General features: G+C 46.2%; 50 protein-coding genes (1 of these 50 running past the window's edge). 19 read left to right on the top strand and 31 right to left on the bottom strand.

Annotated elements, in window-relative coordinates:
* Nucleotides 1-219: 219 nt before the first annotated feature.
* The 3 genes from IRJ16_RS00005 to IRJ16_RS00015 form a co-directional block, all read right to left on the bottom strand.
* Nucleotides 220-984, bottom strand: coding sequence for a hypothetical protein (locus IRJ16_RS00005; RefSeq protein ID WP_194109461.1), 765 nt, complete (start codon nt 982-984; stop codon nt 220-222).
* A 22-nt stretch (nt 985-1,006) separates the two neighbouring features.
* Nucleotides 1,007-1,873, bottom strand: coding sequence for a hypothetical protein (locus IRJ16_RS00010; RefSeq protein WP_194109462.1), 867 nt, complete (start codon nt 1,871-1,873; stop codon nt 1,007-1,009).
* 194 nt (nt 1,874-2,067) lie between these two features.
* Nucleotides 2,068-3,579 (bottom strand): NHL repeat-containing protein, encoded by a 1,512-nt coding sequence (locus IRJ16_RS00015; protein WP_194109463.1) that lies wholly within the window; start codon nt 3,577-3,579, stop codon nt 2,068-2,070.
* 185 nt (nt 3,580-3,764) lie between these two features.
* On the opposite strand from IRJ16_RS00015, the gene IRJ16_RS00020 reads away from it, so the two are divergent.
* From IRJ16_RS00020 to IRJ16_RS00045, 6 genes are all read left to right on the top strand, one after another.
* Nucleotides 3,765-5,999, top strand: a complete 2,235-nt coding sequence (locus tag IRJ16_RS00020; protein WP_194109464.1) for a glycoside hydrolase family 2 protein — start codon at nt 3,765-3,767, stop codon at nt 5,997-5,999.
* Nucleotides 6,000-6,159: 160 nt separating this feature from the next.
* Complete coding sequence (locus IRJ16_RS00025) at nt 6,160-7,644, top strand: glycoside hydrolase family 76 protein (RefSeq protein WP_194109465.1); 1,485 nt, start codon at nt 6,160-6,162, stop codon at nt 7,642-7,644.
* A 156-nt stretch (nt 7,645-7,800) separates the two neighbouring features.
* Nucleotides 7,801-9,045: a Pycsar system effector family protein gene (locus IRJ16_RS00030; RefSeq protein ID WP_194109466.1), complete on the top strand. Its 1,245-nt coding sequence runs from the start codon at nt 7,801-7,803 to the stop codon at nt 9,043-9,045.
* Between the two features lie 6 nt (nt 9,046-9,051).
* Nucleotides 9,052-11,088 carry a polyphosphate kinase 1 gene (gene ppk1, locus IRJ16_RS00035; protein ID WP_194109467.1) on the top strand — a complete coding sequence of 679 codons (2,037 nt, stop codon included), beginning with the start codon at nt 9,052-9,054 and terminating at the stop codon, nt 11,086-11,088.
* Nucleotides 11,085-11,945: an SdiA-regulated domain-containing protein gene (locus IRJ16_RS00040; protein WP_194109468.1), complete on the top strand. Its 861-nt coding sequence runs from the start codon at nt 11,085-11,087 to the stop codon at nt 11,943-11,945. Before ppk1 ends, IRJ16_RS00040 begins: the two co-directional genes overlap by 4 nt.
* 3 nt (nt 11,946-11,948) lie before the next feature.
* Nucleotides 11,949-14,543 carry a BamA/TamA family outer membrane protein gene (locus IRJ16_RS00045; RefSeq protein WP_194109469.1) on the top strand — a complete coding sequence of 865 codons (2,595 nt, stop codon included), beginning with the start codon at nt 11,949-11,951 and terminating at the stop codon, nt 14,541-14,543.
* On the opposite strand, the gene IRJ16_RS00050 is transcribed toward IRJ16_RS00045, so the two are convergent.
* The 7 genes from IRJ16_RS00050 to IRJ16_RS00080 all read right to left on the bottom strand — a co-directional run bounded on the left by IRJ16_RS00050 (nt 14,544) and on the right by IRJ16_RS00080 (nt 28,400).
* The gene (locus tag IRJ16_RS00050) at nt 14,544-16,901 is read right to left on the bottom strand and encodes a GAF domain-containing protein (protein WP_194109470.1); all 2,358 of its coding nucleotides are present in this window, start codon (nt 16,899-16,901) and stop codon (nt 14,544-14,546) included.
* A 54-nt stretch (nt 16,902-16,955) separates the two neighbouring features.
* Nucleotides 16,956-17,363, bottom strand: coding sequence for an OsmC family protein (locus IRJ16_RS00055; RefSeq protein ID WP_194109471.1), 408 nt, complete (start codon nt 17,361-17,363; stop codon nt 16,956-16,958).
* Nucleotides 17,364-17,386: 23 nt separating this feature from the next.
* Complete coding sequence (locus IRJ16_RS00060) at nt 17,387-17,800, bottom strand: hypothetical protein (RefSeq protein WP_194109472.1); 414 nt, start codon at nt 17,798-17,800, stop codon at nt 17,387-17,389.
* A gap of 51 nt (nt 17,801-17,851) precedes the next feature.
* A complete protein-coding gene (locus tag IRJ16_RS00065) occupies nt 17,852-18,889 on the bottom strand; it encodes a PorP/SprF family type IX secretion system membrane protein (protein ID WP_194109473.1) in 1,038 nt (345 codons plus the stop codon).
* A gap of 10 nt (nt 18,890-18,899) precedes the next feature.
* Nucleotides 18,900-24,959 (bottom strand): PKD domain-containing protein, encoded by a 6,060-nt coding sequence (locus IRJ16_RS00070; protein WP_194109474.1) that lies wholly within the window; start codon nt 24,957-24,959, stop codon nt 18,900-18,902.
* Between the two features lie 152 nt (nt 24,960-25,111).
* On the bottom strand, nt 25,112-27,154 hold the full coding sequence (locus tag IRJ16_RS00075; protein WP_194109475.1) for a S9 family peptidase: 2,043 nt from the start codon (nt 27,152-27,154) through the stop codon (nt 25,112-25,114).
* Nucleotides 27,155-27,161: 7 nt separating this feature from the next.
* Complete coding sequence (locus IRJ16_RS00080; RefSeq protein ID WP_194109476.1) at nt 27,162-28,400, bottom strand: nucleoside recognition domain-containing protein; 1,239 nt, start codon at nt 28,398-28,400, stop codon at nt 27,162-27,164.
* Between the two features lie 109 nt (nt 28,401-28,509).
* Here IRJ16_RS00080 and IRJ16_RS00085 point away from each other — a divergent pair, with 109 nt between their 5' ends.
* On the top strand, nt 28,510-28,938 hold the full coding sequence (locus IRJ16_RS00085) for a DinB family protein (protein ID WP_194109477.1): 429 nt from the start codon (nt 28,510-28,512) through the stop codon (nt 28,936-28,938).
* Complete coding sequence (locus tag IRJ16_RS00090; protein WP_194109478.1) at nt 28,935-29,384, top strand: DinB family protein; 450 nt, start codon at nt 28,935-28,937, stop codon at nt 29,382-29,384. The genes IRJ16_RS00085 and IRJ16_RS00090 overlap by 4 nt, the downstream gene beginning before the upstream one ends.
* Here the strand turns inward: IRJ16_RS00090 and IRJ16_RS00095 are convergent, their stop codons facing one another.
* Nucleotides 29,385-29,897, bottom strand: coding sequence for a hypothetical protein (locus tag IRJ16_RS00095; RefSeq protein ID WP_194109479.1), 513 nt, complete (start codon nt 29,895-29,897; stop codon nt 29,385-29,387).
* A 3-nt stretch (nt 29,898-29,900) separates the two neighbouring features.
* On the bottom strand, nt 29,901-30,377 hold the full coding sequence (locus tag IRJ16_RS00100; RefSeq protein ID WP_194109480.1) for a hypothetical protein: 477 nt from the start codon (nt 30,375-30,377) through the stop codon (nt 29,901-29,903).
* A gap of 85 nt (nt 30,378-30,462) precedes the next feature.
* Between IRJ16_RS00100 and IRJ16_RS00105 the strand changes: the two genes are divergently transcribed.
* The 3 genes from IRJ16_RS00105 (at nt 30,463) to IRJ16_RS00115 (ending at nt 33,878) form a co-directional block, all read left to right on the top strand.
* Complete coding sequence (locus IRJ16_RS00105; protein ID WP_194109481.1) at nt 30,463-30,894, top strand: OsmC family protein; 432 nt, start codon at nt 30,463-30,465, stop codon at nt 30,892-30,894.
* A 109-nt stretch (nt 30,895-31,003) separates the two neighbouring features.
* Entirely contained in the window at nt 31,004-32,182 is a 1,179-nt protein-coding gene (locus tag IRJ16_RS00110; RefSeq protein WP_194109482.1) for a trans-sulfuration enzyme family protein, read from the top strand.
* A gap of 343 nt (nt 32,183-32,525) precedes the next feature.
* A complete protein-coding gene (locus tag IRJ16_RS00115; protein WP_194109483.1) occupies nt 32,526-33,878 on the top strand; it encodes an OmpA family protein in 1,353 nt (450 codons plus the stop codon).
* A 109-nt stretch (nt 33,879-33,987) separates the two neighbouring features.
* On the opposite strand, the gene IRJ16_RS00120 is transcribed toward IRJ16_RS00115, so the two are convergent.
* The 3 genes from IRJ16_RS00120 to IRJ16_RS00130 all read right to left on the bottom strand — a co-directional run bounded on the left by IRJ16_RS00120 (nt 33,988) and on the right by IRJ16_RS00130 (nt 37,345).
* Nucleotides 33,988-34,371, bottom strand: a complete 384-nt coding sequence (locus IRJ16_RS00120) for an SRPBCC domain-containing protein (protein ID WP_194109484.1) — start codon at nt 34,369-34,371, stop codon at nt 33,988-33,990.
* A gap of 287 nt (nt 34,372-34,658) precedes the next feature.
* Nucleotides 34,659-36,542 (bottom strand): Fe-S protein assembly chaperone HscA, encoded by a 1,884-nt coding sequence (gene hscA / locus IRJ16_RS00125; protein ID WP_194109485.1) that lies wholly within the window; start codon nt 36,540-36,542, stop codon nt 34,659-34,661.
* A 92-nt stretch (nt 36,543-36,634) separates the two neighbouring features.
* A complete protein-coding gene (locus tag IRJ16_RS00130; RefSeq protein WP_194109486.1) occupies nt 36,635-37,345 on the bottom strand; it encodes a hypothetical protein in 711 nt (236 codons plus the stop codon).
* Between the two features lie 83 nt (nt 37,346-37,428).
* Here IRJ16_RS00130 and IRJ16_RS00135 point away from each other — a divergent pair, with 83 nt between their 5' ends.
* A complete protein-coding gene (locus IRJ16_RS00135) occupies nt 37,429-40,242 on the top strand; it encodes a TolB family protein (protein ID WP_194109487.1) in 2,814 nt (937 codons plus the stop codon).
* A 140-nt stretch (nt 40,243-40,382) separates the two neighbouring features.
* On the opposite strand, the gene IRJ16_RS00140 is transcribed toward IRJ16_RS00135, so the two are convergent.
* The 3 genes from IRJ16_RS00140 to IRJ16_RS00150 are packed head-to-tail and all read right to left on the bottom strand — an operon-like array spanning nt 40,383 to nt 42,487.
* Nucleotides 40,383-41,129, bottom strand: coding sequence for a copper homeostasis protein CutC (locus tag IRJ16_RS00140; RefSeq protein WP_194109488.1), 747 nt, complete (start codon nt 41,127-41,129; stop codon nt 40,383-40,385).
* An 18-nt stretch (nt 41,130-41,147) separates the two neighbouring features.
* Nucleotides 41,148-42,170, bottom strand: coding sequence for a N(4)-(beta-N-acetylglucosaminyl)-L-asparaginase (locus tag IRJ16_RS00145; RefSeq protein WP_194109489.1), 1,023 nt, complete (start codon nt 42,168-42,170; stop codon nt 41,148-41,150).
* Between the two features lie 59 nt (nt 42,171-42,229).
* On the bottom strand, nt 42,230-42,487 hold the full coding sequence (locus IRJ16_RS00150; protein ID WP_194109490.1) for a putative signal transducing protein: 258 nt from the start codon (nt 42,485-42,487) through the stop codon (nt 42,230-42,232).
* A gap of 76 nt (nt 42,488-42,563) precedes the next feature.
* Between IRJ16_RS00150 and IRJ16_RS00155 the strand changes: the two genes are divergently transcribed.
* The 3 genes from IRJ16_RS00155 (at nt 42,564) to IRJ16_RS00165 (ending at nt 44,837) form a co-directional block, all read left to right on the top strand.
* On the top strand, nt 42,564-43,532 hold the full coding sequence (locus IRJ16_RS00155) for a helix-turn-helix transcriptional regulator (RefSeq protein WP_194109491.1): 969 nt from the start codon (nt 42,564-42,566) through the stop codon (nt 43,530-43,532).
* A gap of 88 nt (nt 43,533-43,620) precedes the next feature.
* Entirely contained in the window at nt 43,621-44,106 is a 486-nt protein-coding gene (locus IRJ16_RS00160; RefSeq protein ID WP_194109492.1) for a DUF4126 family protein, read from the top strand.
* Nucleotides 44,107-44,219: 113 nt separating this feature from the next.
* Nucleotides 44,220-44,837, top strand: coding sequence for a TetR/AcrR family transcriptional regulator (locus IRJ16_RS00165; protein WP_194109493.1), 618 nt, complete (start codon nt 44,220-44,222; stop codon nt 44,835-44,837).
* A gap of 186 nt (nt 44,838-45,023) precedes the next feature.
* On the opposite strand, the gene IRJ16_RS00170 is transcribed toward IRJ16_RS00165, so the two are convergent.
* The 7 genes from IRJ16_RS00170 to IRJ16_RS00200 form a co-directional block, all read right to left on the bottom strand.
* Complete coding sequence (locus tag IRJ16_RS00170; RefSeq protein ID WP_228079691.1) at nt 45,024-45,653, bottom strand: phosphatase PAP2 family protein; 630 nt, start codon at nt 45,651-45,653, stop codon at nt 45,024-45,026.
* Between the two features lie 105 nt (nt 45,654-45,758).
* Nucleotides 45,759-46,175 (bottom strand): c-type cytochrome, encoded by a 417-nt coding sequence (locus IRJ16_RS00175; protein ID WP_194109494.1) that lies wholly within the window; start codon nt 46,173-46,175, stop codon nt 45,759-45,761.
* A complete protein-coding gene (locus tag IRJ16_RS00180) occupies nt 46,172-46,828 on the bottom strand; it encodes an SCO family protein (protein ID WP_194109495.1) in 657 nt (218 codons plus the stop codon). The genes IRJ16_RS00175 and IRJ16_RS00180 overlap by 4 nt, the downstream gene beginning before the upstream one ends.
* Nucleotides 46,829-47,236 (bottom strand): hypothetical protein, encoded by a 408-nt coding sequence (locus tag IRJ16_RS00185; protein ID WP_194109496.1) that lies wholly within the window; start codon nt 47,234-47,236, stop codon nt 46,829-46,831.
* Between the two features lie 28 nt (nt 47,237-47,264).
* Entirely contained in the window at nt 47,265-47,474 is a 210-nt protein-coding gene (locus IRJ16_RS00190; protein ID WP_194110209.1) for a heavy metal-binding domain-containing protein, read from the bottom strand.
* A 66-nt stretch (nt 47,475-47,540) separates the two neighbouring features.
* The gene (locus IRJ16_RS00195; RefSeq protein WP_194109497.1) at nt 47,541-47,915 is read right to left on the bottom strand and encodes a hypothetical protein; all 375 of its coding nucleotides are present in this window, start codon (nt 47,913-47,915) and stop codon (nt 47,541-47,543) included.
* 72 nt (nt 47,916-47,987) lie between these two features.
* Nucleotides 47,988-48,449, bottom strand: coding sequence for a DinB family protein (locus IRJ16_RS00200; RefSeq protein WP_194109498.1), 462 nt, complete (start codon nt 48,447-48,449; stop codon nt 47,988-47,990).
* Between the two features lie 150 nt (nt 48,450-48,599).
* On the opposite strand from IRJ16_RS00200, the gene IRJ16_RS00205 reads away from it, so the two are divergent.
* A complete protein-coding gene (locus tag IRJ16_RS00205) occupies nt 48,600-49,346 on the top strand; it encodes a carboxypeptidase-like regulatory domain-containing protein (RefSeq protein ID WP_194109499.1) in 747 nt (248 codons plus the stop codon).
* 30 nt (nt 49,347-49,376) lie between these two features.
* Nucleotides 49,377-49,967 (top strand): hypothetical protein, encoded by a 591-nt coding sequence (locus IRJ16_RS00210; protein ID WP_194109500.1) that lies wholly within the window; start codon nt 49,377-49,379, stop codon nt 49,965-49,967.
* Here IRJ16_RS00210 and IRJ16_RS00215 read toward each other — a convergent pair.
* The 4 genes from IRJ16_RS00215 to IRJ16_RS00230 form a co-directional block, all read right to left on the bottom strand.
* On the bottom strand, nt 49,964-51,388 hold the full coding sequence (locus IRJ16_RS00215; protein ID WP_194109501.1) for a TlpA family protein disulfide reductase: 1,425 nt from the start codon (nt 51,386-51,388) through the stop codon (nt 49,964-49,966). The genes IRJ16_RS00210 and IRJ16_RS00215 overlap by 4 nt on opposite strands.
* A gap of 87 nt (nt 51,389-51,475) precedes the next feature.
* Nucleotides 51,476-52,411: a Ppx/GppA phosphatase family protein gene (locus IRJ16_RS00220; RefSeq protein ID WP_194109502.1), complete on the bottom strand. Its 936-nt coding sequence runs from the start codon at nt 52,409-52,411 to the stop codon at nt 51,476-51,478.
* Nucleotides 52,412-52,672: 261 nt separating this feature from the next.
* Nucleotides 52,673-54,004 carry an ABC transporter permease gene (locus IRJ16_RS00225; protein ID WP_194109503.1) on the bottom strand — a complete coding sequence of 444 codons (1,332 nt, stop codon included), beginning with the start codon at nt 54,002-54,004 and terminating at the stop codon, nt 52,673-52,675.
* Nucleotides 53,997-54,911 carry an ABC transporter ATP-binding protein gene (locus tag IRJ16_RS00230; protein ID WP_194109504.1) on the bottom strand — a complete coding sequence of 305 codons (915 nt, stop codon included), beginning with the start codon at nt 54,909-54,911 and terminating at the stop codon, nt 53,997-53,999. Before IRJ16_RS00230 ends, IRJ16_RS00225 begins: the two co-directional genes overlap by 8 nt.
* Before the next feature lie 93 nt (nt 54,912-55,004).
* On the opposite strand from IRJ16_RS00230, the gene IRJ16_RS00235 reads away from it, so the two are divergent.
* A complete protein-coding gene (locus IRJ16_RS00235; RefSeq protein ID WP_194109505.1) occupies nt 55,005-55,376 on the top strand; it encodes a VOC family protein in 372 nt (123 codons plus the stop codon).
* Nucleotides 55,377-55,381: 5 nt separating this feature from the next.
* Here IRJ16_RS00235 and IRJ16_RS00240 read toward each other — a convergent pair whose 3' ends face one another.
* Together IRJ16_RS00240 and IRJ16_RS00245 are read right to left on the bottom strand one after the other, a co-directional pair.
* Complete coding sequence (locus tag IRJ16_RS00240) at nt 55,382-56,128, bottom strand: hypothetical protein (protein WP_194109506.1); 747 nt, start codon at nt 56,126-56,128, stop codon at nt 55,382-55,384.
* A 19-nt stretch (nt 56,129-56,147) separates the two neighbouring features.
* Complete coding sequence (locus IRJ16_RS00245; protein ID WP_194109507.1) at nt 56,148-56,870, bottom strand: hypothetical protein; 723 nt, start codon at nt 56,868-56,870, stop codon at nt 56,148-56,150.
* Nucleotides 56,871-56,981: 111 nt separating this feature from the next.
* Between IRJ16_RS00245 and accC the strand changes: the two genes are divergently transcribed.
* Nucleotides 56,982-57,671, top strand: the beginning of a protein-coding gene (accC, locus tag IRJ16_RS00250; RefSeq protein ID WP_194109508.1) for an acetyl-CoA carboxylase biotin carboxylase subunit. Its footprint extends 795 nt past the window's final position; 690 of the gene's 1,485 nt are visible here — the first part of the coding sequence; it begins with the start codon at nt 56,982-56,984; the stop codon falls past the right edge of the window.

Below are 57,671 nucleotides of genomic sequence, written 5' to 3' on the forward strand. Positions count from 1 at the left end.
ACAGCATCTACGATCTCCAGTTTAAAAGCTAAACTGTAATCTTTTTGGGTCTTTCTTTGATAACCCTTAACTTCCTGTTCTTTCATTTGTTAACACTTTTTGTGTCAACCTATTTTAGGACGTTACAACTTTTGAATAAAAAAGGCTCGAACTGTGTATGTGGTTCGGGCCTTTTATGTTTAGCCTGTTTGTTAATATAAGAGCTTGAAATTGGATGATCTATTGCTTAGCAGGAGATGCAACAGCGTTCACAGCGGCGCTATCCTTCGGGAATATATATTCTTTAGCCTTTTTTTGGATGTATTGAATGATATCGTAATCGGATGCGCTTTTAATGAATTGGTAATCCGGGCGGGTGTCAAAGTAAAATGTATCCAATTGCTTGCCCTGATACCCAGTAGTTTCGGCCACCAGGCTTTTGGTGAACCTGCTGTCTACGACCGAACTTTCGTAATCTTTAACAAAGACCTTTTGCAATCGCCTGGCATCTTTGCCTTCTTTACTTAGCGCGCTGTAAATGCCATCTATGCTTACAGCAAAACCAAAACCAACGCTGGTTAGGATCCTGTCGTTACCCTTGCGGTATATCTGTCGGTATTCCTCTTGTTTATTCTTCAATTTTTCGAGCGGACTCAACTTGTGGTCTTTGATCACCACTTGCTTTAATACGTTCGATTCAGGTTCCAAACGAATAGCTAATGACGGTTGCCCCTTAAATATTGTCGTGTCAGTTTTTGATCCCACGTAACTTGTCAGGATGCTATCACCTTCTTTAAACTTGGCGGCGAATTTGCCATCCTTATCACTTATAACAGAGAATTTGGCATTCAGGTCCCGGATGGTGGCGCCAATAACGGGTTTCTTATCTACCAATACAATACCCGGGATACGCTGGCTAAATGCCGTGTTTGCGAACAAGACCATGACCGACACTAATATCACTCGTTGAATGATCGAGTATTTGTATAATGCCGGTCGGTTCATATGGAGTAGTTACGATCAGGTTTCAGTTAGCTTTTACTGTGTATTGATAGTTATTGTTCAACGCCATTACTATCTTTAGTTTGTCTGCATCCATATCTACATCAAAAGTAAGATCCGTTTTGTCTACTATCGACTTTGGATAACCTTTTTGCAGGTCAAATATCATTACTCCGGAGCCGCTACCCCTGCCTTTAACAACAACTTTGTGCCCTTGTGGTTGTTTTTCCAGGTCGATAGTGTAGGCCGACGATATATCAAAGTAAGCCATATTATTCTTTACCGACGAAAGTTTGTAGGTCATTTTTACAGGTGTATCATTGTTAGCTCCAAAACTTGTCAGGTCAAAGGTCATCGTATTTACATCCCGTGTAAAAGTATCGCCTATCTTCATCGACTTGGTCGGCAGATCTATTGCCTCTATTCCTCGGGTCGCTTCACTAATAGCATCAGATATCGCTTTGCCGAAGGCCAATGTATCTATCTCCACTTTTCCCAGTTCGTTTATCGTTCCGTTAACGGTTTGGCCGATCGGTACGGCGTTCTGTCCCGAACCCGGGCGTTCTGATCCGTTAATGGTCGATCTTAAAGAATGCTCGTTGCACAAAATAGTCGCGGGGAAGGTATGGGCTGGTGTAGCGTTTGCGGTATTGATAGAAGCCACTATCCGCGTGTCTATCTCCATCACCATACGCGGCGGCGTTGCATCTGCGCCCGGATCCTGTGGCTTAGTAGGATCTTTGATGGCTAAAAAGTCGGTACTGGCTAAGCGTTTAACGGTAACGTTGTAAGTGTGTTTGGGCAGATATTTTAACTTGATCGATACAGGTTTTTGCGCTTTAGCAACTGCCGAAACCGACAACACCGCAAACAGCAGGGCAAGTTTTCTCATAACGTGATAATTGGTTTTATTAAGTTGAACTTATGATAGACAGAAATGATCAAAAATGGTTTAACCCATCGTTCAAATATCTATGCGAAAATTATCTCCTAAAACACCCTTTGCTAACATACCCGATCATTTGCTCATAGCATTCGCTCCCATTACCAAGGAGTTTCCTTATAAAGATATCCTGATCTTGCCACTTATTTATCTGTGAATTGAGTTAAATAAAGCTGGGTATAATTAGAAGATCCGGTGACTTTGGTAGCAGGGTCTAATATCTTATTGATAGATCCCGAATAAGTTCCCGACAAAATGATCTTACCATTGGGCTGACTGGCCACGTGATGCCCGGTGATGATATGCGTAGTCGCATCCGCCGATAAGCTTTTGAGCCAGATGGCCGTTCCCTTAAGGTTGGTCATTTTTAAAAGGTACGTACTCTGCATCGAAGTAGACGTCGTTGATAGTCCATCTATCGTGACAGTAGATAGAAAAGTACCTGTGGCAAAAACCTCGTTAGCCGAATTAAGAGCGATACCATTTTTATATCCCAGGGTAGAAGGCACCTTTTTTATCCAATTAAAGTCGCCGCTTGGCGCCATTTTGATGTAGGTATCATAACTTATAGAACCCGACGGGTTGTACTGGCCTGATAAATAAATATTGCCATCAGCCGATGAAACGATCTCGGTCACCCTGCTCAGATCCACCTCTGTTAATCTTTTAAGCCATACATATCTGCCAGCTCCGGTGATCTTAGTAAGCATGGTAGATCTGCCTTCGTAATACAGTGTGGTGTACTTTTTATCGATATCATAATAACCGAAATTGCCTTTTGCCGTAACCGCCAGCACCAGGTTATTGTCCTTATCTATCGTAACACAGCTGTTGATGAGCGTATTTACAGCGCCAAAAAAAGGCAAGCCCCAAAGGTTGTTACCGTTACTATCGTACTTGGCCACAAATAATTGTGTGCCGCCAACACTGGCCGGCAACGATAACGGATAATTGACCATTTTAAGCGACTCGTAATTACCGACCGCATACACGTTGCCGGATGCGTCTATCGCCAGATCATGAAAATATAACCAGTCCTGATCGCGCAGCGCGGTTGACCAAACGTAATTGCCATTATTGTCAAACTTGGCTATTAACCCCGAATATACCGAAGGGCCGTTGCCGTATTCTACTTTATTGTTCCCAAAATTAACGTTACCCTTAAATGAAGCACCGATATAAACATTACCAGCGGCGTCAAGGTTCATGGTACAATATTGTTCGTTAAAAACGCCCGTGACAGACCTGCTCCAGATGTGTTTTCCGTCCGGCGAAATTTTAATGATATACAATCCGTAATTTTCTACTGTACTTAAAGGAAATTGTTTAGTTAGCGGATCACCATAGATAGTGCCCGAAAAATAGCCGGCTATATAGATGTTCCCCGCTGCATCGGTTTTAAGGCCACGGCCAACATTACCATTTTTAAATACCCTGGTCGGATAGTAGTTGTTCAGCCAGTTTACCGGCACGGTCGGCGTTGTGGGTGTGGTCGGGGTGGTAGGCGTTGTTGGAGTAGTAGGTGTTGTTGGGGTGGTAGGAGTAGTAGGTGTATTAGTTTTAACAGTATTGGTCGGTACGGGGTCTGTCTTGGTTGAGCATGCTGAAATAAGGCACGTTAAAATGATCAAAGACAGGAAGTAAATGTGTTTCATGAATGCGCTAAGGTTTTGTATAACAAATATACAAAATACTATTAATAATAGCAAATCAAAAGATCATTTTTCAAACTGTTAAAGCATCTGTTTATAAATGTTCGGGCAGATCCTAACTATTGCCTGATAAAAAAAAATATGCGGTTTTATCCTTATACTCGCATCTCATTACATTAACCACCTCAATGAAACCTTCAAAACTATTATTACTGGCTTTTGGTGCTTTGCCTGCGCTGTTGTTTGCGCAACAGTGGCAGCCAAAAAAAGCCTTGCTTATGAGCAAATTTGCTAAGGACGTGGATCCCAACCATGTACTGCCCGAATATCCGCGCCCGCAAATGGTGCGTAAGGAATGGATTAACCTGAATGGACTGTGGGACTACCAACCCGCCGCAAACAAGAATGAAGCCTTACCCAAAGGGCCGTTCAAAAGCAAGATCTTGGTACCGTTCGCGGTCGAGTCGGCGTTATCGGGCGTGATGGAACATCACGAGAGTATCTGGTACCATCGTAAATTTAAAGTGCCTGCCAACTGGAAGGATCAGCGCGTGCTGGTACATTTCGGCGCGGTAGACTATGAGTCTGAAGTTTTTGTGAACGGCAAAAGCTTGGGCAAACATACCGGCGGTTACGATCCGTTCACTTACGATATTACCGAGCAAATAGTAGGAGAGGGTGATCAGGATATCGCCGTACGTGTGTACGACCCCACCGACAAAGGTGGCTACCCGCGGGGTAAGCAAACCTTGAACCCGCAGGGTATTATGTACCAGTCGGTTACCGGTATTTGGCAAACCGTTTGGTTGGAGCCTGTGCCTAAGGTTGGCATCAGCGAGTTAAAGATCGTGCCTGATGTTGATAAAGGTTTGGTAAAGATCACGGTCAGCATTCCGGGCGCGCCTGATAAAACTCAAGTATCGGTTGCAGTAACTGATGCAGGCAAACCTATAAGCAGCAGCATTGCCTACGCTAATAAAGAAATATCGGTGCCGGTTAAAAACGCTAAGCTATGGTCACCTGATGTCCCTTTCTTATACGATATGAAAGTGTCTGTATTGGGTAGTGATAACAAAATTTTAGATGCGGTAGACAGCTACTTTGGTATGCGTAAGATCGCTATTGCCGAAGATGGGGGCTTTAAAAAAATGTATCTGAACAATAAATTCTTGTTTCAGATAGGTCCGTTAGATCAGGGCTTTTGGCCTGATGGCGGTTACACCGCGCCTACAGATGCCGCTTTGAGATACGATCTGGAAATGACCAAAGCTTTCGGCTTTAACATGGTGCGTAAACACATTAAGGTTGAGCCGTACCGCTGGTACTATTGGGCCGACAAATTAGGTTTGTTGGTTTGGCAGGATATGCCGTCGCCAAACTCTTATACCGAGAAAGTACCGCCGGTAGAGAAAGAAGCCTTTAAGTCAGAATTGGAGCGATTGGTTAAAACGCATTGGAACTCGCCGTCGATCATATCATGGGTAGTGTTTAACGAAGCGCAGGCGCAACATAACACGCCTGAGTTGGTGGATATGGTCAAGAGGTTAGACCCGTCACGTTTGGTTAACCAAGCCAGCGGTGGTAACCACCATGGTGTTGGCGATGTGTTGGATGTGCATGCTTATCCGCCACCTGCTGTTCCATCGAGTAAGTTACAGGCACTGGCTTGCGGCGAGTACGGTGGCATCGGCTTTGTGATCCCTAACCACACCTGGAAAGTTGGCCCGACTTACATCATGATCAATAACGAGCAGGATTATCTGGATATGTACGACAGGTTCGCTACCGACCTGACCATGTATAAAACCAGTCAGGGTTTAAGCGCAGCTGTCTACACCGAGATAACCGATGTGGAGATAGAATTGAACGGCTTGCTCACCTATGACCGCGAAGTGATCAAAGGTTCGGTAGAGAAGATCCGTGCATCTAACCTTAAAGCTATTAATGACCATATTTATTTACGCGAGGTGTTGCCATCGTCGCAAGTGAATGCCCGTACCTGGAAATACACTTTTGATAAACCTGCTGATGGCTGGGAGAAAACCAACTTTGCTGATGCGTCTTGGAAAAGTGGTCAGGCCGGCTTTGGTACATCATTCACCCCGGGTGCAAATGTTAAAACGGTTTGGAACAGCAACGATATCTGGCTTCGTCAGGAGTTTACCTTAGGCGACCTTAAAGGCATCAACCGCGACGAGATCGTACTGTACATGCACCACGATGAGGATGCCGATGTGTATATCAATGGCGTAAAAGCAGCGACGGCGAAAAATTATACCTCCAGCTACACCACCATTAAAATGAGCAAAGAGGCCCAGGCCGCATTGATCGCCAATGGTAAAAATGTGATGGCTATTCATTGCGCCCAAAAACAGGGCGGCCAATATATCGATGCTGGGTTATCAGTGATCAGTAAGAAATGATAAGACATCACTGCAATCGTTTGCGGAAGTAGCAACCCTGAATAATAAAAATAAGAGGCTCAAATTGAGCCTCTTATTTTTTGTAACAACTTCAAAACATGACCGCATAGGTGTATTTATTACACGATATTTAGGCGACATCAAAACTCAACATCACTTAATGAAAAAACTTTACTTCTTAGCAGCGTCGTTATTGATATCGAATATTGGGTTCGCTCAGATCAAGTCGGCGTCGGTTTACACTATCAAGTCCTTATCAAGCGATAAATTGCTCGACGTAGCGAACTCATCACTCGAGGACGGCGCGACTGTAAACACCTGGACGAATACGGGGTCTGACGCGCAACGTTGGATCATAAACAGTGCCGGCAAGAACGTTTACACGCTGACCAATGTTGGCAGCGGTAAATTACTGCATGCTAAAACGGAGGCGTCGTCGGTAGACCAACTATCAGATACTAAAACAGAAGACGTTAAATGGATCATCAAAAAAACTGGTGGTGCTTATATATTACAGCCCGCTACCGATAATAAATTATCACTTGAGCTGGTAGGCGGCAATACTGCCGATGGCTCTAAAGTAAGCATCGCCACTACCGTGTCCGATCCGAAGCAGAAATGGGCCTTCGAGCAAATCCAACCGCAGGCTGAGGCACTTAATGCTAAAACCGTAGCCAAAGCTTTTGACGATTGGTACGATGGCCAAAAATTGGAAAAACAACGGGGCTTTTGGGATCAGGCCGAAATGCTGGAGATCGTTCTTGATGCGTACGACGTCACTAAGGATGAACGTTATAAAACCAAGTTCGAGACACTGTACAACAACTTCATTGCCCGCCACAAAACGGATTGGCAGCATAACGATTTTAACGATGACATTGCCTGGGCAGTGCTATTCAGCGTACGTGGTTACAATATGACGGGCGATAAAAGGTACCTGGACCAAGCCAAAACCCAATATGATAAAATGTACGCCCGCGCGTTCACCAACGCTTATGGCGGCGGTTTGCTATGGTATGTAGGCAAAACATCAAAGAATGCTTGTATAGAAGGCCCTGCATCTGTGGCGGCATGCTATCTGGCCAAAGCCACCGGTGATAACACATATTACGATAAGGCAGTGGCATTGTATAATTGGTCTAAAATATACCTGTTTAACGCTGCAACAGGTAAAGTGTCTGACAATGTGGATCTGGATAAAAAGACCGGTAAGCTGAAGTTCAGTTTTTGGAGTTCGACCTACAATCAGGGAACATTCCTTGGCGCAGCGGTGATGCTTTATAACCATACCAAAGAGTACACCTATTTAGAAGAAGCTGAACGTATAGCCAAATATTGCCGCGACGAGATGTATAAAGGCGGCGTGATGAATAACGAGGAAGGCGGTAACGACCTGCCCGGTTTTAAAGGCATTTTCGCTCGCTACGCCCGCATGTACACTGCCGAGACCAAGAAGGACGACTTGGTAGAATGGCTGAAACTGAATGCTAAAGTTGCCTACAATAACCGCAACAGCAAAGGTGTCACCTTAACTAATTGGGGCACCCGTACACCCGAAGTTATCTCGCAGAAAAGTGCGCCGTTCAGCACATCTACTATGGTATCGCTGATGGTGAACACATTGCCGTTCGCGGGCGCAAAATAATATTCGATCGTCCCGATCATAAACTAAGCCCCCTCAAACAAAAGGGGGCTTTTTTGTTTTGTAACCTCTGTGTCGGACCTTATGTTTTTTTAACGTTGCTATGTCACATCTTAAAAAATATTGGGGTACATTTGGTGAAACCTATCTGCTTTATAAATGAATTTTCAACAGCTTTTAGAAGAGGTAAAACAATACGTGCTGGGCTATTTTAACACCCATCACGATGATGACCTGGTCTATCACGATCTTGCGCACACTAAGGATGTTGTGGCCATAACCACCCGCATGGCCAATCATTACCAACTGAATGATGAGGATTTTTTCGTCCTGTTATCAGCCGCCTGGTTCCACGATACAGGCTATTTTGTTAACCGTGCCGAGCACGAAGATCAGAGCGCTGTGATAGCCGATGACTTTCTGAAAGGCAAGCAAGTACCGCAGGCTATCCTTGATAAGGTAAAGGGCTGCATCATAGCCACCAAAATGCCACAAAAGCCCGAAGGCTTGCTACAACAGATCATTTGCGATGCCGACCTTTTTCATTTGGGTATGTCTGATTTTAAGAGCAAAAGCAAAACCCTGCGTAGAGAGTTTGAGCTTTTTAAACACGCCGATATCGACAAAGACCGCTGGCGCGAAAAGAACATCGAATTATTGGGCGGTCACCGCTATTTTACAGATTACGCCCAGTTGCAACTGACTGATCAGCAGGAAAAGAATTTGCAGAAATTGAAAGACAAACAAACAGAAACAAAGCCCGAGAAAGATAGACCGGTATCACCCATATTGATGAAGGATGAGAATGGCGAAGCGGTGTTAAGTGGACCTGTAAAAGATAAAAGCAAAAAGGACCGGCCAGAGAAAGGCATCGAGACCATGTTCCGTATTACATCGGCCAATAACCAGCGCCTGAGTGATATGGCCGATAGTAAGGCTCATATCCTGATCACCGTAAACTCGATCATCCTTTCGGCTATCATTAGTTTGGTGTTGAAGAAGTTGGACGAGAACGCGTTTTTAGCGATCCCAAGCTTTATTTTACTGACCATTAGTTTGTTATCTATGATATTCTCTATCCTGGCGACACGTCCTTCTATTCCCGAGGGCACGTTCAATCATCAGGATGTGGAGGATAAAACGGTTAACCTGTTATTCTTCGGTAACTTTTACCGCATGCCGCTGGCTGATTATACCCAAGGGATGATCAAAGTAATGAACGATACCGATTTCCTTTACGGCACGCTTATAAAAGATGTGTATTCGCAAGGTGTAGTGCTGGGTCGTAAATACCGCTTCCTCAGGGCTGCCTATAACATCTTCATGTTCGGGCTGATCATTGCGGTGGCTGCGTTTATCATCTCGTCTATCATTCACAGTAACAACGTAGCTGTTGCCCGTTAAAAGGTTATGACCGATCATAAATATTTTGACAGGGACCTAAGCTGGCTGTCTTTTAATGGCCGTATCCTGCAAGAGGCTGCCCGCGGGGATGTGCCGTTGTTAGAGCGTGTCAATTTCCTGGCGATATTCTCCTCTAATCTGGATGAGTTCTATCGCGTTCGGATGCCTGTACTTGCCGCGCTTTCCCGCTTAGGGAAACTTAGTGGCCCTGATCCGGATACATTGGTCAGCCAGGCCCGGCAGACCATACAAACACAACAGGAACTATATGGCAAGATCGTTCGGGAGCAGGTTATTCCGGGGCTTGCTGCTAATAATGTGCGATTGCTCGTCAACGAGGCCATTCCCGAAGTTATCGTCGACGAAGTGGAAGATTATTTCTTCAGTCAGGTGATGGCTTTTTTAAGTCCGGTCGATCTGTCATTCGATAATGATTTCTTTCCTGAGAATAACTCACTTTATTTGTTAGTCCTGCTTCGCGAAGGTAGTTCAGAACGGGCAGTGGTGGTGAATATCCCATCTGATAAACTACCCCGCTTTTTTAATGTGGTAAAAGAGGGTATCACCTACATTGTCTTTATTGATGATGTGATCCGATATAATCTTGATAAGCTATTTAAGACTGAAAAGGTCATCGGTTCCTGGTCATTCAAGATCACCCGCGATGCGGAGCTGGATCTGAAAGACGAATATCCCGGCGACCTGTCCGAACAGATCGAAGCACAATTACTCAAGCGAGATTCGGGAATTGCTACACGTTTCCTTTATCAGCCCGGGATGCCTTTGCGCACTTTGCATCTGTTAAGCGATATATGGAACATTGCCGACGATAGCAGAGTAGAAGGTGGCACCTATCATAACCTAAAAGACCTTTTTGGTTTGCCGGTAAGTATCCCTGCGTTAAAATACGAGCCGTGGCCGCCCATCATTTATAACCCAACAGATCCAAGGGAATCGATATTCGAGCGCATCGAAAAGCATGATCAGCTGATCAATACGCCGTATAGTTCCTACGGTACCATCCTGCGTTTTTTTAACGAGGCCGCTCTGGATGAAGATGTGACCGAGATCTATGTGACCCTATATCGTGTAGCCAGCGATTCGCGCATCGTTAACGCGCTTATAAACGCCGCTAAGGCCGGTAAAAAAGTGACCGTATTGGTGGAGCTGAAGGCTCGTTTTGATGAAGCCAACAACCTTAAATGGGCCAAAAAAATGAAGTCGGCCGGGGTGGATGTGATCTACAGTATTACGGCCCTTAAAGTGCATGCTAAAGTGGCTTTGGTGAAAAAGCGATCGGGCGAGCGCGTTAAATATTACGGCTTGTTGGCCACCGGCAATTTCAATGAGAGTACGGCGTCTTTTTATACCGACCATATTTTGATCACCTCCAACGGCGATATCCTGCGCGAGATAGAGTTGCTGTTCATCTTCCTGTCCCGTCGCGAAAAGCCAAAGTCGGCAGATCTGATCAAGTTTAAGCACTTACTGGTAGCACAGTTCAATTTGCAAACGCGGTTCTTTGAGTTGATCGATAAGGAGATCGCTAATGCCAAGGCCGGAAAACCCGCGTCGATCAAGATCAAACTTAATAATTTGGAAGAGCGTAAATTGATCGATAAGCTTTACGAAGCATCGCAAGCGGGTGTTAAGATAGATATGCTGGTACGGAGTATCTGTTGCTTGCGCCCCGGAATAAAAGGACTGAGCGAAAACATTACTGTCAAACGTATTGTTGACAAATATCTGGAGCATGGGCGGATGTTCATATTCCATAACGGTGGACAGCCGGAGGTTTACATGGGATCGGCAGATTGGATGAACAGAAATGTTTATCGCCGGATAGAGGTTTGCTTCCCTGTTTATGATGAGCCGATCAAGCACGAACTGATAGACATCATGAACCTTCAGCTACAGGATAACGTACAAGCCGTATGGTTGAATGAGCAGATAGAGAATGTCCCGGTAGACAAGACCGCACCCCTCGTCCATTCGCAAAAAGATATTTATACCTATTTAAAAGAAAAGAAACTACCGTTATGAAGATCTCAAGTCGCCTGTCCATATTCACCCTTTCGCTGTTCAGCTTCGCTGGCATATCTTGCGAGGACAGCCGGCCATTTAAAAGTCCAACCGGCTACGATCTTACCAAGCCCGTAAAATATAATATGCCTGAACGCCTGACGGAGATATCAGGTATCGCCTTCCAAAACGGTAAGGATGATCTGCTCTATGCCGAAGAGGACGAAACAGGCCGTGTATATTACTTTAAGCTTGGCGAGAAAGACATCCAACATACCGAATTTGGCAAGGACGGAGATTATGAGGACATCGCTGTCTTGAACAGTAAGTTGATCATGATGCGGAGCGATGCTACTTTCTTTGTCTTCCCGCTTGATCAGGTGAAATTGCCCAAGGTTGACAGCGTGACCAAGATAGATAAAGCGTTACCTAAAGGCGAGTATGAAGGCATGTACGCGGATGCGAAGACCAATAGGGTCTACGTGCTTTGCAAAAGCTGCTCGGCAGATAAGCACAACAAAACTACCAGTGGCTACATCATGGCCCTGACCCCAGATGGCGGCCTGCAACAGACGGGCGAATTTAGCATCGATATTAAACAGATCACCGATATAACGGGACAAAAGAAACTTACTTTCCGCCCATCAGCAATTACCAAAAACAATAAGACGGGAGAATGGTTCATACTTTCGTCTGTGAACAAAGCACTGGTGATCGCAGATGAGAACTGGAAGGTAAAAGGGGTTTACGTATTAGATCCGTCGTTGTTTAACCAGCCCGAGGGCATGGCATTTGATAGCGCGCAAAACCTATATATATCTAACGAAGGGGATGAAATAACACCAGGTAATGTATTGAAATTCAATTATCAAAAATAATAAATGGCGTTTTCGTCTCTGTACGGTCACCTAACCCGCATCGCTTTTGTCGCGTTAAGTTTATCATTCCCAGATCCGGGGTTCTCACAAACACGTTCATCTACTGCCGATAGTATTACCATCGCTGTTGAACCTATTTATGATAAGGCATCGAAGGCACACCGTATAGTATTTGGTGAGGGGTACCGCAAACTGTGGTCAACCCCGGTAAAAATGCGCATCCTTAATATCAAGAAGGAAAAAGGCGGATTAAAGATTACTCAATTAGGCGGAGGGCAACAAACCAAATCCCTTAGGTTAGAAGACCCGACCGGGCAGGAGTGGGTGATCCGTACCATCCAAAAATATCCTGATAAAGCGTTGCCGCCAACATTGCGCAAAACTATCGCGGCAGATATCATTCAGGACCAGGTAGTGGCCGAGCACCCTTTCTCGGCGGTGGTCGTTCCGCCATTGGCCGAGGCTTTAGGTATCCCGCATGCCAACCCCGAGATAGTTTACGTACCTGATGATCCAGCTTTTGGCGAGTATCAAAAGAACTTTGCTAACCAGGTCTTCCTGTTCGAGGAACGTGAACCGCTGGACGCTAAAAAGACCGATAACACCGATAAGCTGCGCGAGAAGTTGATGGAGGATAACGATAACCGCCTTGATCAAAAAATGTATCTCCGTGCTCGTTTGTTGGATATGGTGGTGGGCGATTGGGATCGCCACTCTGACCAATGGCGCTGGGAGAAGACCAAAGACGACACCGGCGCTATCTATAAACCCGTACCGCGTGACCGAGACCAGGTGTTTTACACAACTTCTGGTATTGTGCCGTGGCTGGTATCGCATCATTTGTTGATGTCCAAATTTCAGAGTTATGAAAGCCATATCCGCTCGGTAACCAAGTGGAATTTCAACGCCCGCTACATCGACCGAGAATTTATGACACGGTTGGATGAGCAGGACTGGCGTGAAGCTATCCAAGAGGTACAGAATAAGCTGTCGGATGGATTGATCACCCGGTCGATGAAGCGTATGCCTGATACTATCTATAAGATGTGCGGCAACGACCTGATCAAAAAAATGAAGTCGCGCCGGGATGAGTTGATGACGACCGGTATTGAATACTATCGCTTTTTAGCTAAAGTGGTGGAGATAGTAGGTACTGACAAGCACGAATTTATCGACATTACTAACGAAGCCAACGGCAAACTTACCGTCACCATTAATAAGCAAAAAAAGGACGGAGAAAAGGAGCAGGTCATCTACAAACGGACCTTCATCCCCGAAATAACTAACGAGATACGCATTTACGGCATGGGCGGCGAGGACGACTTTAAGGTGCATGGCCGCACCCAACCGGGGATAACTGTGCGCATGATAGGCGGTAATGATGAGGATAAGTTTAAAATAGACAGCAACATCACCGGCAAGAACAATCTGTATGTTTACGACCGATCGGACGAGAAAAACAAGCTTCCAAAATATGGTAATGCCCATATACGTACCTCAACCGATACGATAGTGAACAACTATAACCGTAAAAGTTATGTGTACGATTTCTTTCAACCGCTGATATTGGGAAGTTACAACCGCGATTACGGTGTACAGTTCCTCGGTAAATTTATTTGGCAAAAGCAGGGCTTCCGTAAAGAGCCTTACGCTTCTCAACAAAGCGTGACTTTAAATTATGGATTTGGTGCCCACGCTTTATTGGTAGCCTATAATGGCGAATTTATTAAAGCGATAAGAAAGAACGACCTGTTAGTGAATGTCACCAGTATGGGTCCTAATTACACTACTTTCTTTTTTGGTGTCGGTAACAACAGCCAGTTCGTTAACTCCGGCACTATGAAAAGTCGTTACTATCGTAACGTGTATAATTATATGTCGACGGATATCCGCTTGCGTCGGGCCATTAATGATTGGACGGTGACTGCCGGTATTGCCGGAGCATACTATAATGCAGATAGCGACGATAACGCTAACCGTTACCTGAATATTTATGATCAGCAGCATCCAGATCAGGATGTTTTTCATGGGCAGGGGATAGTCGGCTTGGTCAGTTCTACTACGCTTGATACCCGTAATAAAAGTATCGTCCCGACCAGGGGGATCAGGTGGCATACATCGTTAACAGCCATGAAGAGCTTGGATAACGACGCTCGCAGCTACGGACAACTACAGACCGAGTTAAGTTTTTTTATCCGCCCCACCGGTGACTCTACATTTGTAATTGCCAATAGGATAGGAGGTGGCACAACCATTGGCAGCGCCGCTTACTTTCAGCAATTAAAACTGGGCGGCAACCAAAACCTGCGTGGTTATTACAGCTGGCGCTTTACCGGCAAAACGATGGCCTTTAATAATCTTGAGTTAAGGATGAAGATCGCCGATGTAAGGTCCTACTTGTTGCCGGGTACTATCGGATTGATCGGCTTTAACGATATTGGCCGCGTGTGGTCACCGGGCGAGGCATCAGACAAACTTCACGTTGGTTACGGCGGCGGCTTTTTCTTTTTACCGGGCCAGTTGGTGTTAGTACAGGGACTTGTTGGGTTCTCTAACGAAGGTGTCTATCCTTACGTATCAGCAGGGTTCAGGTTTTGATCACTTGTATAGTTCCTGGTAGTTAAAGTTGCGCAACCATTCCAGGTTGTGTTCTGCCTGTACAGTTAAACGTAACGCTTTTAAACCCGAAACTCCTTGCAGATCTTCTACTTCAAAATTTTCTACCAGGTTACCGATCACACCTTGCCTTTGCAGGATATTTATATAATGTGAGTATTCTGCTTCTTCTTCGGTCTTAGAATAGATGATAGTGATCTTGCCCGGCTGAGTTATCCGCTCATTTGTGCCTAAAACGCGCGATTTATCTATCCGCTTTTTGATCACCTCATAACGCACATTATAAGCGCCATCAATATCAAAATGTTTTTCGTCCATTCTGAAACGAATGGATATAGGATTGCTAAATACCAATATCAGTGACGTAACATCCAGCGGAAAAGGTAGCGTTTGTTTTAGGTGGTGATGCTCTATCGACATTTCGGCAATGACCATTAACTGCCATAAACGTAGCCGCCTTAGGTCTTTCTCTGCAAAGTTCAATTTGGGCGCTATAGTTGCGCCGATGTATAAGTTATGCTCAACGCCGTCTGTTTTAAAGCGCTCAAAGTAATGCGGAAAATATTTTTGAGCTTCATCCTGGCGTTTATCCATAATAACAGCCAACTTCTCGTTGATCAGCGACAGCGTTTTTTCATAGCTCCGCCTGTTCAAATGAAACTCGCCCGTCACTTCATCTATCTGCTCAAAGTAATGCGCTATCTCCTCTTGCAGATTTACAGAATATCCTGATTCATGGCGTAACAAAGGATAGATCCACGTAGCAAGGTAATTTTTGACAGATTGTTCCGAATCCGCTTTGATATTCTCCGTAAGGTCTTCTACAAAACCTTGCAGATCATTCAGGTGCTGCTCTATCAAAAATACCGAAGTGTATTGTTCCACTTGCTTCAACAGATACACTAATTGGTTCAATTGACCTGTCAGGTCGGTGATCACGCTTTTGTTACGCGTGATAGACGAATCCTTAATATCAACCTGACCGTACAACGGGTAAACATCTTTAAAAACGATCTCTTTTAAAGTGTAGTTTATCCCTGCGCTTGTCTTTTGGATATAATTCTGCGCCTCGCGTTGAAATTTCCAGTCGACGCTTGGGTGCAGCGTGGTATAGTAATTTTGGATGACCGCAGCGATCTTGTTTTGTATATCGGTAAGCTTACGATCTATGCTGTCCACAATGTACGGCATAGCCACTTCTAACTTGTGCGCGTTCACACTATTGAACTCTTTAGCCCGGTGCGATACCAGCTCCAATATTCCCAATAATTGATCATTCTTGATCACTGGGGCAAGAATAGCACTCTTGATGCCTTGCTGCTGTAACTGCTGCCCGAGGCAACTGTCGGGGTTTTTTAAAGTAAAATCATCCACATCAGCTATCGCGAAGTACGAGCCGCGTTTGATGATCTTATTGAACGATTTAGAGCATAATGCCTCGTCACATTCCTGATCCGGTTTGCCGCTCATCATATAACTTTTGGTCTTTTGCCCAAAAACTTTACTCGAGAACCGACCTTCTTCCTGATCGTACGATGTAAAGCCGATATCGATATCAGTGACTTTGAATATCGATTTAAATATCGAACTCATGCTGTCCTGCAGATCGGGTGCGTTATCAGTACCCAACAAGCTGCTTTTTAATGATGATACCGCGTTCTCTACCGTCACATCTACTAATGACATGAGCGAGAACCCCTTCAATATCCATGCACCCGAGGGGAAGGTCTTTTTCCAAAGTGCAAGATCATCGTAGTTGTTCATCAACTTATTCAGATCTTTTTGTGTTAGTATGGGGGCATTTTCCGTCGCGACTATCTCTACAAAATCGGCATTATACAGGATGCGGTAATGTTTCATGATGCCACGGGCATCAGGTATATCGGCAAAAAGCGGTTTGCTAAAATTAAGTTGCGTGCCGTAAAATTCGTTAAGGATGATGCAGCAGCTGGCGATATAAAATTGATGCTCATCAAAATCCCGGATATTCAGGTCGAATTCTTTCCCCGCAGCATCAAGAATGCTTTTAAAGCGCCGGGTATGATTAAAGTTAATATTAAGAAATGGCAGCGATACCGCTTTGATCTCGTTATCGGTCAAGATCGCTGGGAAGATCTCGGCAAGCAGATGCGATATTACTTCAGCATCCTGCTCTATTTGTTCGGCACTAACAAAGCCGTCGCGCAGTTCGGGGTAGGGGCTAATTTCTTTTAAGATCGACTTGGCGCGTTCGGCCTCGTATCCCGTGGCATTAGCGGCAATATCTTCGTATCTCTCAATGATCTTATGAAAGGACAGCTCGATCTTGAAGGGATTGTCTAAAAACTGCGGAATAAGCATTAATGGTAAACGTTAAGCAACACTAAGTAACCATAAATATCGTACCATAAATGCTTAGCGCATTACGGTTTCGATAATAATTTCGCCGGTGAGCATTTTGTGTACAGGGCAAACATCGGCAATTTGGTGCAAGCGTTGTATTTGTTCGTCACTCACCTCGCCCTTAACACTTACATAGCTTTTTATAAAAGTGCCTTTTCCAATAGTGTACAGCTCCTGGTCGATGGTAACCTCGTCCACTATCCACATCTTGCGTTTAATGTACATTTGCAACGTTATGGCTGTGCAACTGCTTAGGCTGGCCAGCAACAATTCCTTAGGTGTCATACCGGTATCCGAGCCTTCGTGGTTCTCCGGCTCGTCGGCAATAATGGCGTGTTTGCCGCTGGTAATTACCGTTTGATACTGGCTTTTGCTAATTATTGACCGTGCTGTGGCAATAGCATTTTCAGGTGCTGTCATGATGTCAGAGAAAGTAGATGAAATTAGTGTTGTTCTTCGCTGATGTTCAGCAACGACCAATTCTTCATTTCGTTTTGCTTGCCGCCTTTGTATTCCATCAACACTTTAAAGCTAACACTTTTTTTGGTACCACCATCATCTTCCAGTTCCGCAGCGGTGCGTACAATGTAAATTGAATCACTTTTTTTACCTATCTGGAAACCATCGGCAGGAAAATCAACGTTGGGGGACCGCACGGTAGAGCGGATCATATCCTGCGATACGCTGTAAGCATCTTCGTTAGTAGGCAGGCCGGTAGCGCTAAATGAGTTACCACCGTTCATGGCGAATTTTATCACGATAAAAAGGAAGATCATACCAAGGAACATCAAAAGAAGTAATACATTACGGGTAGACTTCTTTTTTTGATCCTTACTCTCAAGGTAACTTTTCGCCATCGTTAAGTTTAATTAATTAGAAAACAAATATACTAATAACGAAATATATCTTCAATAAAATTCGTAGCACCTTCTGGCGCCTTCAAACCGGTGATACTCCCCAAAGCGATTGTTCAATGGCGTCTCGTAAGAAAAACTGCCCTCGGTAGTACCGCTGGTGTTACCATATGATAATTTAGATGACGGCGCATCATGGCTAAGGCCGAAGCGTAATTTTTCGCCCGTGTCCCTGTTAGAGAAAATATCAAAGATCAGTGAGAAGACGATAGCACTCGGCCGACCAGCCTCTCCGCCGCTGCGATAATAAACTCCGGCGTTTACCGAACGGCGTTTGTATTGGATACCAGCGCTGACCGAATTGAGGTTATATTGTTTGTAATATACTACTGACGGGATGAAGTAAGACTTATCCCCGTCATCAATATTTTCCCATTTATTCAGGTCCCACATGTAACTCAGGTGACCGGTTATCCGGCGCGGCAACAAAGCCGATGCCCCGGTGAACGATTCGTTCGGTTTGTTTAAGTGTTGCACCGCGCCGCCGATCATCAGGTTACCGGCTACCAAGTTGATGCCTGCACCTGTATCGAAATAGAACTTATTATTAAACACAGGCATTTCGGCGGCGGACACCCTTGACGGATCGAAGCCTAAACGATTGTCTATTTGATCACTGAACACCAGGTTGTTATAATCGATACTGCGGTTGGTAACGCCCGCCTGTATGCCGAACGACAATACATAGTCTGACGAGCCAACGCTGTACGAATATATCCCCGATAAGTTGTTTTTATTAAGATAAGCAGGCCCTTCGGTACCACGGGTGAAAAGCAGGCCTATACCGCCGCCAAACTGCGGTACGTTATAGTCTATAGAAGCGCTGAAGTATTTAGGCCCGTTACCAAGGCTGGTCCATTGGTTGCGGTAGATCATGTTCATACGCAGGTCACCTTCAAACTGGCCGTTAAGTGCCGGATTAAGGTACACCGGCGAATTAAAGAATTGCGAGTATTGATGATCCTGAGCTTTGGCGATAGAGATACCCAAAGCCAGCACACATGTTAAAATTATTCTTACTATTCCTTTCATCACTATACCCTTATCTAATTAGGTTTAACGTACCTGCCCGTTTCGGACTACCATTCCTAAAGACCATCCCTTTCCAATCCGTACCGTTAATAAATGTTGCTGATATTTCCCAGGCATAAGCTCCTTGCTGAGCATCCGCGCCTTTAAATGTGCCGTCCCAAAACTCTATTGGTTCGCCTTTCTCGTTCAGCTTGGTGGTCTCGAATACCATTTGGCCCCAAATATTGAATATCCGCATGGCGAAAGTTTTAAGTCCGGACCCCTTGACCGTGAATTTCCTCAGCTCCTGCGATAAGCTGGATGGCATAAAGGCATTCGGCACAAATAACTGGCCCGGCACGCCTTTAACTTGTACGGTATAGGTCTTGCCGTCGGTACAGCCAAATTGCGAATAGGTGGTCAGTTTTACCACATATCTGCCGGTATCGGCATAGGTATGGCTTGGGTTCTGTAATGTAGATGTTGTCTTATCACCAAACTCCCAAAACCAGCTTACGGGTGCCAATTTGCTTTTATCCTGAAAATTAAAGGTGTAGTTAGGTATCTCGGTGACTAAACCTTGCGACGCGGTGAAATCACTTTGCGGCGGCAGGTTCACTTTGATCATTTCAACTTTAGTTTCTGTTTGCATACAACCAAAACTGCTGCGTGCCGTAAGCTTGACATTGTATGGCGCAGTGCGGGCCGCATAGGTATGGGTCGGGTTTACCGCCGTCGAGAGCGGGCTGCCGTCACCAAAATCCCAAACGTATGATATGGACGAATTGGCCAAAGCCGGAGTGGTGTTGGTAAACTTTACCGTTAGTTCGGTACAACCTGTAGTAACGTCGGCCGTAAAATTCGGCGCAGATAAAGGATAAACGATGATCTGCGTTTTTGCAGACTCTATACCGGTGCTACAGTTACTGAATACGCCAATGCTAACATAATATGTACCTGGGGTTAAAAAAGTTTTAGGTTGCGGGTCCAAACCGTTATTCAATATCGGTTCGATTAGCTTGTGGTTGGCATCGTAAATATTATAAACGTATTGCCTGCCACCCGTAGAAAGATTATGAAAATTCACTTCGAATGGCGCACAGCCCGCTACCAAACCACCCGGTGTAGTTGGGGTAACGGTCATCTTAGCTTGTATGCCCGACGGCGTGATGGTGATTGGATAAACGATGCTTCGATTAGTCGCTCCGCACAGGCCGGCAGCCTCCATATAAACAGTATATCTTTTTTGTACCGAGGTGGCGGCAATGGCATTAAAGGTCACATCCGACTTATCCGTCCTGGTGATGCGTTCGGCCAGTACATTATTCTCGTCAAACAAGTAATAATCGTATCTGGTATTAGTGCCCAGGGTTAAATTCTTTACGGTAATGGCGTAAGGCGCGCAACCCGTCAGCGGTCCCGGGTCAATGATCGGAGCCGGTTTAGCCGGATATACGGTAACTATCTTACTGTCTGTAGTTGGCGAACAGCCGTTCGCGATCAGTTTGATCGTGTAGGTAATATCCCTGCCATTAGGATCAGGCTGGAAAGTGTGGGCAGGTGGGGTAGGGCCGTTGTAAACAGGGCTGCCGTCGCCAAAGTCCCAGGTAAAACTACCGCCGGCAATAGGAGTAGAGGTGTTGGTGAAATTAACCGCCAATGGACCGCAGCCTGTGGTTTTATCTATAGTAAAAGCTGCGGTAGATTGTATCGTAGTCGAAAAATCTAACGAGAAACTGGCATCCGGGCAACCAAGTGTACTGGTGATCACCAATTTAATATTCACCGTTTGGCCTTGCCCGGTTATGGTATAGCCCGGGAAAAGCAGCCCGGTACCGATCTGTACATTATTAGCGAACCAGGTGTAGGTTTGTGCATTGTTATCCGGCGTGGCCTTAACGATCAGCGAACTGATATTGAAAGGTGCACAATCTGCCTGTTTGGTAGCTGTAAAATTGGCCACCAATGGCAGGGTTACGTTAATAGTAAGCGGGGCACTGGTGCTGGCTAATGCACCGCTGCACAAAGTGGTCCTTACAGATCGCCTGTAAACCACATTGGCGGTCAATACTCCGGGCTGATAGTCTTTCCCTGTCGCGTTAGCGATAGTGGTAAAATTAACGCCATCAGTACTTTGTTGCCAGGTATAAAAGTAAATGCCGTCGCCGCCTGTCGGGGTACTACCGGTGATCAGTGCCGCAGTAGTGTTGTAGCAAACAGGGTTTACCGTGGTGCTGATGCTGTTGTTAGCCAAAGCCACCTGGGTGTTTATGGTAATGCTATTGCTGACAACGCTACAAGTATTCAGGTTTGAAAATACCGTACGGCGGTACTCTGTATTTTGCAAAGGCATTACCGTAATGTTTTGCCCGGTCTGCCCGTTAATGGTAACCCAGCTTGTGCCACCGTTAACGCTGCTTTCCCAAATATAAGTGTACGGCGGTGTCCCTCCGGATGGCGTGCTACCGCCAATGGTGACAGATGTACCCGCGCATATCGTTGTGTTTCCGGTATAGCTGATGGTATTGGTCATCAGCGATTGGTTGGTGATCACCACATCGTCAAACAAATTACCGCAAGGCGGCTGGCCCATTATGGTCCATGTAAAAGTATATGTTTGGCCGCCTGTTAATCCTGTTACGGTAGTATTGGGTGATGTTGGATCAGTGATGGTCACCCCGGCGGTCGGGCCTGCTTTTTGGGTCCACATCCCTGTCGATGCGCCCGGGCTATTGCCTTGAAGGGTTACCGTGTTTTGGTTACAGAGTGTTTGGTCGGCACCTGCGTTCGGTACTACGGTAGGCGGGTTTACGGTGATGACCACCTGTGCCGAGTTAGCTATCGCACAACTACCGTTTTGTACTACCGCCCTAAAAGCGGTGGTTTGGGTAAGGCTGTTGTAAGCGTAAGATGGGTTGGTATTATTACCGGCAATGGTTTGCCAGGTAACGCCGTTATCTGTTGACTGTTGCCAGGCCATTACACTGCCCACATGGCCGGATAGTGTAATGGTGCCGTTGCTGTTGTAACATATGGTTGTATTTGCCGACGATGCAGTACCACCTACCGACGGTAAATTATTGGTCAGTTGGAAACTCGCGTCATTTGATGAGCAAGCGGTAGATATCGTCCAGGTGAACTGATAAATCGTGCCCGCTACTAAACCGCTAACCGTACTGGCAGCATTGGTCGCATCACTAAAGGTTACGGTCTTTCCGCTGGTCTCGGTCCACCGGCCGGCACCAACTATAGGGTTTGTGCCATTCAGTTGATAGGATGTTACATCGCACACGGCAACGGTAGGTTGGCTAAATACGGGTTGCGTTGGCTGTGGTTCAACGGTTACGTCAACAGTTGCAGGATCACCGGGGCAACCACTGGCACTGATCGGGGTGACGGTATATCTGACTACGGCTTGTGTAGTGCCTGTGTTTGTTAAAATATCATTGATGCCGGCGGTGTTAATGGCGGGGAATTGTCCGCCGTTACCACTAACTGTTCCGCTGATCACGGCCGATGTCCAGCTGTATCGCATCGCCGGGTTCAATGTGATACCTGCAGGTCTGCCACTGCAAATACCCAGGTTGCTTAGCGTTAATACCGGCTTTGGATCCACAGTGACCGTTAAGGTGAACGGCTTACCCGGGCAACCGTTAGCCGTTGGCGTAATAGTGTAGGTGACCGTCCCTGTATTTATTGGATCTGAGTTGGTCAGCAGATCATTGATGCTATTTCCTGTGCCACCGCCGGCAAAACCGGTAATATTGGTCGTCCCTGTCGCCGTCCATACAAAAGTACTTGCCGGATCGATTGCGGTGATATTGTAATTAAGCGTATTGCCCGAACATAATGCCAAAGTTGCAGCCGAGGTTACCACCGGTGTCGGCGTAACGTTCAGCGTCATGGCTTGTATAATGGTGCTGCAAGCGCCGATCAGGTTGGTTCGAACGGTAAGTGTCAGCCGCACCGGGCCACCTCGTTTATCGTTAGTACCTAAATTATAAGTTGGTGTAAGTGATGAATTGCCATTAACAAAAGTACCATCGCCATTGGTAGACCATTGGTAAGATACCACGCTGGCCATATCGCTAATGCTACCGGCCAAAACAAAGCTACCTGCTGATGCACAAACCGTTGCATCCGCCCCGGCGCTAACGGCCGGTGCCTGCTGTATATTGATCACCTGCGAAGCAGTTGGGCTCCCGCAGCTATTAGTATGCCTTACAGTGACGGTGTAATTGCCAAACCCCGGAAAACTGATCTGCGGGTACTGGCTATTAGCGTTGGTGCCGTTAATAAACGTAGGTGCACCTGCGCCGGCAGGGGGTGTTACGGTCCACTGATAGGTAGCAGCCGCCGGATCGCCCGATCCCGAATAAGTAACCCTTGTAGAACTGCCCGCGGTATTACCAAAAGTCAACACCTGCGGACCGCAAAAAGCAACGTTGGCCGATAATGCAACGGTAGGATTGGCATCTATAATGACCGGGAGCGTTTTGGTATATGTGCGACCGCAGGCATCGGGCATAGTAAGTGTTAGTGTGTATCTGCCGGCTGTAACAAAAACAAATTTTGGTTCGGCGCTTTGCAGGGTGGTACCACCGCTTGTGGTAACAGGTACAGCGCCCGCAGGTGCGGTTACGGTCCAGTTAAATACAGGGGCCGAGCACAAGTTATCAGTGATCGATGTATTTGTAATAGTTACCCCCGGCGATGCGCAAACTTGCGGTGCTGACAGCGTAAAATCGGGCTTGGGCGGGTCTTGCACACAAATGGTGTAAGTGGCATCCTCGACCGGGCAGATAGGGTTGGGGTTATTAAGTAAAGCCAGCTTGATAACGTGGTTACCCGGAGTTAAATTGGCAGTAAAGATAGTGCCCCTGGCTACATTAAGTGCTCTCACGGTACCATCTACAGACCAGGCGTATCTGGCACCGGCAAAGTCCTGGCAATTGCCGGCAATACTGTTAGGGTCTTCGCCGGGGTATGATGTATTGGTGAAACTTACTGCACCTGTACAGGTGACCGGCCCCGGAGGAGTTATCCGGTTAATAGGCGCTAATGATACCGTAGCGTAAGTTAAAGCGGGCGTACCCACGTTATTACAGAACGGGCTGGTTGGTTGTATCTTGATCTCGAACTTATTATTTTGACCCGGAGCCGGTAAGTTTCCGCAAGACGATCGGGTGAAAGTATGCGCGATGATACCACCACTGGCCTCTAATTCGGATATATTATATAAAGTACCAGCTGTTCCATCGCCCCAGGTTACCAAGTATCTATTGCCCGGATAATTGGTTTTAAGGATACTCACGTCAACCTTATAACTTAGTATAGCTGTCGCCCCTTGCGACGGTAAACAGGTAGCTGTTGGCCCAGCCGAACCAATGTTGTTATTTACCGTGCTATTTAAAATAGTATATGCCCGGGTGCCGCTAACCAAACCGTTGCCGGCCCTTACTATGGCAGTGAAATTAGTTTTGGTTGTTGTGCTGAACGAACCCGTAAGCGAAGCGATACCGACATTAGCTGTGGCGCCGGTCTCATCCACAACGGTGACCGCCCCCGTTGTACCTGCTGTTGAGGTAGAACGAAAATCGAATCTGAAATTGTCTTGTGATGAAGTACAGCTCCCATACACAGCATCGTCTATCACCGGTAAGGAGTTTGTGGGCTCGATCCCTGCCTTGATAGCAGCACCGCCAGCCACAGCAAAAGGGGCCGACTCCCCAATAATTGCACCCGGATTTGACGAAGATGTTATTTTTACTTTATAACCTGCTCCCGGCAAGGTGCTGAGCGGTATAACAGCATTAATATAAGTAATATAAAATGCCGGAACAGTAGCGATAGGGGTAGCAGGGTAAACGCCCGCCGCGTTAGATAAGAAGAGACTAAAAGTGTTATCCTGGGCGATGAAATTACCGCCGGTATTAGTAATGCGAACTGGTACGCCGATGCTTGAACCGGGTGAATAAACGATAGAGTTATCGAAATTTGTTACCGCTATAGTTTGAGAAAAAGCGCGTTGGCCAAAAGTGACCAGGCACAATACAATTAACAAAAATATCCCAGGGTATATTTTCTTCATACGCACGCCATCAATAGTCTTAATTAGAGTAACAAAGATAGCAAACATATTGCCAACTATCTAATAATACAACAGTTAGCGTATTAAGATATAGTTAATACGCTAACCATTGTACGAAAAATAGCCGAAAATAGTTAAGGCGGGATATCTTACTACAGGGTCTCTTTTAACCAATTGTAGAATTCGCGCTGCCACACTATGGAATTTTGGGGTTTTATTACCCAATGGTTTTCCTCAGGCAGGTATAATAACTTAGACTTAATGCCTTTTAACTGCGCCGCCTGGAAAGCCTGCAAACCTTGCTCAATAGGCACACGGAAATCTTTACCACCCTGGATGATCATGATCGGCGTATTCCATTTGTTCACCATGTTTGATGGATTGAAATTCTCGTAGGTATTAGCTGCTACTTTGTTGCCGTGATCCCAGTAATTGCCACCCAGATCTTTATTAGCGAACCAAAGTTCTTCGGTAGTGCCGTACCAGCTTTTCAGGTCGAATAAACCGTCGTGCGCGATGAAACTTTTAAAGCGGCCCTTGTGCACCCCGGCCAGCATAAATACCGAGTAGCCACCGTAGCTTGCACCAACGCAACCTAAACGGGCTTTATCTACATAAGATTCTTTGGCGATATCATCGATGGCCGACAGGTAGTCCCTGATCGGTTGCCCGCCCCAATCGCCGCTGATCTGTTTGTTCCACTCTACACCGTGGCCCGGCATACCGCGGCGATTTGGCGCTATCACGATATAACCCTGTGCTGCCATCAACTGGAAATTCCAACGGAAGGAATAAAATTGCGATAATGCCGATTGCGGGCCACCCTGGCAATACAACAGCGTAGGGTATTTTTTAGCCGGATCAAAATTTGGCGGATAGATCACCCACGCCAGCATATCTTTACCATCGGTGGTTTTAATGTGGCGTTCTTTAACGTCGCTTAGGTTCAGAGCATCATAGGCTTTATCGTTGATGGTGGTGATCTTATGCATAGCGCCATTGGACAGATCTACCGCGTACATTTCGGCGGCATGGTTCATATCCACTCTATTAACGATCAACGTATTGGCGGCCTGTGCTACGATCCCGTTCACATCCCATTGACCTTTGGTGATCTGTTTGATAGCGTCGACAGAACCTAAAGTTTTGCTCAGGTCTATCTCGAACAGTTGCTCGGTGCCGTTGTGAACGGCCAAAAAAAAGATCTTCTTTTGGTCATTACTGAACCGGAAGGCGCTGATAGACTCATCCCATTTTTCGGTCAGGTTTACTTGTTTGCCGGTCTTTTTATCTTTTAAAATAATGTCGTTTTTATCGGCCTCAAAGCCATCTTCTTTCATGCTCAGCCAGGCCAACTTGGTACCGTCCGGACTGAATAACGGCGCGGTGTCATAACCATTCATCCCTTCGGTCAGGTTAGCGGTCTTGCCGCTTTCGATATCGTAAATGTACAAGTTGGTGTTAGTACTTTGCGCGTACTCTTTGCCGACTTTCTTTTTGCATACATAAACAATGCTTTTGCCGTCGTGGCTAAAGATCATATCCTCTACACCGCCGCTTGGTTTTTGAGGTACATCGTATGGTTCGCCTGCAAGGATATCTTTCTCGTTCGTGATCTTGCCATCGGCAATATCGGCCACAAAAACGTGCGATACTTTGCCGCTGTTCCAGGTATCCCAATGGCGGAAGTTAAGATCGGTGAACACATAGGCATTACTTTTAGGCAGGTCGGCATATTTGTCTTTACCCTGGATCTTTTCCATATCAACCTCGCGGCTAAAGATCACCTTTTTGCCATCCGGCGATAGCCGAACATTATCGATATCTTCTAAAGCATTAGTAGTGATCTTGGCGACATTGCTGCCGTCGATATTCATTTGCCAAATAATGCCATCAGCAAAGTAGGTAACTTTACCACCAACGGCTACATCCAGTATCTGCTTGCCGCCCGGTTCTTTGGTGATCTGCTTCATCGGCCCGCCGGTTATCGGCACAGTATAAAAGTGCACATCCGACTTGTTCTGCTCCATATTTGGATGCGACACACTGAACAGTACTTGTTTACCGTCGGGCGTAATGTTCTCGCTGCCTAAGCGACCGAGTTTCCAAAGGGTTTCGGGGGTTAAATTTTGTTTTACCTGTGCTTGTGCACCCATCGCGGTCATGGTCAACAATATCAAAAGAGGTTTCTTCATAGTTCTTTTATCCAAAAAATAAATAGGCAACAAATATAGCAGCAATTACGCCCGCAAGGTCGGCAACTAAGCCGGCAGGTATAGCATAGCGCGACTTTTTAATGCCTACCGACCCAAAATAAAGGGCAACAATATAAAATGTAGTATCAGCAGAACCGTTAAATACACAGCCCAACCTACCCGGGAAACTATCTACGCCGTAGGTTTTCATGGTCTCGATCATCATCGCTTTAGATCCTGATCCGCTTAGTGGTTTTAGATAAGCCACAGGCATAGCATCAACAAAACGGGTATCAAGGTTCATCGCGGCGACAGCATAACGTACACCATCGTTAATGTATCCCAAGGCGCCGCTGTTTCTGAACAGGCTGATGGCGACCAACATCCCCACCAGATAGGGGATGATCTTTACAGACGTTTCAAAACCGGCTTTAGCGCCATCTACAAAAGCCTCAAAAATGTTAACCTTCTTAACCAATGCTCCGATAATGAAGACGACAGGTATAGCAAAGATGAGTAGGTTACTCACGATCTTTGATACTTCGCTGATCTGCGCCTTGGTCAGGTAAGCGGTGAAATACCAGATCACCCCGGTGATGAAAAGCGTTAATCCTCCTAACCAACTTAGGATCACGCGGTCAAATAAGTTAATTCGTTGCTTCACCGCTACTAAAAGCATACCTGCAACTGTAGCTACATAAGTAGCTATGATACAAGGGATAAAAACATCAGTAGGGTCCTGGGCATTCAGGATAGCGCGCTGGGCGATGATAGTCACAGGTAACAACTGCAAGCCCGAGGTATGCAACACCAAAAACATGATCTGCGCGTTGGACGCGGTGTCTTTATCCTTATTTAGTTCCTGCAAACTACCCATGGCTTTTAGGCCGAGCGGGGTAGCTGCATTATCCAAACCCAACAGGTTGGCCGAAAAATTCATCATCATTTGACCGACCGCCGGGTGATCTTTAGGTACTTCTGGAAATAAGCGATTGAAGAACGGGCCAACAATGCGCGACAGGAAGTTGATAGCACCGGCTTTCTCGCCGATATTCATGATACCCAGCCAGAACGCCATGGCACCCACCAAAGGCAGCGCGATGTCCATTACCGAAGACTTGGACGAACTGAACATCCCCTCGACCAGCGTGGCGAAGATCTCGGTATCGCCTAAAAATATCAGCTTAAATAACGCGATAACGAACGCGATAATGAAAAATGCTACCCAGATATAGTTTAGTGCCATGCTGCTTTTTAAAAAGTTTGAAGATACTCTTTTTTAGAAAAAATTGGGACAGCCTGTTTTATATTCGTCCGCCTGCCTATATTTACTTTTACCTGATCAATTGTAACTGATGATACCTGTATTAAGTACTGTCGACCAATTTCTGCAACAGATGCAAACCCATCCCATCAACTGGGAAGAATACCCCGCGCCCGGCAAATGGTCGCCTAAGCAGATTATTGGGCACCTTTGCGATAGTGCCCAGATCAATCTGCAGCGTTTTATCCGCTGCACTTACGAGCAGAATTTTAAGCTGATCTACCACCAGGAAGAATGGGTTGCCCTGCAACGCTATCAGGAAATGCCTGTTGAGGATATCATCAAACTTTGGCAATTACTGAATGGCCAGATCCAGCGCGTACTGGACGATTACCCACCGGACCGCTGGCAGGTCACCTGCGATAATGGCCGTTACGAACCAAGTTTTAATACCGTCGAGTTCATTGCCCGGGATTACGTAGCCCACATGCAAAACCACTTTAAACAGATCATCGCATGAATCAATTGACCGAAACCTGGCAGATCCATAACCGGATCAACATCTATTTGCTTAACGCGATAGACGAAACGTATCTGAAAGATATATCAGCATCCAAAGGCCGTTCCGTTGGCGAGCATTTCGCACACATCAATAATGTAAGGTTGTTGTGGCTTAAAGTTGCTGCACCGGAATTGATGTACGGGCTAAATAAGATAGAGAAAGAGGCCATCACCAAAGATATTTTAACGACCGAACTGAACGCCAGCGCTGAAGCTATCAGTACATTATTCGAAAAGAGCGAAGGCAAGATCAAAGGCTTTAAGCCAAATGCCACGGCATTTTTAGGCTATCTGATATCGCACGAATCGCATCACCGCGGGCAGGTCATGTTGTGCCTTAAACAGAACGGGCACATGGTTGATAAGAAGATACAATTTGGGATATGGGAATGGGGGGTGAGGTAGTTATCGGGATAACACCTTTGTCACTACAACATTCGTCTTAAAATTTGACGACACCTTTGCGTGAATATCGTTGATCATTTGGCGCGCTTGTCGCTCCTCTTCAGTAAGATCTTTATTGGGTGTTAAGGCTAAAACATCCTCAAGGTTTCGTTTAATTTGGGCCATGCAATGTTCGCCTTGATAAAAAACATCATGCGGAAGTGTGAAGTCTACAGAAGGTAATTCCTGCTTTAAGCGTTCGATAGTTTCATTTTGAAAACCTTTGATGATAGCCGATACCTGTAACGCGTCGTCATCAACGTTGCCCAACTTAGCGTTTACAGTTAGCCGGCTCTTGTATTTCAGACCTTTCGCCGATATTTGATAGTTGAAAAGCAGCGTAAATGTATCGTCGTCCATCGGTAACCAGGTCATGCTGCCGCTCCGGTCACACGGTAGGTAAGTTCGATCTTTTAGATAGATCTTGTTGGCGCTAAATTCTAAGACCTCGCTTGTGTTGCTTAAAACTTCCATACCTCAATTATAACTCATAATATTCTTATCAGCCACCAAATGGATATCATAATCCTTACGGATAGGGCTGTAAGGGAACTTATCCTTCACCATAATGTAGATGTTGCCTAACTCTTTGATCTTATAAGTTTCCACATCGGCCAGTTCTCCGTTCTTGATCAGGAAGGCAGCGATGGAGTTGTGGATCATATTGTATTGCGCTATCTCGTCGGTCTCTATTTCTACGAACATCTTACGGCCGTCGGCCCGCATGTTAATATCGCTTTTAGTACCGCCGGGGAATTTGGCCGTATAAACGCGGGTCTTCTTTTTAAGGTCCTGTTTGGTGATGGTGTAGCCTTTCGATACAAAGAAGGTATCGGCCTTGCCCAGGTTGTTCTCGATCAGGTATTTCAGGTCCTCGTAGGAAATCAACTGTTTTTGTGCGTAGCCGACCGAAGAAAGTAATAAAAATGACAATATAAAACCGATCCTTTTCATAGGTTTGTACATATAAAAAATATGTTCGTAAGTTAGCGAAACGCAATTTAACTTACCCGACATTGCATTGTAACATTTATCTATTATGCCAGTAACTATCAACCTCGCGCGCGTTAGCGACGATTTTGGCTTTGAGGCCACCGACCAGAACGGACATACAGTAAAAATGGACACCAGCCCCGAGAGCGGCGGTAAAAACTTTGGCGTACGCCCGATGCAGATGCTATTGATGGGTTTAGGCGGATGTTCGGCTATCGACGTGATCAGCATACTGAAGAAACAACGCCAGGACGTTAAGGACTATAAAATGGTGATCAACGGCGATCGCGAAGCAGGTGTAGAGCCTTCACTATGGAAAGATGTAGATATCGAGTTTCATTTGTATGGGGATATCGACGAAGACAAAGCCAACCGTGCGGTAGAACTTTCCTTAAATAAATACTGCTCCGTATCGGCTACTTTAGCCAAAGGCGGCGCGGATATCAAATGGAAAGTGATCATACACCCGGCTTCTTGAGAATCAAGAATATAGAATCAAGATACAAGACAAAAAAATAAAAGGAGATAAGATGATAGGTCAGGACAGGTGTCTTGACTCTTGACTCTTGGCTCTTGACTCTAAAAAAATGTTAGAAAATTTAGACCCGATAACCCAGGCTGTCCGCATACAGACCGAGCGCAGCCAACAGAACGAGCATTCTACGCCGTTATATTTAACCAGCAGCTTTATTTTTGAAGAGGCCGAGACCATGCGCGGCGCTTTTGCCGACGAGAACGACGCTAATATCTATAGCCGTTTTAGTAACCCTAACGTTGACGAATTTATTGCCAAGATGGTGATGCTGGAGAAAGCCGAAGACGGTTTTGCTACCGCGACAGGTATGGCCGCTATTTTTGGTACCTGGATGGCGCTTTTAAGTCAGGGTGACCACATGGTGTGCAGTAGTTCGGTATTTGGCAGTACATTTACCATCGTGAACAAGTTTTTACCTAAGTATGGCATCAGCTGTACGTTGGTAGCATCTGAAGATAAAGAAGCCTGGGAAGCGGCCATCCAGCCAAACACCAAGATGGTTTACCTGGAAACGCCCACCAATCCGCAGTTAGAGGTATTGGACCTGGAGTGGTTCGGTCAGTTCAGCAAAAAGCACAATTTGATCTTGGCGGTAGATAACTGCTTTGCTACCCCGTTATTACAACGCCCTATCGAATTTGGTGCCGACCTGGTGATCCACTCGGCTACCAAATGGATAGACGGTCAGGGCCGCGTATTAGGTGGCGTGGTTGTTGGCCGTGCCGACCTGATCAAGGATATCTACCTGTTCTGCCGTAACACAGGGCCGGCTTTATCGCCGTTCAATGCCTGGGTATTAAGTAAGAGCTTAGAGACCCTTGATGTACGCATGGAGCGCCATTGCAAAACTGCCTTGGCCGTTGCTGAGAGCTTGCAGAGCAACCCGAATGTATCGTGGGTAAAATATCCTTTCCTGAAAGGGCACCCGCAGTATGATATCGCTATCAAACAAATGTCGGCCGGTGGTGGTGTACTTTGTTTTGAGGTTAAAGGTGGGGTAGAAGCAGGCCGTAAATTCCTGGACTCGCTGCAGTTGTTCTCTGTTACTGCCAATTTGGGCGATAGTCGTAGTATAGCTTCACACCCCGCAAGCACTACTCACTCTAAATTGACCGAAGAAGAACGTTTAGCTGTAGGCATTACGCCGGGCCTGATCCGTATATCAACAGGTTTGGAAAAGTTTGATGATATTATTGCTGATATTAACCAGGCATTAGAACTTACTAAGTAAGCTAACTACCCTTTTATATATTCAACGACCCGCCCATCCGGCGGGTCGTTTTGTTTAACAGATGCTACAGTTATTAGTCTTATCCGGTAACTTGTATTGCTTTTAGTACTGATCGAGACAGCGCTATCAGGTTACTTAATACTCAATTTTAGCACTTATTGAAGTAGTGGTTGTGCATCGGAAGTGGCTGTTATCAAGCCGACAGATCAATCTATTAGCTAACATTTAACCACGTTGAAAGGCGGTTGCCTATTAGTTAAAATTGCAATTATTATAATTAATGGCATCTGTATTGGTAGGTGATCAGTGTTTTAATAACAAAACAATATAAAAACCTATTAAAATGAAACTACATTTAAAACGTACCTCGATGCTGGCAGTGGGCCTATTATTGGGAGGAAATTTATTAGCACAATCTACCGACACATTATCACGTGAAACTTACGTAAAACCATTTTCTGATGGCAGCGCTTATCGCACATGGTCTTTCGGCTTTTACGGAGCTGGAACATCTAAGTACACCATCTTCCGCGGTAAAGAGGACTGGACAAATAACGATATTAAATTTGGTTACGGCGCTTACATCAAAAAACAGTTTTTGCATTCATTTGGTCTTCAAGGTAATTTCTTCCGTGGCCAGCTTGCCGGTAATGGTAATCCGGTTGTAGGGGCTGCCAATAACAGTTACAAAACAAACGTTGATTACGCGGCCGACCTTTCTGCAGTTTTTACATTAGCGAACATCAGCTGGAGACATAACCAAAGCGCTATCCAACCTTACTTAAGCGCGGGTGGTGGTTATATGGGTTATCGCACCAACACTTATGATGTTAACGGTACCAAAACGTCGACCTTAAGCTATGATGCTACCGAGTTTTACATCCCTTTAGGTGCGGGTTTTAAATTCAATGTAGCGCCCGGCGTTAATATCGACTTAGGTTACCAGGTGAACTTTGTTAATAACGACAATTTTGATGGTAACATCACCGGTTCTACTTTAGATAAATTCTCTTATGCTCACGCCGGTTTAGAATTTGCCTTGGGTAAACGCTCTAAACCGCAATTAGCTACACATAACCCGGTATCATCAATGCGTATGGAGTACACCATGAAAGAGAAGATGTTGCAAAACCAGATCGATGCCGAGAAAGCTAACACTGCTGCTTTACGCAACGACCTGAACACCACTAACTCAAATCTTGCTGCTCTGAATACCAAATTCACTGCTGATAGTGATGCTGACGGTGTACCGGATTTCTTTGACAAGTGCCCTAACACACCAGCAGGTACTAAGGTAGACGGATCTGGTTGTCCATTGACCATCACTAAAACCGTTTACATTACCGAAGAGGATAAAAAAGTAGTGAAAGACGCTATCTCTAACTTAGAGTTCGACTTGGGTAAAGCTACTTTACGCCCTAACTCTTTACCAAGCTTAGAGAAAGTTGCTGAATTATTAGTAAGCAAAAACTTTAGCTTGAAGTTGGCCGGTCACACAGATAACACTGGTTCAGCTCAGTTGAACATGCGTTTATCAAAAGACCGTGCAGAGTCTATCAAGTCGTTCCTGGTGAGCAAAGGCGCTAACGCGTCACGTATCGAAGCTACAGGTTACGGTATGAACCAGCCTATCGCGTCTAACAAAACAGCCGAAGGCCGTCAACAGAACCGTAGGGTAGAGTTCACCTTATATTAATAGTAATGCTTGCTGACAGCAGACTGTTCAAGCTGAAGCAAACACTTATAAAATGCAAAAGGCCCCTCGCGAATTATCGTGAGGGGCCTTTATTATTGTTGGATAGCTTTTAGAAACTCGAAAAAAAGTCGGTCAGTCCACCCATATAGGCTTCGTCCCAACCGCCTGTGATATCCTGATAGGCTTCGTCGGGGATATTGGTATGGCGCAATTCAACAGACGAGCCTTGCTTATCAGCATGTAGTTTTATAGTGACGATAGAAGGTTCATCCTGCCCATCAAAATACCATTGCTGTACTACCTTTTTATTCTCCTCAAATTCGATGTTCTTACCCACGATTGCTTCATCCCACATGGAGAACTCGGTACCCTGTTCGGTCGACATCACAGCCGGCTCACCTGTCCATAATTCGATGGTAAAAGGATTGGTCAGCGCCAGATAGATCTCTTCGGGTGTGGCCGGTATTGTATAGTATTTTTTGTAGTCTTTCACAGCGGCAAAGATAATATAAAAACGATGATGTGCTTTGCTTGAAAAAAACACCTAATACGGGCAAACCTGCCAAAGGTTGCAATATGTTGAAATTTTAAGTGATTGATAGTCAGATGAAATTTAGTGTAAGTAGTGTATACACCCACGCCGTATACACCTACAGCGCTCGTGTTTATAACGCGCCTATCGGTAATACTGTCCTGCCATACACTTCATTCAGCACACCCGCAATACCGGTGTAAATAGCCGAATTGCCACAAATGATGCCTAAGTAGCCCGATACATCCTTATTGAGCCTGACCGTCTCCCTCGGGGTTCTCTACGCTTTTGCCACGCATGGCTGCACCTATGGCTTGGTCCATTAAGCGTTCGGCAAATGGGCGGGTGAACTCGTTCAGTTCGTCGATGGCTTTGTGGATAAAGTCCTTATCACCCGATGTTAAAACTTCCTGCAATTTGTCCATCAGTTTTTGGGTATCAGCTATCTCTGCGATAGAGAGCCACTCCGCGTTCTTTTCTATAAAGCGTTTAGCGGTGTAGATCATCTGCTCGCCTTCGGTACGGGCCTCAATGATCATGCGCTGGGCTACATCATCTTTTGCGTGGGTGATACTGTCGATCAGCATTTGCTCTACCTGGTCATCGGTGATACCGTAAGTAGGTTTCACGTCGATCTCCTGCTTCACGCCCGAACGCAGTTCTATCGCCTGCACTTTCAGAATGCCATCTGCGTTCAGCAAAAAGTTGATATCTACCTTAGGGAAACCTGCTGGCATAGCCGGGATACCTTTCAGATCAAACTCGGCCAGTTTACGGTTCTCTTTGATCAGGTCGCGTTCGCCCTGGTAAACGGCTATTTTCATGTTCACCTGGCCGTCTATCGAGGTGGTGTACTGCCGGCCGGCCTTAGTAGGTACTTTAGAGTTACGCGGGATGATCACATCCATCAATCCGCCCATGGTCTCGATACCAAGCGATAATGGTGTAACATCCAGCAACAAAATGTCTCGGCGGTTACCCGCCAAAATATCAGCCTGAATAGCAGCGCCTAAAGCCACCACCTGATCGGGGTTAACGTCATCATGCACAGGCTTACCAAAAAACTCCGACACCATGGTTTTCACCAGTGGCGTACGGGTGGACCCGCCAACCATGATCACTTCATCGATCGCGTCCACGCTCAATTTGGCATCTTTCAAAGCGTTCTTACAAGCTTCGATGGTCTGCTTCACCTTTGGCAAGATCAGGCCCTCGAAGGTGGCTTTATCGAGTGTACACCAAATGTCGCCCAATTGCTCGTTAAAGATATTTTGGTTAGATAGGGCTTTCTTAGCTTCTTCGGCTTTCAGGCGTAATTGCTGGGTAAGTGCGCTGTCATTAGCCAAAGCGTATTTGTCCAGCTTGTTCTGTTCTATCCAATAGCTCAGGATGGCGCGGTCAAAGTCATCACCGCCTAAAAAGGTATCGCCATTGGTTGATAGCACCTCGAAGATGCCATTCTGTATCTGTAGTATCGAAACGTCAAAAGTGCCGCCGCCAAGGTCATAAACCGCAATGGTCTTCACTTCTTCAGGGTTCAGTCCAATGCCATAGGCAAGGCTCGCCGCAGTAGGTTCGTTAACAATGCGCAATACGTCCAATCCGGCAAGTTTACCAGCATCTCGGGTGGCCTGGCGCTGACTATCGTTAAAGTAGGCCGGTACGGTGATCACCGCGCGGTTCACCGGGGTTTTCAGGGCGTGTTCGGCACGGTCTTTCAGTTCTTTCAGGATCACACCCGATAGGTCTATCGGGGTATAGAATTTATCGCCTACTTTGATCTTCACCAGGCTTTCGGTATTGTCATCGATAACGCGGTACGAGAAAAAGTCTTTATAATTTTCGATGTCTTTGTACGAACGGCCTAACAAACGCTTAACCGAGAAGATGGTATTTGAAGGGTCGGTAGTTAAATAATCTTTAGCTTCATTACCAACGGTCACCTCGCCGGCCGCGCCAAAGTGAACTACCGAGGGTACCAATACACCTTTGCCGGTATCATTGATCACCTGCGGGTTTTTATCGGGGTTGATGAATGCCACCAACGAGTTTGTGGTACCCAGGTCTATACCCACAATGATATCTTCTTTTTGGAGCGAACCTGTTGCCAGGTTAATAGAAACTTTAGCCATGTACGCGATCTAACAAGCGCCAAAGATAAGCAGTTTGCGCGGACGGCTTGTCATGGTAGTTTATAATTTTAGCGGGTTGATATGCGACCAGATCAATTCCGTGGCGGCATGATCATGGCTTTGAAGACATAAGTGCCCCATAATCTGGAATGCATATAGTTGTGTTTAAAGGCTGAGTTTTGAGTGTAATAACCTCGGGTAGCATAGCTGACCTGGCCATACAGGGTCTGCCCGGTCTTGAATTTGAACGTGCTTAATTTTAAAACGGCCGACATCGGAATGTCAAGCTCGGAGGTGGGTTTCTGTTTAAGATCCAGGCTATAAATAAGATCGCCCTTTTGGTACACCTGATAGACCGACGTTACTTTGCCGTTTACGATCTTATGCACCACGTAAGGGAACATGAACCCCGAGGTGATGATCAGGGTATCGCCACGTAGTTCGGCGCTACAGAAATTGGGGTGGATGCTTTCTGCAGGTTTTTTATAAGTTCCAAAATAGTGTTTGGTCGCTCTACCGGTCTTAGGGTTAGTGTCTAACTCAAAAGCATTAAGGTGGCTGTAGTCGGGCGCGTCTTTCTTGTTCAACGTGTCTATTACATCCTTGGTATGGACGGCGAGGTCGCGGATAACATCGTTATGGTTAGCCGTATCGGACATTAACCTGTTCAAGTTATCACGAAATTCCTTAGGTAACCGGGCAAAAGCGGCGTTGTAGCGCGATGTTAAAGTGCGATCTACGGTAAATTGTGCCAGGCATACGTAGGCAAACAGGCATAGGCTTAGGGTTAGTAGCGTTCTCATAATTGTGATCGTATAAATGTACGTTTTATCATCACCTTTTTGCTGCATTTATTGTTACTTTCACATCACGCTAAAATTACCCCTTGATGCTATCTAAAGCCAAACTGCTGCCGCTTTTATTGTTGATGTTTACTCTAACGGCCAACGCACAGGAGTTTGGCGGTAACCCACCATCCGTAAAATGGGATCAGGTGAACACACCCGAAGTTAAGGTGATCTTCAGGCGCGGTATCGACTCATCGGGTCGGCGTGTGGCAGATATCATTCGGCGGATCAATGCGTCAACAGCACCTACCATCGGGCCAAAGTTAAAGCCGGTCAGCATCTTACTGCAAGATCAAAACACCATATCCAACGCCTATGTAGGCTTGGCCCCGTTCCGCAGCGAGTTTTACCTCACCGCGCCGCAAAATAGCTTTATGATCGGCAGCATGAACTGGGTCGATCAGCTGGCTATTCACGAATACCGGCACGTGCAGCAGTACAATAATTTTAACGTGGGTTTCTCAAGAGTGTTAAGTACGCTGTTCGGGCAGGGTGGGCAAGCTTTAGGTAACGCCTTATCTGTACCCGATTGGTTTTTTGAGGGCGACGCCGTTTACAGCGAAACGCTGGTAAGCCAACAGGGCAGGGGACGTATCCCATTTTTTTTTAACGGTTATCGCGCGTTATGGGCAGCTAACAAGAATTATAGCTACATGAAGTTGCGTAACGGATCCTACAAAGATTACGTCCCCAACCATTACCCGCTGGGTTATATGCTGGTAGGTCATGGCCGCGAAAAGTACGGTAATGACGCATGGCGGAAGATCACTTACGATGCCGCCTGGTTCAAAAGGCCGTTTTATCCTTTCCAGTATGCGGTAAAGAAACATACAGGCGCGTCGTTCAGTAGCTTTACCAACGATGCTTTGACATCCTTTAAGCAGAAGTTTAACGATGCCCCCGAGGTTGGCGTAGCTAAAAACCAGCACTTTATTGCGGATGAAGAATATCCTGCCTTTACAGGCGACAGCGCCATTATCTATGTAAAAAGCACCTACAAAGAGCGCCCTGTATTCATGGAGCGCAAAGATGGTAACGAACGCGAGATACGTATCCGCGACGTATCTATCGATAATCACTTTTCGTGCAGCAATGGTAAGATCGTTTACGCAGCTTACAATATAGATCCACGTTGGGGTTATATCACTTATTCGGACTTGCGTCTGCTGGATGCCACCACGGGTGAGCAAAAGACCCTGACGACCAAAACCCGTTACTTCTCGCCCGATATCAGCGCCGATAGTAAAAAGATAGTAGCGGTGGAGACGGCTACATCAGGCAAAAGCAAACTACATATCCTTGATGATAGTGGTAAACTATTAAGCGTGATACCGACCACCGAGAACGTCTTTTTTACTTACCCTAAGTTTTATGGCGATGATAAAGTCGTTTCAGCAGTAAGGCAGGACGATGGCAAGATGTATATCGCACTCATCGATATAGCGTCGGGAAAGATGGATAAACTGCATTCATCTGCAGTAGCCGGCTTCCTGACCGTTAAGGACAATACGGTCTATTTTACCGCATCTACATCAACGGACGACCTGTATGCTTACGAGATAGTTAACCGTAAGCTTTACAAACTTAACGGTGACGCTTTGCGTAAGGGGATCGGCAGCTATCAACCGACGGTAGGCAATGGCAAGTTGGCCTGGACAAGCTTCACTGCATACGGCTATCGGCTGCAAAAAACCGATATGAATGCCGTACAACGCACCGAAGTATCGACCTCAGACACAGGTCCGCTAAGTAATTACGACATCAATTCATTAGATAAAGATTCGGCGACCAACGTACTTGCTACCGTTACCGATAGCTCGTTGCCTATTACCAAGTACAGCAAGGGTTATGGTCTGTTCAATTTCCATAGCTTGTTCCCAACAGTGGATGACCCTAATTATGCCGTATCCATAGAAGGGCAGAACGTACTGAATACTTTCCAGTCCAGTTTGTTGTTCAACTACAACCGTAATGAGGGGTATAAAAGGGCCGGTTTTAGTGGTGTGTACGGCGGGCTATATCCGCAGATCATCGGTGCTGTTAACTATATTATGGATCGCCGCGGCTACTCTGTGAGGAATAATACAGCTGTTTATTGGAACGAATTTGAAAGCCAATTAGGTGCGCGGATCCCGCTGAATTTTATCAACGGTACGCACTTGACCAACATCAGTTTCGGTAGCGATGTGGTTTACAACCGCACAAGCTTTCAGCAGGCTTATCGCAGTCTGTTCGCCGATAGGGCTTATACTTATTTAAATAACGTCTTCTCTATCACCAATCGCGTTAGCCAGGCCAGGCAGAATATCTATCCAAAGTTCGCGCAAACTTTATCGGTCAGTTATAAAACAACGGTGATCGGTAGCCAGGGTTATCAATGGTTGACCACAGGTGCTATTTACCTGCCTGGATTAGCGGCCAACCATAGCCTCAGCTTTACCGGCGCATACCAGGAACGTAACCGCAACAATGTGATCAGCTTCTCTAATAATTTTCCGTTCTCGAGGGGGTATCAGGCCGAGAACCTGTATCGCTTAAAAAAAGCCGGAGTGAACTATCATTTCCCGATAGCCTATCCCGATGCCGGTTTAGCTAACACTGTTTATTTAAGTCGGTTGAGGGCGAACTTATACTTCGACTACACCCAAGCCAACGATTTTTACACCAACGGAACAGATTTTAAAGGAACCTTCAGAACGGTGGGAGCGGAGCTGTATTTCGATACTAAATGGTTCAATCAAGCGGCGATCACCTTCGGGATACGTTATGCGCACTTACTGGATAATGATCTGTTCAGCACCAACCGTAGCAGCGATAGGATTGAGTTGATCATTCCGCTGACGATATTTTAGGGGCGGTTAACCGGTGATCAGTGACCAGTTGATCAGTCAATTGGTCACCGGTTTTATATAGATATATCTCTGCTATCTTGATCGATAGTTAACCGATCACTGATTACCGGTCACTGGTTAACTGATCCACGGATCACCGATCACCCACCATTCGCCTTTTCGATCAGCTTCCTTACGATATTAGCATCCGTTTCATAAGTGGCATATTCATCCACATAACGGCTGCCCATCATAATGGCATCGTTACGGAACTCCATAGCGCTATGTACAATGGCACGGGCCGATGAATGTATCTCAGTAGCGTTGGTGAATCGGATCAGGTTAGCAACGTTATCGGCGTTAATGCCTGCACCGGGCATAATGTTGATACGGCCGTTGGCCTGCTCGATGCATTTATGGATATTGCTGATGCCCTCCATGGCCGATGAGCGGCCACCTGAGGTAAGCACGCGCTCAAAACCAAGTTCGATCAGGTCTTCCAGCGTTTTGTGCATGTCGTTAGCAACATCAAAAGCGCGGTGGAAGGTAGCGCCTAAGCCGGCTTTGTGTGCCATGCCTATCAGTTGCGCGTTACGGGCCATGTCAACAGAACCGTCCTTGTTCAGGATGCCGAATACTACGCCATCGCAACCCAGATCAATGCTTTGCTCCACATCGGCCTTCATGATCTCGAATTCGTCGTCGGTGTAAAGGAAATCGCCGCTGCGGGGGCGGATGATGGTGTATACCTGTATCTCTAAAGCTTTACGCGACAGTACGATATGCCCTTGCGAAGGGGTAGTGCCGCCCTGGTGCAGATTATTACACAGTTCGACACGGATGGCGCCACCTGCTTGCGCCGCTATGGCTGATGTTGCAGAATTAGCACAGACCTCTAATGAGACCATAATTTATTGTGATAGGTTTTACTTTATTACTTCGTTATAATGGCTTTTGCCCTTGATCAGCAGGTCTTTTTTCTCGGAATTGCAAACCGCGTACGAGAACCCTCCCTGAATGGCGTAAGCGCCATATTCGCCTTTTTTGTTGATGGCCAAAAAGCCTACCTGTATCTCTTTGGCGGTCTCCGGTTTCTTTTTGATGATGCGGTTGACGGCTTCTTTACAAGCATCCTCAGGGCTGTAACCCTGACGCATCAGTTCGACAACCAAAAAGCTGCCCACGTTACGGATCACCTCTTCGCCAACACCGGTAGATGTTGCTCCGCCAACTTCGTTATCGACATAAAGACCGGCACCTATAATAGGGCTGTCACCCACGCGACCGTGCATTTTAAAAGCCATGCCGCTGGTGGTACAAGCGCCGGATATATTGCCTTTGCTATCTATAGCCAGCATACCGATGGTATCGTGGTTATACTGCCCGCCCTGCATTTGCGGCTGATTTTCGATATTAATGATCGGCTTGTATTCCGCTTTCTTCAACCATTGTTTCCACGCCTTTTCAGATTCAGGGGTCAGTAGTTTTTGTGCTTTAAAACCTTGCTGTATTGCGAATTGACGTGCGCCGTCGCCCACCAGCATTACGTGTGGGGTTTTATCCATCACCAAACGGGCAACGGATATCGGGTGGTCAATATCCTCCATGCCGGCGACAGCGCCGCAATTACCCAGTTCATCCATAATGCAGGCATCAAGGGTAACAAAACCGTCACGGTCAGGGTAACCAGCTCTACCTACAGAATGGTTCTTAAGGTCGGCTTCAGGGATACGTGCGCCGGCCTCTACCGCGTCGATAGCTCTGCCGCCTTTGCTCAATACTTCCCATGCTGCCGCGTTAGCCGCTATGCCAAAGTCCCAGGTAGATATCACCACCGGCAAAGTCGACTTATCGGCAGGCTGTTTGGCGGCTTTACTCAACTTGGGCAGCACGGTTGCAGCAGTGGCGGTCAGGGCTGATAATTTTAAAAATTTACGACGGTTGTACATACAAGTTAATGTATAAGCAGGGGGACTTATAAAAATAATTAATCGTAATAATACGGTTTTTATTGATCCGTCGGGTCAAAATTATCGGGCAAGCTAACATCCTCGGCTAAAATAGCCTTGCTTTTTTCAAGGTCGCTCTCAAAAATTCTCAGTTTCAGCCCGCCGATGGCCTGGTTGTAGAACGGATTAGCGCCGATGGTATTTTGATCGTCGATAAATGATTCGATACCGGCATCAGCCAAACGGGTTTGTGTGATGTGGGCCAAACCCGCATCGTAAAAAGTTTCCAGGGTGATGATGTTCTCTTGCTCGTTCATAGTATGTGGTATAAGTTTTCAACCACAAAGATAAGTGCAATATTGTTTGTTATTTTTGACGAAATAGCATCGCCCCATGAATCGTATCGACCGCATATCAGCCATATTGATCCAACTACAATCCCGCCGCATTGTAAAAGCATCTGATATTGCCGAGCGTTTCGATATCAGTCTGCGTACTGTTTACCGCGATGTAAAAACTTTAGAGGAAGCCGGCGTACCGATCATTGGCGAGGCCGGCGTAGGATACTCCATTATGGATGGTTACCGTCTACCCCCGGTGATGTTCACCAAAGAAGAAGCCACAGCGTTTTTGACCGCCGAAAAGTTCATCGAGAAGCTAACCGATTCTGATACTACCAGTCAATATCGCTCTGCCATGTATAAGGTTAAAGCTGTGCTCCGTTCGGCTGATAAGAACCTGCTGGAGGATATGGACGGAAATATCACTGTAATGAAACCCCGTCGCAGCGACCCGGAACAAGAAGAAAGGAACGCGCTGCAACCTATACTGAATGGCATTGCTAACAAAAATGTGTTGGGTATAGATTACTTTGCCATGCACAGCCAAACGCATAGCACCAGACATGTAGAACCGGTAGGGGTTTTCTTTTCGGAAGGTAACTGGCACCTGATCGCGTTCTGTCGTTTACGTAACGATTACCGCGATTTCCGTACCGACCGTATCAAGATGATCTATAACACGGGTATCGAGTTTGATCAACAACATCCCACGCTTAAAGAGTATCTAAAGCAGGTGGCACATGAACAAAAACTGAATACGGTGATCATGAACGTCGACAAAAAGGCGATCAGCTATATCGATTCTCAGAAGTACTATAACGGCTACGTATCACAAGAAGATATGGGCGATACCGTTCAAATGACATTCTTAACACTGTCCATCGAAGGCTTTGCCCGCTGGTACATGATGTTCGGCGACTATGCCCGTATCATTGGTCCGCAACATTTGAAGGACCGCATCAGGCAATTGTACGATAAAATGCTGAGCAATATTACCGAAGAGAATTCGGTGACGGTCTGAAGCTTAACACCGGCGTTCTTTAGCAATACGCTATTCGTAAAAACAAGACGCCGAACACACGGTTATAAGGCTATAATCTACATCAACCGTGAAAATAGTTATCACCAAACCCCACTGGCAAGTTATAGCGTTAGGCATATTGGCAGGCATGCGCTCCATGTCGGCTCCGGCCGTAAGCAGCAGGATGCTAAATAAACGCCCAAGCCGCAGGCTTAACCATACACCTTTACAAACGCTACAGTCTCCAGCTGCCGCTAATGTACTTACCGGCATAGCCGTAGGTGAATTGGTAGGGGATAAGTTACCCACTGCTCCCGACCGTATAGCCCCCGTGACATTGGTGGGGCGTTGTATTAACGGTGCTATCTCGGGTGCCGGGATCTACAAAGCGGCAGGCGGCAAGTGGTACACCGGGGCTGTACTTGGTGGTATCACCGCTATAGCTGCCACCTATGGTAGTTTTTACTTACGTAAGGCGATAGTTAAGCAAGCGCATTTAATTGATCCGGTGGTAGGGCTGATAGAGGACACCATCGTCCTTGGAGCTGGCGTAGCACTTGTTGAGACCGCCTAAGTACTGACTTTTATGTAGTTGCTGCGTCATGATATGGCATCGATTGCGGAGTATCTATAAAATTTGATAATTTTGTTTAAAAAGTCAGGAATTTTAGGCTTCTTTAAAGAATAATGAGTTCAGTAAACGCCCCACAGGATATAAAACGCGAAAAGATATTAGACGCGTCGTACCAGCGATTTTTACATTACGGCTATTCTAAAACTACCATGAATGAGATCGCGGGCGATCTTGCCATGTCTAAAGCCTTGCTGTATTATTACTTCCCCGATAAAAGCCAGCTTTATGTGGCAGTAATGAACAAACTGGCTACGGATTTTATCAACGTCCTGACCGAAAAGGTTGCTGCATCCACCGATCTGCTGAGTGCTTTTAAAGCCCAGATAGACAATCACCATAACTTTATGGTGACCAACTATAACTTCTTCGATTTCTTTAGACTTAACGAGCAGAACATCCCCGCCGAGATATGGGAGATCATTGGAACTATCCATCAGACCGAGATCGAGTTATTGAGTGACGCTTTGGTAAAAGATGTTGACGCCGGAAAGGTTACAGCGGTAGAAGTGCCGGTAGATATGATCGATCTGATCCTTGATGCATTGCACGGCGTAAAGGTCCGCGCTATGTCACATAAGAAGACCGGATTCCCGCTTAAGGAGCATTTAGACGAGATCTATCAAAAACGCTTGACACTGATCGAAATATTTGTTAAAGGCTTGGGTTGCTGACCTAAATGTCATGTTGCCGTCATAAGCCCAAATAAAGTAGCCGTTGCAACATCTTTATCTGTATTTTTGACCATTGTAATTAATTAGTCAGCGCAAGTTGACGAAATATATAAAAGAGACTTCTAAAGTAGAGGTGATTGTTTTAGAGTGATTGAGGCGGGCCGAATGCAAATTCGGTCCGTTTTTTTATGGCTTTTTCATGAACGACATGGATACCGCCGTACCTGCCCCAAGTAATGCCCCGGCGCCAACATCCGTAGGGTAGTGTACGCCTAAATAGCTTCTGGAATAACCCACAGTGCCCGCCCATAAAAAGGACGGCGCGATCACATACCACTTAGGATAAGCGATAGACACTGCCGTAGCTGTGGCCATGGTAGATGATGTATGCCCCGATGGAAACGAATAGTAGCTGGCCTCGTAAACAGGGATTATCTTAATGTTTTTAATAAAAGGTCTTGGGCGTTTCACGATCAGTTTGATCAGCGCCGTTGCACCTATTGTAATTGCGGTACTACTGGCCACGTACAACGCGTTCTGGCGTAATTGTTGATCGTTGGAGATAACGCCGCCAATGAACATTCCTGCCGGGATACCGATCTCACCGTATTTATAAGAGTTGGACATAAACATGTAAAACCCTGTCTTTTTAGGCGTACGATGGCTGGCCAGGTCTATCATGATCCTATCATCCCATTGTTGTATGCTCGACTGCTGAGCCATGGCCTTGCCCGGGAACGTCATCAACAACATCAGTTGACCAACAAACATCCCCCAAAAAGATAGCTTAAGTTTCGATAATGACGGGTATTGCATACCACGAAGGTACGCACAAAAAAAGAACCTTTCAATGTTCGGCAAGCAAACACAAAAAGGTTCTTTACAATTTATAGCGCTCAGGCAAGTATAACTCAAACCAACTTACCGGCAGTTTTTCAGATCCCGCGTCACATCATCATTGCTGATCAGTCCGACTTTGTTACCGAATGAATTGCCTACGTAAGTTAATACCTGTGCTATCTCCATTGGCGCAAGTTCGGCAGGTGGCATTTCGCTATCAAATTCCTTACCTGCTACGGTGATCTTACCCTTAATGCCTTTACTGAGCAAGCAGGCCAGCATATTCTTATTCCGGCTGATGTAGGCGGTGTCGGTCAACGGCGGTATCAATGCTGCCAACCCCTGACCTTTATCGCCATGGCAATTTTGACAATGGTTCTGATACTCAACCAATCCGGCTGTGTAATAGCGCTTAAACTCGATATCCTCGGCCGTTTGGCAGCTGGCGATAGCGATCACCACCGTCAAAAATGAAGCTATGATCCATACCGCTCTCATTGTGCCACGCGTTGCTCAGGCTCGGCCTGAAGGGTTTTGATATCGGCGATCAGCTTGGTAACCTCGGTGGTAACTGTGCCGTCGTACGTGCCACGGATGTGTTTCTGCTTGTCTATCAGGATAAACCAACCATCGTGTACATGCCCGCCCGGGACGGATGCATCCTCGGCTACAGACGTTAAATAGCTGGTAGCCAATTTGTAGGTCTCGTCCTTGCCGCTTTGTAGCAACCACCAGCTTTGGCCGCTGATGCCTAATTTATCGGCATACTTTTTCAATACAGGTACACTGTCGTACTTAGGGTCGATACTGTAAGACAGGATCTTAAAGTTATCATCGGCCTTGTATGCATTATACACGTTAAGCATATTGCGGTGCATGGTAGGGCAGATGGACGGGCAACTGGTGAAGAAGAAATCGGCTACATAGATCTTGCCTTTCAGATTGTTATCTGTAATGCTGTCGCCATACTGGTTCACAAATTTGAAAGGGGGGATGGTTTGATAAACGGTATCCGTAACCTCTTTACCATCAACGGTTTTTGTCTCCGCATCGCGATGACCAAGGATGGGCAAGCGGTTACTTTTATTATCGCCACAGGCGGCCATGAACATCGTCAGGCCGACTGCAAATAGAATGATCGGCTTCCTCATTTACTTAGCCTCCAAAAATTGCTTACTGTCGGCTATAGCCTTGTTAACCAGCGAATCCACACGGTGGATCTGTTTATGCTGCTCGCCCAAATAGTTCATGATATCCGCATGCTGCTTACCAGAAAAGTCCGGGTCGAATTTGTGCATCCAGGTCTCCATGGCGCTTTCGGCCAGGATCAGTTTGCCACGCAGGTCGGCTATGGTTTTGCGGGTGAGGGTATCCGTGTTAGGCTTCAGGTAAAGGCTGTCCAGTTCGGCTTGGTATTTCATAGCGGTGCCGGTGCGGGCCATCACGCTGTCGTGAATGGCGATCACGGCGTCCATCTGTTTTTTCTCGGCTGCTTTTTCATCCGAACAAGAGGCTAAAAAAAAGCTTGCAAAAAGCGCGATAATTATCGTTTTTTTCATGTTTTTCCGTCGTTTTTTGATGTTTTTTTTAACTTTTTTCTACCAGTTCCATTTTGCATTTAGGGCAGGTACCAGGCTTGTCGGCAACCACATCCGCATCCATTGGACAGGTATATTTTTTGGCTGTGGTGGTCCTGTTGGTGTCGGCAGCTGCGTGACCTTTATGTTCGGATGATGAGCCACAGCTAACGGCGGCTATCGAAGTAAATAAGCTTAGTATGATGATGAAATACTTCATGTTGTTTGGTTTTGTATCGTTATAAATTGAATAGTCGGTTGGCAGCCAACACTAATAGAATCGATTTTAAACTGATAACTTCGGCGGCTGCAAGATAGGATAGATGACCGCTTGCAAAGCCATATCCCGATAGCTATCCGGAAATGCCTGTAACAGGGTAGACGAAAACATGAACCTATTCGCACCAGTAAAGAATACCTGTTGGATAAGTTCCTTTTGCGCCTGGCGTTCGTTGTTCTTTTCTTTTTCCTCGGCTTGCTTTACTTTTTTCATGAAATAGCAATGGCCGTTACAGTTCAGTTGTGGCTTGTCGCGGTTTTCGCAGAGGGTAGTGGCGATGTAGCGCTGGTTCATTTCAAAACCCGCGAACACCACCAGCTTACTAAAGCCAGAGCCGATAATGCAGAAAATAAGCAATATGGTTAACGCGCGTTGAAACATGGCCGCAAAGTTAACAGGAAATGCTTAGTACCCCAAACACTAAGCCGTCATTTTAAGGGTACTGTTGATGGTCTACAATAAACCTCTCGAAAACAGGATATGATCCGTTCCGGGCAGTTGCAGACCTGCTTGTTTAAGATAGATGCCGATCTGTCCGCGGTGGTGGGTACCGTGGTTCAAAACCTGGGTGATCACATCGGTGATCGCTGTGTTGAATTCTGTCCCTGCCGAATTTTGATAGCTGACGGTGCTTGTCAATATATCATCGCTCTGACCATTCAGCCATTCCTTCCAGGCCGCATGATGTGATATGATAGACGGGCGTAATTCCTCCAACGTTGAGTCCGGCCAAAGCGGGCCACCGGGTGCGTTGAGCTTTTTAGCGCGGAGCAGCCAGGTATTTTGAGCGGCCATCATGTGGGCGAATATTTTAACGGTCTCGTAAGGTGCTGTGCCTGAGGTGGTCATCAGGTCGAGTAGTTTTATGCTGGCAGCTTTGTCGTAATCGAATAGTTTTGAAAAGTAATTGATCATAGGTTGTTATTATATTGCCGGTCGTGCATGTGACGCCGGCGGACAAATTTAGGTTTCCGTACAATAGCATAGTTAGTAGTCTGAAAAATATTTTGCCGGAGATTGTGGAAACACATTGGCCGATGCATCCTACCTGCAAACAAACCAAATATGCAGACCGATATCACCAACATCAGCATCCCCCAAAACTGCGCAGAATCATGGAACAAGATGACACAAAACAACGATGGCCGTTTTTGTACCGCCTGCGCAAGTACAGTTGTCGACTTTACGGCTATGTCACCCGATGAAGTTATCGCATACCTCACCGCGTCACCAAAAACTTGTGGGCGTTTTGGTGCAACCCAGTTAGATCGCATCAACGAGCAACTAAAAGAACAGCCATTATTTGCTCCTAACTTTTGGAAGCGCGTAATGGTAGCCGCTACAGTTTTCTTTACCACACAACAAGTTGTAAAGGCGCAGGACAATGCCGCAATAACGATCAAAACAGAGCAGGTGCCTGTTGAGAAAAGTGTTATTAGCGACCCAACAGCGATAAAGCCTGAGCCTGTTGCCTTACGTAATGTACATGGTAAAGTGACCGATCTGGTTGCTAAATTCACGTTACCCGGTGCTACGGTTTATGTAAACGGAAAGGTAGTGACGGCGACCGATGCCAAAGGAGAATTTTGCCTTGCGCTGCCGGTTTCACGCATAGTTATAGCTGTTAAGTCTTTAGGTTATGCTCAAACTGAGTTGAAAGTAAAGGCTGGTAGCGAAGAAGAAACAATCGAGGTAGCATTAAAAGAAGGCCCGGGTGCGGTAATGAGCCGGACCGTCATCCGTAGAGCTTCTTTACCAAAACGGTTGTACAACCGCCTTATCAAGCTGCCTATCAAAAAGATATTCGGTTAAGAAATAAACACCGATCCTTAGCAACGGAACATGCAAACCAATATCACTAACATAAGCATCCCTACTCCATGCCACCAGCAATGGGACGCTATGACCCCCTCCCAAGGCGGCCGCCATTGCGATAGCTGCTGCAAAACAGTTACCGACTTTACCCGGATGAGCGACGGACAGGTCATCGACTTTTTAAGCCGGTCACAAAACACCTGCGGCAGGATAGAGCCGTGGCAGATCAGCAGCGTGAACAGGCAGCTGGCACAACCGCTAAAGCAACAGAGTTACCGGCGGGGGGTGGTTGCAACGGTGTTATTGATGTTCGCTGTAGCATCGGGCCATGCACAAACCAAATTGAAAGCTAAACAGATACATAAAACCGAAGTTGCCAAACCGATTTTAAGGGCAAAGCCGGATAGCATGGTGATTTACCATCCGGCTTTGAAATTTAACCCCAAAAAAGATCCAATTCCGATTTTTAAAAAGGAGGTATCTTTTCCTGCTGTCGAAAATACTGGAGCATATCTTGGAGGTGTGTCAGTAAAAGGGATCGGTATTGTTGACCAGAATATACATCCTTTGGGCTTCTTTAACAGTATCGAAGACCTTCTACAAGTACCCCATCGCTAACTCCCTTTGATCAGCAATTTCAATCTGTTCATCAGAGCCTCGCCGCGCAGGTCAATGTCAATGATCTTGCCTTCACGGTCTAACAAAAAGGTGGTAGGGTAAGAATTGATATCTTTATAACCAACTGTTTGCGATGTTTTAGCATCTATCTGGATGTTGGCCCAGGGCAGCTGGTGTTTGTCGAATATTTGTTGGGTGGTGGCTGGTGCACGGTCGTCTACCAGACCAATGATCTCCAGATCTTTACGGCTGAATGCCGAATACACCTCTTTAAGATGCGGGAACTCGGCAATGCACGGGCCGCAGTAAGTCCCCCAAACATCTATAAATAAATATTTGCCTTTAAATTTCGCTGTGCTTACTATACCGGTCGAGCTTATGGCAGGATTGATATTGATGCCTGATGCGATCGGCGCGATGTAGCCCAGTTGACGGGATATTTTTGTTCCCTTTTTAGCCGTAGATACCTTGGCCGCATCGGCTTTAGCTATCGTTTTGTCGCCGAAGCCGCTGATATCTGCACCGGTCAGCACAATATCGTTACCATTGTTGATGATCCTGGACAGTACAAATTCATCATCGCCTAAACTGATATACTGACCTTGTTTAATGGTCTTTAGGTTAGCCATACGGTCAAAGTATGGTCGGTCGGGCACTACAATGATGCCTGAACGGCGGAAACTGGTAGTGGCTGCCAGGTAAGGTTTACCTTTGTAGGTAAAACGCATGTAGTTAAACTCAGGGAAAGCAAAGTACAGCTCGGCACTATTACCATGCCCGGGACTAACAAAAACCAGTTGCTTGTCATCCACGATCTTATTATCGTTGTTCAGGTAGGTGATCTTTACCGGTACAGATCCGCTTACTTTCAGCTCTTCGCTACTCGCGTCCTTCAGCACCGGGCGATACTCATCATTGCCAAAATCGCCGTCGTTATCCACATCCATTTTATATACTGGCTTGCCATCGCGTATACCGGTAACAGCCGATACATAGCATTTTAACGGTGTTTTAGAGAGCAGTACTGTATCGGCCAAATTGAATTTATTACCTGATAGGTGACTTTCCATATACTCTTTACTACACAGGCCAGCACGGTAACCCTGATAGGTGAATTGCGCCAGATCCAGTACGTAGCAAAACTCTTGCATATTGGTCAGGTCGGTAGGCAGGTTTTTCATTACGGGATACAGCTTGCCGCCTTCATACTTGCGTAGATGTTCCAGCGTACCCTGAAAACTTGAGGTATGCCCGTCCGGACCAATGCCGGCCATACGTTCCATGTGCAAAGTAATACTGTTCACCTTTTGCGGTTGCTTAGTTTTAGGTAGCAGAACTTTTGATGTGTCTTTGCCGGTCTGCCCGAAAGACGCTGTAGCGCCCGCTAAAAATATAGCAAGGGCTGATAAGGTTTTGTACATTGTAATGAGCTATTAAAGGTTAATAATAGGTTTTATCGGCGCTTCAACAAGCACCGCATTACAATGGTAGGAATATTTTCGTAGGTTTTATATTTTTTGTGATAATAATTTTTGCAGCACCCCTTCTTTAAGCGAATACATGGACATGGATACATCTGTAATATCCAGTTTATCCATCACATAGCGGGTGATGAGTGATACAACGACGATCATATCTACCCTTAAGGGAATGATGCCTTTAGTTTCGGCGCGTTCTTCATGGGTGGAGGCGACCAGCCGTGCGGTGAGTTCTAAAAAGTCCTGATTGTCAAAGTCCATGCTTTTAATGGCTTTCAGGTCAAACTCGTTGCCCTTTTCCAATTCAAGCACTTCGGCAAAGGTTTCAAAAGCGCCCGAAGAGCCGATAAGTTTGGCAATAGGGTAGTCCTTGGCCGATTCGAATAACGGGCCAAGTTTATCATCCAGATATTCCTGTAGTTCAACCACCGAGTCGGCCGGGATAGGGTCGTATTGGTGAAATTTATCCATCAAGCGCGCGGCACCAACTTCAAAACTTTGTTTCCATTTTATGCCGTCAGCATCGCAAATAATAAACTCTACACTGCCGCCGCCAATATCTATAATGATGGTGTGCTCGTCGGTCAGGCAGCCGGATGCTTTAACGCCCTGGTAAATATATTCCGCTTCCGAGTCGCCGTTGATCACTTCAATGGCTATGCCTGTATCGCGTTTTACCTGGTCAATAAAATCCTTCCCGTTAGATGTGCTGCGCAGGGCAGAGGTAGCAATAGCTTTTACCGGGCCTGCATCAAAACGGGCTATCTCGGCCGCGAATTTATGCATGGTGTTGATTCCCCGTTCAAAAGCATCAGGCTGGATAATGCCTTTATTAATGCCGCCTTGACCTAACCTTACCGGCTCGAACAGGTGCAACAACTCTTGTGGGTCGTCGGGATCGGTCGTGGTGATCAACAGGTGGAAGGTGTTGGTACCAAGGTCCATTACGGCTACGGGTTTATTCATCAAGGGTAAAAATAAAAGATCCCCGTAAAATGTTTGTTTACGGGGATAATAATTGTTAACAGGTTGGTGGTTTGGTGGATCTTGTCCCTCTCCCCGGGGAGAGTAGTTTTATTTCAATTTCCCTCCTTGGGGAGGGGTGCGGTTGGGCTGTGTTGAAATGGCAGGGAGGGGTTGGTCAGTTTGTATCGTCGCGAAACCCCTCCCTGCTACCGCTCTTTCCTTGCCCGCCCCTCCCCAAGGAGGGATTTTTAGGAGGGGCTCTTATTCTTTATAAAAGAACCATTTTACAAGTTCTTTATAGCTCGACTTTTTGCCATACATCAAAATGCCTACGCGATAGATGCGGGCTGCTACCCAGGTAGTGAACAGGAAACCCACGATCATCATAGCTGCTGATAGTGCCAATTGCCAGTCCGGTACGCCAAAGGGCAGCCTCACCATCATGGCGATGGGAGCAGTGAACGGTATCACCGACAACCAGAAAGCCAGCGAACTATCAGGCGAGTTTAATATGAACGCGAACGACATCATATAAGTGAACAGCAATGGCAAGGTCAGCGGGAACATGAATTGCTGCGTCTCTGTCTCGCTGTCAACAGCCGAACCTACGGCAGCAAACAAGGCCGCGTAAAGCATAAAGCCACTCAGGAAATAAAAGATGAACCACGACAGGATATAACCAAAATCAATGGTCTGCAAGCTTTCATAAAAACCTAATGCTGGACTTTTAGGGGCTACGGGTTGCGCGTCCTCTACCTGAGGGGTTTGATCGGTGTTCTTTTTAACCGTCTGCTCGGTCTTGGCTGGCGCATCGTTCTTAGCGATCATTTTGCCGGCTATTATAGTTACCCCGCTGGACAATACGATCCACAACAAGAACTGCGTCAGCCCGACCATGCCAATACCAAGGATCTTACCCAACATCAATTGAAACGGTTTTACCGACGATACGATCACCTCGATAATTCGGTTGGTCTTTTCTTCGATCACGCCGCGCATCACTTGCGATCCGTAGATCAGTAGTGCAATGTAGATCATGATCGCGCCTGTGATCCCGGCGCCGTAAGCAGCGCCCACGCTGCTGTCTTTTTCGCCGCTATCGCTAAGTTCAATGGCTTTTATGTTGATATCGGGTTTAATTGCGTTCAGTTTGGCCGTATCTATACCAGCTTTTACAATGGCATCGTCTTCGGCAATGCGGGTCATTTGCCTTTCGATGGTGCTGGTTATGGTGAAATTGGGCTTTGTTTTAGATAGGATCTGCACGCCGCCATTTTTAACGGCATCAGCAGGGATCACCAAAAGAAAGTCGGGCGTTAACTTCAACTCGGCTTTAGCCTCGGCTAATGTGCCCTTAGCGGGCGAGAAGTAAAGGTTTGAATTGTCTTTAAACTTGCCGGCAAAAATTCCGCTCTCGTCTTTTACGTTGATGATGTGTTTAGCATTTATCTCGTCGCTATTGGCGTAGATCAACGCTATAACCGCATACATGGCCAACAATAAGCCGGGCACCAATAGGGTGCTCACCAAAAATGCCTTCTTTTTTACGCGCACTAAATATTCGCGCTGGATGATAAGGAAAACTTTATTCATGTTTGTCGGCTGTCTGATTAACGTTACGGATAAATACTTCGTTCATGCTTGGGATAACTTCCTGTAGCATGGTGATCTGGGCTTTGGGCAACAGGTACTGTAACACATCGTTTGATGATGTACCGTCCAGTTTAAAGCGGATAGTGTGGCCATCAATGCCGCTGGTCTCGTCCAATAATTGGAAGGGCTGGTTGCCATCAAAGGTCAGCTTATCGCCTGCATACTCCAACACGAAAGTATCGTTACGGTACGAGTTGCGGATATCGCGTACCTTGCCATCCAATATCTTCTTAGACTTATGGATCAACGCTATGCCGCTGCACATTTCCTCTACCGATTCCATCCGGTGCGTGCTGAACAGGATGGTAGCGCCTTTGGCATTCAATTCCAGTATCTCGTTCTTGATAAGTTCGGCATTCACCGGGTCGAAACCGCTGAAGGGTTCATCGAGTATGATCAGGTCCGGCTGGTGCAATATCGTAGCAACAAATTGCGCTTTTTGCTGCATCCCTTTTGATAGGTCCTCCACCTTTTTATTCCACCAGTTAACGATCTCCAATTTCTCGAACCAGTATTTCAACCGTTTCATTGCTTCGTCGCGGCTTAGGCCTTTTAGGCGGGCCAGGTAGATCATCTGCTCGCCTATCTCCATTTTTTTGTACAGGCCGCGTTCTTCGGGCATGTAGCCGATACGTTCGATGTGGCTTTGGTTCAGTTTTTCGCCGTCGAAATAAACTTCGCCGCTGTCAGGCGCGGTGATCTGGTTGATGATACGGATGAGCGAGGTCTTGCCGGCGCCGTTAGGACCGAGCAGGCCAAATATTTGGCCTTTTTCTACCTCTAAACTTACATCGCTCAGCGCGCGATGCCCGTCGTATTGTTTAACAATATTGCGGATGCTTAACATTTAAGGGGTGTTTGGTTGTGTGTGATGTAATTTAGATGAAGATAGCGTTTTGATGTTACAACCTGCCCTTCTTTTATTAATTTGACCACCCAAATGAAACTACGCGTAGCACGCCATACCACCGATCTTGGCAAGATCAAGGCTTTTTATATCGATATACTTGGCTTTGAATTGTTGGGTAGTTTTGAGGCCCATGATGGGTACGATGGTATCTTCATCGGCCTGCCGGGCAAAGATTGGCATTTGGAATTTACCGTATCCGCTGATGCACCAGTTCACAAGCCTGATGAGGATGACCTGCTGGTACTGTATCCAGATGGGATAGGGGAGTATGACGATCTGATCGGACGATCATCAAAAGCTAACGTGCCGGAAGTTGTAGCCAAAAATCCTTATTGGCAAACGAACGGTCGCATATTTGCAGACCCCGACGGTTTCGGGGTCTGCATCGTAAAACCGGTGTGACCGACCTACTTTACGTTGTAGCTAACCAAAGTTTGTTTAGCCAGTTGTTTTCCGTTAGATGTCATGCCTAACTCAATAATGCCTACGCCTTTAGCCAGGTAAAGATCGATGGCCAGGGTTTGATCAAGCCCCATGTCCATACCGTCGACATTGCCTTTAATTTTAATGCTGGTATCACCCAGCATGTCGCCCATGTTAGGCATTTTCATGCTTAGGCTAATGGTACGGCGTACGTGTAACACATCTTTGTAATCTTTGCCGTTCACTTGGCGCGTGATGCCTTTCTCTACCAATTCTATAGTGGCCGAGGTTTTGCCCATCGGCATTTCCGTTTCAAAAACTTTCTCTTCTACACCTACGGGTTTGCTGTCATCCAAATAAACAGATTCATCGGCGGCTTCGTCCTCAAACGATGTGCCTTGTTTAAGTTCACGCTGATAATAAATATGACCTGTGCGGGCAAACCAATCGTTGCTCAGGCTATCGTTCATTTTAAAATGAGTGGCTATCAGGTGGTAGGTTTTTCCATGGAAAGTTTTGCTTTCATCTTTCACGGTGCTGATCACCTCATCGGCACCGGCCACTCCGTCGCGTTCTAATTTATAGGTCCAGGTAGTGCCGGGAGTGAGCGGGTGGTAGCTGTCTGATGTCGTTTTGTCGCTTTGCTTGCAACCCAATATGGTGACCAGGCAGATCAGCGTCGCCCACAATAGTTGACCCGAAGACAGATTTGGTGTTTTTAATGAATTCATTATCAGGTAACTATGTGGTCTATTTAATGTTGTAACTTTTTATCTTTTGGCTACCAATAACAGTACCTGCCATAATGATATTGTTTTCGATGATACCTATGCCTTTGGCAAAGTAATACTCAGAAGCGATATCAACGGTGGTTTGGCCCGACATGGTGAGCTGATGTTCGATACGGGTATGCCAAACATTACTGAAAGCTTTGCCATTGACGGTGTAGCTAATATCTTTGGCTATTAATATCCCTACATATTTTTCGGTAGTACCCGGAAATACGCTCACAAGGTTTACCGTCCAGGTGCTGTTAACGGCAGCATCTTCTTTTAGGATAGGCATTTCAGACGATACGTCGGCAACGTCTTCATTATCGCGCCAGGTATAAGTGTTGTTACTAAAATGATAATATTCGCTGCCTACTGTTACGCCTTTTGAGGTAACATTGGCAACTGAATATACTTTACCATTAATGGTAGCTTGCCTGTCTGTCATCGTTATCGTTAATTCATCAGACTGCCCCAAGGCTGTGACCGAATAGTTACGGACAGAACCTGCCGATACCGGCAAAATACTGGTAGAATTTGTAGTACCGCCGGTATTATTCCCACCATTATTTCCCGATGGGTTGGACGTAAGCGTTGTGTCTCTTTTTAATACGGAACCATCGGGCCCGATCATTGGTTCGAGGGAGCAACCTGATAGCAGACAAAATAAAAGTATTACGGAAAGGTGAGTTAAGGTTTTCATGGAAAATGCGTTAAGGTTTCTGATGCCAAATTACAAGATCTTTTAAAACATCCGAAAAAAATTAACCGGCTTTTGCACAAAACTTGCAGCGGTTAAATACCTTTATCAATTATGCAGAAGATCCTGATAGCCAACCGCGGCGAAATAGCTTTACGTGTAATGCGCTCCGCGCGCGAAATGGGTATTAAGACCGTTGCCGTTTACTCAGCCGCCGACCGTAACGCTTTGCATGTGCGCTATGCTGATGAAGCTGTTTTTATTGGTGAAGCGCCCAGCAACCAAAGCTATTTGGTAGGCGAAAAGATCATTGATGCCTGTCACCAAACAGGTGCCGAAGCTATCCATCCCGGCTACGGTTTCCTGTCAGAGAATCCCGCTTTTGCCCGCATGGTGCGCGAGGCCGGGCTGATCCTCATTGGCCCATCGCCCGAGGCTATGGAGGTGATGGGGAATAAACTATCGGCCAAAGCCGCTGCTTTAAAATATAATATCCCGATGGTGCCCGGTACCGAGGAAGCTATTGCCGACGTTGCCGATGCCAAATTGAGGGCGATCGAGGTAGGTTTCCCGATCCTGATCAAAGCCGCTGCGGGTGGCGGTGGTAAGGGTATGCGCATAGTTGAAGGTGCCGATGATTTTGAAGAGCAGATGCAATTAGCTGTGTCAGAGGCTACATCGGCTTTTGGTGATGGCTCGGTGTTTATAGAGCGCTATGTATCGTCGCCAAGGCACATCGAGATACAGATCTTAGGCGATACACATGGCAATATTGTGCACTTATTTGAGCGGGAATGTTCGGTG

The organism is Mucilaginibacter myungsuensis, from assembly GCF_015222005.1.
In the GTDB taxonomy this organism is placed as follows: domain Bacteria; phylum Bacteroidota; class Bacteroidia; order Sphingobacteriales; family Sphingobacteriaceae; genus Mucilaginibacter; species Mucilaginibacter myungsuensis.

Coding starts and splice junctions, on each gene's coding strand:
- IRJ16_RS00060 (WP_194109472.1), bottom strand. CDS start 17,800: ATGGCGAAAAGTTACCTTGAGAGTAAGGATCAAAAAAAGAAGTCTACC.
- IRJ16_RS00220 (WP_194109502.1), bottom strand. CDS start 52,411: ATGAATAAACCCGTAGCCGTAATGGACCTTGGTACCAACACCTTCCAC.
- IRJ16_RS00195 (WP_194109497.1), bottom strand. CDS start 47,915: ATGTTTCAACGCGCGTTAACCATATTGCTTATTTTCTGCATTATCGGC.
- IRJ16_RS00090 (WP_194109478.1), top strand. CDS start 28,935: ATGAATCAATTGACCGAAACCTGGCAGATCCATAACCGGATCAACATC.
- IRJ16_RS00150 (WP_194109490.1), bottom strand. CDS start 42,487: ATGAACGAGCAAGAGAACATCATCACCCTGGAAACTTTTTACGATGCG.
- IRJ16_RS00080 (WP_194109476.1), bottom strand. CDS start 28,400: ATGGCACTAAACTATATCTGGGTAGCATTTTTCATTATCGCGTTCGTT.
- IRJ16_RS00210 (WP_194109500.1), top strand. CDS start 49,377: ATGCAAACCAATATCACTAACATAAGCATCCCTACTCCATGCCACCAG.
- IRJ16_RS00075 (WP_194109475.1), bottom strand. CDS start 27,154: ATGAAGAAACCTCTTTTGATATTGTTGACCATGACCGCGATGGGTGCA.
- IRJ16_RS00185 (WP_194109496.1), bottom strand. CDS start 47,236: ATGAAAAAAACGATAATTATCGCGCTTTTTGCAAGCTTTTTTTTAGCC.
- IRJ16_RS00190 (WP_194110209.1), bottom strand. CDS start 47,474: ATGAAGTATTTCATCATCATACTAAGCTTATTTACTTCGATAGCCGCC.
- IRJ16_RS00170 (WP_228079691.1), bottom strand. CDS start 45,653: ATGCAATACCCGTCATTATCGAAACTTAAGCTATCTTTTTGGGGGATG.
- IRJ16_RS00240 (WP_194109506.1), bottom strand. CDS start 56,128: ATGAATTCATTAAAAACACCAAATCTGTCTTCGGGTCAACTATTGTGG.
- IRJ16_RS00005 (WP_194109461.1), bottom strand. CDS start 984: ATGAACCGACCGGCATTATACAAATACTCGATCATTCAACGAGTGATA.
- IRJ16_RS00110 (WP_194109482.1), top strand. CDS start 31,004: ATGTTAGAAAATTTAGACCCGATAACCCAGGCTGTCCGCATACAGACC.
- IRJ16_RS00175 (WP_194109494.1), bottom strand. CDS start 46,175: ATGAGAGCGGTATGGATCATAGCTTCATTTTTGACGGTGGTGATCGCT.
- IRJ16_RS00045 (WP_194109469.1), top strand. CDS start 11,949: ATGGCGTTTTCGTCTCTGTACGGTCACCTAACCCGCATCGCTTTTGTC.
- IRJ16_RS00225 (WP_194109503.1), bottom strand. CDS start 54,004: ATGAATAAAGTTTTCCTTATCATCCAGCGCGAATATTTAGTGCGCGTA.
- IRJ16_RS00010 (WP_194109462.1), bottom strand. CDS start 1,873: ATGAGAAAACTTGCCCTGCTGTTTGCGGTGTTGTCGGTTTCGGCAGTT.
- IRJ16_RS00085 (WP_194109477.1), top strand. CDS start 28,510: ATGATACCTGTATTAAGTACTGTCGACCAATTTCTGCAACAGATGCAA.
- IRJ16_RS00040 (WP_194109468.1), top strand. CDS start 11,085: ATGAAGATCTCAAGTCGCCTGTCCATATTCACCCTTTCGCTGTTCAGC.
- IRJ16_RS00015 (WP_194109463.1), bottom strand. CDS start 3,579: ATGAAACACATTTACTTCCTGTCTTTGATCATTTTAACGTGCCTTATT.
- IRJ16_RS00070 (WP_194109474.1), bottom strand. CDS start 24,959: ATGAAGAAAATATACCCTGGGATATTTTTGTTAATTGTATTGTGCCTG.
- IRJ16_RS00180 (WP_194109495.1), bottom strand. CDS start 46,828: ATGAGGAAGCCGATCATTCTATTTGCAGTCGGCCTGACGATGTTCATG.
- IRJ16_RS00200 (WP_194109498.1), bottom strand. CDS start 48,449: ATGATCAATTACTTTTCAAAACTATTCGATTACGACAAAGCTGCCAGC.
- ppk1 (WP_194109467.1), top strand. CDS start 9,052: ATGACCGATCATAAATATTTTGACAGGGACCTAAGCTGGCTGTCTTTT.
- IRJ16_RS00030 (WP_194109466.1), top strand. CDS start 7,801: ATGAATTTTCAACAGCTTTTAGAAGAGGTAAAACAATACGTGCTGGGC.
- IRJ16_RS00165 (WP_194109493.1), top strand. CDS start 44,220: ATGAGTTCAGTAAACGCCCCACAGGATATAAAACGCGAAAAGATATTA.
- IRJ16_RS00050 (WP_194109470.1), bottom strand. CDS start 16,901: ATGCTTATTCCGCAGTTTTTAGACAATCCCTTCAAGATCGAGCTGTCC.
- IRJ16_RS00130 (WP_194109486.1), bottom strand. CDS start 37,345: ATGAGAACGCTACTAACCCTAAGCCTATGCCTGTTTGCCTACGTATGC.
- IRJ16_RS00100 (WP_194109480.1), bottom strand. CDS start 30,377: ATGAAAAGGATCGGTTTTATATTGTCATTTTTATTACTTTCTTCGGTC.
- IRJ16_RS00230 (WP_194109504.1), bottom strand. CDS start 54,911: ATGTTAAGCATCCGCAATATTGTTAAACAATACGACGGGCATCGCGCG.
- IRJ16_RS00215 (WP_194109501.1), bottom strand. CDS start 51,388: ATGTACAAAACCTTATCAGCCCTTGCTATATTTTTAGCGGGCGCTACA.
- IRJ16_RS00155 (WP_194109491.1), top strand. CDS start 42,564: ATGAATCGTATCGACCGCATATCAGCCATATTGATCCAACTACAATCC.
- IRJ16_RS00145 (WP_194109489.1), bottom strand. CDS start 42,170: ATGTACAACCGTCGTAAATTTTTAAAATTATCAGCCCTGACCGCCACT.
- IRJ16_RS00065 (WP_194109473.1), bottom strand. CDS start 18,889: ATGAAAGGAATAGTAAGAATAATTTTAACATGTGTGCTGGCTTTGGGT.
- IRJ16_RS00055 (WP_194109471.1), bottom strand. CDS start 17,363: ATGACAGCACCTGAAAATGCTATTGCCACAGCACGGTCAATAATTAGC.
- IRJ16_RS00140 (WP_194109488.1), bottom strand. CDS start 41,129: ATGGTCTCATTAGAGGTCTGTGCTAATTCTGCAACATCAGCCATAGCG.
- IRJ16_RS00115 (WP_194109483.1), top strand. CDS start 32,526: ATGAAACTACATTTAAAACGTACCTCGATGCTGGCAGTGGGCCTATTA.
- IRJ16_RS00205 (WP_194109499.1), top strand. CDS start 48,600: ATGCAGACCGATATCACCAACATCAGCATCCCCCAAAACTGCGCAGAA.
- IRJ16_RS00095 (WP_194109479.1), bottom strand. CDS start 29,897: ATGGAAGTTTTAAGCAACACAAGCGAGGTCTTAGAATTTAGCGCCAAC.
- IRJ16_RS00235 (WP_194109505.1), top strand. CDS start 55,005: ATGAAACTACGCGTAGCACGCCATACCACCGATCTTGGCAAGATCAAG.
- IRJ16_RS00105 (WP_194109481.1), top strand. CDS start 30,463: ATGCCAGTAACTATCAACCTCGCGCGCGTTAGCGACGATTTTGGCTTT.
- IRJ16_RS00245 (WP_194109507.1), bottom strand. CDS start 56,870: ATGAAAACCTTAACTCACCTTTCCGTAATACTTTTATTTTGTCTGCTA.
- hscA (WP_194109485.1), bottom strand. CDS start 36,542: ATGGCTAAAGTTTCTATTAACCTGGCAACAGGTTCGCTCCAAAAAGAA.
- IRJ16_RS00020 (WP_194109464.1), top strand. CDS start 3,765: ATGAAACCTTCAAAACTATTATTACTGGCTTTTGGTGCTTTGCCTGCG.
- IRJ16_RS00025 (WP_194109465.1), top strand. CDS start 6,160: ATGAAAAAACTTTACTTCTTAGCAGCGTCGTTATTGATATCGAATATT.